We start from the raw sequence: 55,884 nt of genomic DNA on the forward strand, positions 1-55,884 counted from the left end.
CGGACCTCGGGCATGACGGCAACGCCAAACCGCGCCTTCAGATCCAGCCGGGTATATTTGCCCGCCTCTGCATTGACCCACGTCTCAAGGCTGGGCGTGGCCGAGGCCAGCACCACCTGCGCGCCGCAGATCGAGGCGCGCAAAACCGCCATATCGCGCGCATTATAGAGCACGCCATCCTCCTGCTTGTAGGAGGTGTCATGCTCCTCATCCACCACGATCAGCCCCAGATCGCGGAACGGCAGGAACAGGGCGGACCGCGCACCAACGACGAGCTGCGCACCGCCCTCGCCCACCATGCGCCAGCAGCGACGCCGCTCGGTCATGGTGACGCCCGAATGCCATTCGGCGGGTTTGGCGCCGAAACGGGCCTGCACGCGGGTCAGAAATTCGGCGGTCAGCGCGATTTCAGGCAGCAGCACCAGCGCCTGTCGGCCCATGCGCAGGGTGCTGGCGACGGTCTCCAGATACACTTCGGTCTTGCCCGATCCGGTGACGCCGCGCAGCAGGGTGGTGCCATACGTCCCGGTTCGAATGGCCGCATCCAGCGTGGCGGCGCAACTTGCCTGATCTTCGGTCAGGGCCTTGGACGCGATCGCCGGATCAAGCCTGCGGTAGGGCGTATCGCGGGGGGTATCAACCTCGTCCACCGCGCCTTGTTTCACCAGCCCCTTGATCACCGAAGAGGTCACGCCCGCCTCCTCGGACAGTTCTTTGAGGGTAAACGCCTGATCACCCTGCCCCTCCAGCACATCCAGCACGCGCTGGCGCGCATCGGTCACGCGCGTCGGCGCGGAATAGCCCAGCCTGTACACCTTGCGCATCGACGGCGGATCACCCAGCCCCGGCGCGCGGGTGGCAAGGCGCAGCATCGCATTCATCGGCGTCAGGGTGTAATCGGCGGCGCGCTGAAGAAACTCGTGCATTTCATCTGCCATTGGCGCCACGTCCAGCACGCGAATGATGCTGCGCACCTTGGCCAGATCATAGCCCCCCTCGCCCGGCCCCCAGACGACGCCAAGCACCTTGCGCGGGCCCAGCGGCACTTCGACAAAGGCGCCGCGATGGCAGCCGCCCTCGGGCGCGCGATAGTCCAGCACGCGGTCCAGCGGCTGCGCGGTCAGTACGCCGACCAGCGCACCAGCGTCATGAAATTCGGGGGCAGCGGTCATGCGCGCGCCAACCTTTCAGGGTTTCACGGGGATCGCCCATGGGATAAACGATGGGCAGGCAAACTCCAATCCATCAGATAGGGCCACCGTCATGAAATTTTTCGTCGATACCGCAGAAGTTGATCAAATCAAGGAGCTGAACGATCTGGGCATGGTTGACGGGGTCACGACCAATCCGTCGCTGATCCTGAAATCCGGCCGTGACATTCTGGAGGTCACCCGCGAAATCGCGGATATGGTCGATGGCCCGGTCAGCGCCGAAGTCGTCGCGCTTGAGGCCGATGCCATGATCGAAGAGGGCCGCAAGCTGGCGCAGATCGCAGGCAATATCGCGGTCAAGGTGCCGCTGACATGGGCGGGCCTCAAGGCGTGCAAAGTGCTGTCGGATGAGGGCAACATGGTCAACGTCACGCTATGCTTTTCCGCAAATCAGGCGCTGCTGGCGGCCAAGGCGGGCGCGACATTCATCAGCCCCTTCGTCGGGCGTCTGGACGATATCAACCTCGACGGGATGGAGCTGATTTCCGACATCCGCCAGATTTATGACAATTACGGCTATGAGACGCAGATCCTTGCCGCGTCGATCCGCACGGTAAACCACGCCTGTCAGGCCGCGCTGATCGGCGCCGACGTGATGACCGCGCCCCCCGGCGTGATCAAGAAGATGGCCGACCACCCGCTGACCGATGCCGGGCTGGAGCAGTTCATGAAGGATTGGGCCAAAACCGGCCAGAAAATCGTCTGACATCTGCCAGCGAACATGATCCCCGCACCCGGTGGCTTGCGTCACCGGGCGATCGGGTGGCCCCACGCGCGCTCATGCCATCGGATGGTGAACGCGCCTGAAATAAGACGCGGCATCCTGCGCCAATTCGCGCGCAAACGACATCGGAGAGGCCCAGGGCGGATCAAACCGTGCCTCGATCTGGCCGCTGTTTCGGCTGATCTGGGGGTGATGTCTGGCCACGATACGTTGCATCTTGTCGTTTTCGTGGAAAAACAACCCTTGCAGCGATTTTACACCCCGGTTCTGCGATGCTGTCACAAGACGGGCAAACAGCATGGTGCCGATGCCCCTGTTTTGCCACTCTGCCTCGACCGACAGGGCAAATTCGGCATCATTCGGCCATGATTTGAACAGTCCCATCAATTCGCCGATGGCGCGGATATGGCCGTCGAAAAACACGCCAAATACCAGCTTGTCAGCCGCAATCGCGCCCTCGGCGTAATTTGCCACAAAATCATCGCTGACCAGCGCGCCAAAGCGCGAATAGCGCGTCATGGTGTCAAGGCGCAAAAGATGCTGTTTCAGTTCAGGCACATCGCCCTTCCACAGCTTGCGGATCTCGGGCGCTGGTTCAGCAGTACGATCACTCATCGAATTAGGCTCCTTAGCTGTACCGAAATCAATCGGTCCCAAGTTACCTCCCAACCAGCTAGATATGCCGCAACGCAGCGAATGCCATGGGCGCGCCGGGCAAATTCGCGCTGACCTTGCGGCAGGCGCGCGCCATGCCACAAATCGGGCGGGCTTCGGCGGCGGGCCGGGCAATACGACAGATATGACATTCCAGTGTGCAGCCCGAAATCAGGTGAAGATTTCTCCGCAACCTCATGCTATGACGCTTAAAACAAAAAAGAGCATGAGCATGAGCAGCAACCCGAAGATGGATGATCACCTGCGCGAGCAGATCATAAACCAACCCGATGTTATTCTGGAAGATCAGGACCTTATGCACGCCCTCATTGCCGCGAACGAGCGGGCGATGGGCGGCAATATCGTTGATCTGCGCGGCATCGCCATGGACCGGCTGGAGGCGCGGCTTGACCGGTTGGAGGATACGCATCGCAGTGTGATCGCGGCTGCCTACGACAATCTGGCAGGCACAAATCAGGTGCATCGTGCGATTTTGCGCATGCTGGACCCGACCGAGTTCGAGGCGTTCCTGCACAACCTTGCCGGTGAGGTGGCCGATATCCTGCGTGTCGATTCTGTGCGGCTTGTCCTTGAAACGGCGCAAACCGGCAGTGATCCGGCGGTGCAGAAGCTGGGCGATGTCCTGACCGTGGCGGAACCCGGATTTGTTGCGCGCTACATCGAAAACGAGCGCGGCGGCGACCGGCAGGTGACGCTGCGCCAGCTGGGTGCGGGCGCGTCCACGCTGCATGGCAGCGCGGCGGCGCATATCCATTCCGAGGCATGCATGCGGCTGGATTTTGGCGATGGGCGTCTGCCCGGCATGCTGGTTCTGGGCGCCGAAGATCCGCACCAGTTCACCCCGCAGCAAGGCACTGATTTGCTGACGTTCTTTGCCGGTGTGTTTGAACGCTCAATGCGCCGCTGGCTGTCATGATCTCGCCCGCCGCGCAGGCAGCGCTGGCGCTCTGGCTGGACCAGCAGCGCGCGCTGCATGGCGCGGCGACCAATACAATTACGGCCTACTGCGCTGATGTCATTTGTTTTTTGACATTCATCACACAGCACAAGGGCGGACCGCAGGGCCTTGGTGCGCTGGCAGAGATTACAACATCGGACATGCGCGCATGGATGGCGCACACACGCAGCGACGATGTGGGCGCCCGCAGCATGGCGCGCAAATTGTCGGCGGTGAAATCCTTCTACCGCTGGCTGGCCGAACGCGAAGGGTTCGAGCCGACGGCCGTTCTGGCCACGCGCAGCCCCAAGTTTCAGCGCAAACTGCCCCGCCCGCTCAGCGTGGACGCGGCGCGCGATGTCGTTGATACGGCCGAGTTTCAATCGCTGAAGCCATGGATCGCAGCCCGCGACAGGGCCGTGATTACCGTGCTTTACGGCTGCGGCCTGCGCATATCCGAGGCGCTGTCACTGACCGGCGCCGATGCCCCCCTGCCCGCCAGTTTGCGCATCACCGGCAAAGGCGGCAAAGAGCGGCTGGTTCCGGTGCTACCTGCCGCGCGCGACACTGTGGAGCAATACACCCGCGCCTGCCCGCACCCCATTACGGATGACGGCCCGCTGTTTCTGGGGGCGCGTGGCGGAAAACTATCACCGCGTGCGGTGCAAAAAGTGATGGAGCAGGTACGCGGCCAGCTGGGCCTGCCCGCCACCGCCACGCCGCACGCGCTACGCCATAGCTTTGCCACGCATTTGCTGAACGCCGGCGGCGATCTGCGCGCGATACAGGAGCTTTTGGGTCACGCATCGCTATCCACCACGCAGGCCTATACGGGCGTCGATACCGCCCGCCTGATGGACGTCTATGCGCGCGCCCACCCCAAAGCCTGATTGCCCGCGACCGCTCAAGCGCCTATAGGAACGCCATGACACGTGAATTCAAAGCTCTCTCCGTCCATCTCTTCACCGCAACCGGCGTGGTTTTTGCCATGCTCGCCATGCTGGCCGCCGCCGATGAAAAATGGGGCCTGATGTTCGTCTGGCTGGTTGTTGCCTTCGCCGTGGATGGCGCAGACGGCCCCTTGGCGCGCAAATATCAGGTTGAAAAATACGCCCCCCGTTTTGACGGTGTGCTGCTGGACATGATCATTGATTTCATCACCTACGCGTTCATTCCCGCCTTTGCCCTGTTCAAATCGGGGCTCCTGCCGGGCTGGACGGGCTGGGCCGCGATCATCCTGATCACCTTCGCCAGCGCGATGTATTTTTGCGATAAGGGCATGAAAACGGCTGATAAATCGTTTCAGGGCTTTCCCGGCTGCTGGAACATGCTGGTTCTGGTCCTGTTCGCGACCGAGCCGCCGTTTTGGTTCACCCTGACATTGGTGGCCGTGCTGGCCGTGGCAATGTTCTTGCCGCTGAAATTCGTTCACCCGGTCCGCACCCAGCGCTGGCGCAAGATTTCGCTGCCGATGATCTTTATCTGGACGTTCTTTGCCGGCTGGGCCGCCTGGGTCGATTTCCATCCGGAAAGCTGGGCACATTGGGGTCTGGTGATATCGTCGGTCTACCTCTTGGGTGCCGGAATCGTTCAACAGATCGTGCCGGAGCGACGTGCTGGCTAAGCCCGCGCCCTCAGATCAGCAGACCGCCCGCGCCTTCGTGTCGTAGGAGCCAGACTTTCGTCTCGACACCGCCCTTGCCGGAAAATCCGCCCAGACCGCTGGCCCCCAGAACGCGGTGACAAGGGATGATAATCGGAATCGGGTTGCCGCCGCAGCCAGTGCCAATGGCCTGCGCAGGCACGCCCAGCGCCCTGGCCAGATCGCCATATTCGCGCGTCTCGCCATAGGGAATCGCCGCGATGGCATCGCAAACCCTGCGCTGAAAATCAGTGCCGGACACGCGCAGCGGCAAATCAAACCGCTGCAAGTCGCCAGCGAAATATAGCGTCAGCTGCCGCAGCGCACGGCGGAGCAGCGGTGTATCGTCCGGCGTCGGCGCCTCGCCCCAGTCCAGCGCAGTGATCGCGCCATCCTCCTCGCGGGCGCAAACCGGCCCCAGCGGCGTGGGCAGCGATGCCGCTGGCATCAGGCCGAATGTGCGCCGTCTGCCAGCCCCTTGACGAATTCCAGCACTTTCGCCGGGCTTTCGCCATCTGCGATTTTGCCGACAATGGCCGAACCGACAACGGCACCGTCGGCAACACCGGCAATCGCGCGCGATGTTTCGGGCGTGCGGATACCAAACCCGACGATTACGGGCAGATCGGTCTGCGCCTTGATGCGCGCAACCTCGGGCGCCACGTCCCCCGCCTCGGCCGCTGCGGCGCCGGTGATGCCGGTGATCGAAACATAATAGACGAAACCCGAAGTGTTTTGCAGCACCTTCGGCAGGCGCTTGTCATCGGTGGTCGGGGTCGCCAACCGAATGAAGTTCAGGCCAGCGGCCTGCGCCGGGATGCACAATTCGTCATCTTCCTCTGGCGGCAGATCGACGATGATCAGCCCGTCGATGCCCGCCTCGCGCGCATCGGTCAAAAACGCCTCAACCCCGTGACTGTAGATCGGGTTGTAATAGCCCATCAGCACGATCGGCGTCGTGTCGTCACCCTTGCGGAATTCGCGCGCCATTTCCAGCGTGCGCTTCAACGTCATGCCGCCCTTCAGCGCGCGCTGCCCGGCCAGCTGGATCGTGGCGCCGTCGGCCATCGGATCGGTAAAGGGCAGGCCCAGCTCGATAATATCGACGCCCGCCTCCGGCAGGCCGCGCACGATTTCCAGCGATGTGTCGAAATCGGGATCGCCTGCCATGACATAGGCCACGAACGCCTTTTTGCCGGCGGCTTGCAACTGGTCGAATTTGGCGTCGATACGGCTCATGGCGGTCCCCTGTTTGATCGGGATGGGTTTGGCGCAAGCGGGCGCAGAAATCAATGGTCTGCTTGACGCGCCATGCACCGGTGCCATAGATGCCATGACTTTTCACCAAGGAGCGGCGTCATGGGTTTCAAAATGGGTATTGTCGGGCTGCCGAACGTTGGCAAGTCCACCCTGTTCAACGCGCTGACGCGCACCGCCGCCGCGCAGGCCGCGAATTTCCCCTTCTGCACGATCGAGCCCAACGTGGGCGACGTCGCCGTGCCCGATGCCCGGCTGGACAAGCTGGCGCAGATTGCCGGCAGCAAGCAGACGATCCCGACCCGCATGACCTTCGTCGATATCGCCGGTCTGGTCAAAGGCGCCAGCAAGGGCGAGGGGCTGGGCAACCAGTTTCTGGCCAATATCCGCGAGGTGGACGCGATTGCCCATGTCGTGCGCTGTTTTGAAGATGACGATGTGACCCATGTCGACAACCGCATCGACCCGGTTGCCGACGCCGAAACCATCGAGACCGAGCTGATGCTTGCCGATATCGAAAGCATCGAAAAGCGTATGGTCAACATCACCCGCAAGGTGCGCGGCGGCGACAAGGAGGCCGTTCAGCAGGAACGCCTGCTGAAGGCCGCGCTGGCCGCGCTGGAGGAGGGCAAGCCCGCCCGCACGGTGGACGTCGATGACGAGGACCGGCGCGCGTGGAAAATGCTGCAACTTCTGACGACCAAACCGGTGCTTTACGTGTGCAACGTCGGCGAGGCGGACGCCGCCGAGGGTAACGAACTGTCGGCGCGTGTCGGCGAAATGGCCGCCGCGCAGGGCAATTCCCACGTGATCATCAGCGCCCAGATCGAAGAGGAAATCAGCCAACTCGATGCCGATGAGGCCGAGATGTTCCTGACCGAAATGGGCCTGGACGAGGCCGGGCTGAACCGCCTGATCAAGGCCGGTTACGAGCTGCTGCATCTTGAGACATATTTCACCGTCGGCCCCAAGGAGGCCCGCGCCTGGACCATCCGCGCCGGCACCACCGCGCCCAAGGCGGCCGGCGTCATTCACGGCGATTTCGAGCGCGGCTTTATCCGGGCCGAAACCATCGCCTATGATGATTTTGTCAATCTGGGCGGCGAACAGCCCGCCAAGGAGGCGGGCAAGATGCGCGCCGAAGGCAAAGCCTATATCGTCAAGGACGGCGATGTGCTTCACTTTCTGTTCAACACCTGAGGCCCGCCCAAGACCGGAGATCGCATGAGCCCCACCTTCCCCGAAGGTCTGCAAGAGTTTTTGCACGCGTTGAACCGCGACATCCACGCAGGGGCGGATTGGGGTATTCCGGCCTCGTACATACCCGAACTGGCCGCCGTGGACCCGGCGCAATTTGCCATATCGGTCGCCATGGCTGACGGGCGCACCCTGTCGGCCGGCGCCCATACCAAGCGGTTTTCGATTCAAAGCGTCAGCAAGGTCTTCACGCTTGCCTCCGCCCTTGGCCGGATCGGTGATGCGCTCTGGGCGCGGGTGGGGCGGGAGCCGTCGGGCACCGCCTTCAATTCCATTGCCCTGCTGGAGCAGGAAAAGGGCCGCCCGCGCAATCCCTTCATCAACGCCGGCGCCATCGTCACCACCGATGCGCTGCTGGACGGGCGCCAGCCGCGCGAGGCACTGGCCGAGCTGATCCAGTTCATCCGCGCCGCCGCCGAGGATGAGGACATCCATATCGACAAACATGTCGCCGCCTCCGAGGAGGCGACCGGCCACCGCAACGCCGCGCTGGCGCATTATCTTTATTCCTTCGACAACCTGCGCAACGAGCCGGATCTGACGCTGGGCACCTATATGCACCAATGCGCCATCGCCATGACTACCGATCAGCTGGCCCGCTCTGGCCGGATGCTGGCCGGGCTGGACGGTGCGCCGCGGCTGATTTCCGCACGGCGCGCGCGGCGGATCAACGCGCTGATGATGACCTGCGGGCATTACGACGGATCGGGCGATTTCGCCTATCGCGTCGGCCTGCCGGGCAAAAGCGGCGTCGGCGGCGGCATCCTGATGATTGCCCCCGGCAAGGCATCGGTCGCGGTCTGGTCGCCGGGTCTGAACCATTACGGCAACTCCAAGGCCGGAACAGAGGCCGCGCACCGGCTGGCCAATTTCACCGGCTGGTCGGTCTTTGGCGGTTAGCCAGCTTGCACTTGCGGCCAAGGCGCCTAATGTCGGGCGCATCCCTGCAAGAGGCCCGAAATGACCCAGTTCCGTAAATCCGCCGCCCTGTCCCGTATCCAGCCCGCGGCGACCATTGCCATAACGCAAACCGCCCGCGATCTGCGCAGCAAGGGCCACGACATCATATCGCTCTCCATCGGTGAGCCGGATTTTGACACGCCGGATCACGTCAAGACCGCCGCCGCCGAGGCTGTGGCGAATGGCGCAACCAAATACCCCCCCATCCCCGGCATTCCCGAGTTGCGGCAGGCCATCGCCGATAAGTTCGCCCGCGAAAACGGGCTGGATTACGCGCCGTCACAAACCATCGTCTGCACCGGGGGAAAACAGGTGATCGCCAACGCCCTCTTGGCCACGCTGGACGCGGGCGACGAGGTGATCATTCCCGCCCCTTACTGGGTCAGCTATACCCAGATGGTTGCCATGACCGGCGCTGTCCCTGTTGAAGTGCCGACAACACCCGAGGATGGCTTTATCCTGACGCCCGCCGCGCTGGAGGCGGCGATCACGCCCAAGACGCGCTGGCTGATTCTCAACTCTCCTTCCAATCCGACCGGGGCCGTCTATTCCGCTGCCGACCTGCGCGCGCTGGCCGACGTGTTGGAGCGGCATCCCCATGTCTGGATATTATCGGACGACATGTATGAACATTTGATTTACGGCGACACGGAATTTGCCACCATGGCCGCCGCCGCCCCGGCGATGAAGGACCGCACATTGACCATGAATGGCGTGTCCAAAGCCTATGCGATGACCGGCTGGCGCATCGGATATGCCGCCGGGCCGCAGCCGCTGATTGACGCGATGATCCTGGCCCAGGGCCAGCTGACCAGCGGCGCCGCGCAGCCCAGCCAATGGGCGGCCCTGGCCGCGCTGACCGGCCCGCAGGAGGCGCTGGAATCGCAGCGCGCCGCATTCCGTCAGCGCCGCGATCTGGTGGTGGCGCGGCTGAACGCCATCCCCGGCATGGACTGCCCCACCCCGCCCGGCGCCTTTTACGTGTTCCCGTCCTGCGCGGCCTTTCTGGGCCGCACCACGCCAAACGGCAAACGCATCGACACGGACGAGGATTTCTGCATCGCCCTGATGGAGGAAGGCGGCGTTGCATGCGTTCATGGCGCCGCCTTCGGGCAAAGCCCGTTCTTCCGTCTCAGCTATGCCGCGTCCGAGGCGCAACTGACCGAAGCGATGGACCGGATCGAAACCTTCTGCCGTGCGTTGACCTGATGAACCCTGAAATCAACATGACCTGACAGAAGGAAATAAATCATGAATCTCAAAGACAAAGTCTGCATCATCACCGGCGGCGCCAGCGGCATCGGCTATGGCATCGCCGAACGCTATATCGCCGACGGCGCCAAGGTCGTCATCGCCGATCTGCGCATGGACGCGGCGCAGGATGCCGCGGACAAACTGACCGAAAAAGGCCCCGGCACCGCAATGGCCGTGGAAATGGACGTCACGGACGAGCAGATGGTCGAGGATGGCGTGCAAAAGGTGATCGACGCGTGGGACCGCATCGACGTGCTGGTGTCCAACGCCGGCGTTCAGATCGTGCATAAAGTCGTGGATTTCCCGTTTGAGGAGTGGAAAAAGATGCTGTCGATCCATCTGGACGGCGCGTTTCTTACCTCCAAGGCCGTCCTGAAACACATGAACAAGGCCGGCAGCGGCGCGATCATCTTTATGGGGTCGGTCCATTCCAAGGAGGCATCGCCGCTGAAATCGGCCTATGTCACGGCCAAGCACGGCCTTCTGGGGCTGGCGCGCGTCATCTCGAAAGAGGGCGCAAAAAACGGCGTGCGCGCCAACGTGATCTGCCCCGGTTTCGTCAAAACCCCGCTGGTGGAAAAGCAGATTCCCGAGCAGGCCCGCGATCTGGGCATCTCCGAGGAAGAGGTGGTGAACAAGGTCATGCTGGGCAACACCGTCGATCAGGAATTCACCACGATCGAGGATGTCGCCGAGGTCGCGCATGTCTTTGCCGCCTTCCCGACCAACGCGCTGACGGGCCAGTCGCTGGTCGTCAGCCATGGCTGGTACATGAACTGACCGCGAACAGATCGCTCGCAAACCCGAGGGGTGCAGGCCGCGCAGGCCCGCACCCTTTTTGATGGGGCAGGTATCGGAAACTGGATGCGCCGCAGCGCACACGACATTTACAGTTGAATGATCGGGAAAGCTTCGCAATAGTGCGCAGTAATTATGCCGCGCAGTGATATTTTATTACTGCGCGGCGCAGATCCCGCCCGAAGCACTCAACCCCTGCCAAAACGGAGCGTCTTTGCCTGCGAAAAACAGAACCGTGTCTTTTGCACCTGCCAGCCCACCTGCAGGCCGCCCGGCAGACCGGACATACCCGCCACGCAACCGTTTCAGGCATATGAATTCGCACCACGAAAATAAAGGATGACACCTTGAACGTAATTGATGAACGGCTTCAGCCAATTCTGAACACCGTGCTGCACCGCAACGCGGGCGAGCCTGAATTTCATCAGGCCGCGCGCGAGGTGCTGGAAAGCCTTGGCCGTGTGGTGTCAAAACATGCCGAATATTCCGAAGATGCCCTGATCGAACGCATCTGCGAGCCGGAGCGTCAGATCATCTTTCGCGTGCCATGGATCGACGACCAGAATCAGGTGCGCATCAACCGCGGCTTTCGCGTGCAGTTCAACTCGGCGCTGGGTCCCTACAAGGGCGGCATCCGGTTTCACCCGTCCGTCAATGTCGGCATCATCAAGTTTCTGGGGTTCGAGCAGACGTTCAAGAACGCGCTGACCGGCATGCCCATCGGCGGCGGCAAGGGCGGATCCGACTTTGACCCCAAGGGGCGCTCGGACCGCGAAGTCATGCGGTTCTGCCAGTCCTTCATGGTCGAATTGCACCGCCATATCGGCGAATATGTCGATGTGCCGGCGGGCGATATCGGCGTCGGCGCGCGCGAGATCGGCTATATGTTCGGCATGTATAAGCGGCTGAACAACCGCTACGAGGCCGGTGTTCTGACCGGCAAGGGGCTGTCCTACGGCGGATCGCGCGCCCGCAAGGAGGCGACAGGATTCGGCACGGTCTATTTCGTGCGCTCCATGCTGGAGCGGCACGGCACCGATTTTGACGGCAAGCGCTGCGTCGTATCGGGGTCGGGCAACGTGGCGATCTATGCGATGGAGAAGGTCCGCGCCTTTGGCGGCAAGGTCGTCGCATGCTCGGATTCGGGCGGCTATATCGTGGATGAAAACGGGATTGATCTGGACCTTGTCAAACAGATCAAAGAGGTCGCGCGCGGCCGCATTTCCGAATATGTTGCCATGCGCGGCAACGGCTGCCATTTCGTCGAAGGCGGCTCTATCTGGGATGTCCCTTGCGACATCGCGCTGCCCTGCGCCACCCAGAACGAGCTGAACGAGGCGGATGCAAAATCGCTGGTGAAAAACGGTGTGATGGCCGTGGCCGAGGGCGCAAACATGCCCTGCACGCCCACGGCGGTGCAGCTGTTCCGCGAGGCCAAGGTACTGTTTGCGCCCGGCAAGGCGGCAAATGCCGGCGGCGTGGCCACATCGGCGCTGGAGATGCAGCAAAACGCCAGCCGCGACAGCTGGAGTTTTCAGAAAACCGAGGAACGTCTGGCCGAAATCATGGACGGCATTCACCGCGCCTGCGATGAGACCGCCGATGAGTACGGCGTGCCGGGCGATTATGTGACGGGCGCCAATATCGCCGGATTTATCCGCGTGGCCGAAGCGATCCGTGCGCTTGGCGTGATCTGAGCCTGCGCGCCAATCCGCATCCGGCGCGCCAAAACGGCGTGCCGGAACGCCCGCTACCCGGCGCAGGATCGCGGGAATTGCACCTTCGCGGGTAAAAAGGCACAACAGACGTGTTATTCTATGCCGCGCCCTAGATAGTAGGGTGCTGCTGATCTTGCACGGAAGCCGCCCCAATGAAAGCGTTTCGCCAACTCGCATTGTCGCTCGTGGTTCTTGCCGTGGGTGTTTTCGTGTGGATCGCCTATGTCCCGGCGGCGCAGCCATTTCTGGACCGGCTGGGTTTGCTGGACCTGCTGGGGATCGAAGCCGCCGCGCCAGAGGACGACAGCCCCGGCGGATGGGGCGGCGGCGGCGCGGCGCAGGTGATCACCGCGACGGTTGGCCAGCAGACGCTGGCAGACCGCATAACGGCCATTGGCGATGGCCGCGCGCTTCGCTCGGTCGACATACGCTCGAACGCGGTTGGCACGATCACGGAAATGAACATCAGCAATGGCAGTTTCGTCGCCCAAGGCACCGTTCTGGTCCGGCTGGAGGATGAGGCCGAAAAGATCGCGCTGGAAAAGGCGCAGATCCAGCTTGAAAACGCCCGCGCCGATGCCGAACGCGCCCGGCGGCTGGAGGCAACCGGCGCGGTCGCCGAAGTGCGCCTGCGCGAATTCGAGCTGGCATTGCGCAGTGCCGAGCTGGCCGTGCGGCAGGCCGAATTCGATCTGTCCCAGCGTCATATCGCGGCGCCCCTGTCCGGCTGGACCGGGATTATCGACCTTGAGGTAGGCGACCGCGTGAATGCGCAGGATCTGCTGGTCACGCTGACGGACCGCTCCGAAATCCTGATTGATTTTCGCGTGCCGGAACGTGTGACCGGCAAAATCGCCACCGGCCAGCGCATCGACGTGACGCTGCTGGGCGCAGGTGCCGCGCCGCTGACCGGTGAAATCAGCGCGATTGATGCGGTGGTCGACCGTGCCAGCCGCACCCTGCTGGTGCAGGGGCGCGTTCCCAACGAAGGCGACGTTCTGCGCGCCGGAATGGCGTTTTCCGTCAGCCTCAGCTTTCCGGGGGAAAGGCTGCTGTCGGTCGCGCCGCTGGCGGTGCAATGGTCCAGCGGCGGCCCGTTCGTCTGGGCCGTGCGCGACGGCAAGGTGCGCCAGGTGCCGGTGTCGATCGAGCAACGCGAAAGCGATGCGGTGCTGGTGAAATCGCAGGATCTCAGGCCCGGCGATACGATTGTTACCGAAGGCGTCCAGACACTGCGCGACGGCGCAGAGGTGCGGGTGATATCAGGCGCCGGGGCGATTTCGGGCCTTGGCGACACCGATGCCAAGGCCGCGCTGTGAGCGCGCCCGCCGCCCCCGGCACCGCGCTGTTCGTGCGGCGGCCCATTCTGGCGTTTGTGTTGAACGCGCTGATTATCCTGGCCGGTATTGCCGCCCTCTTTGGCGCTGAAATCCGCGAATTGCCGAATGTGGACCGGCCCGTGGTCACGATCACCACACGGTTTTCCGGCGCCTCGCCTGAATCGGTCGATCAGGAACTGACCGGCCGGATCGAGGGCGCCGTTGGCCGGGTGACGGGGGTGCGCAGCATTTCGTCAAACTCCCGCTTTGGCCGCAGCCGGGTCACGGTGGAATTCAACGACAATGTCGATATCGACGTCGCCGCAACCGATGTGCGCGATGCCGTGGCGCGCATTGTCAACGATCTGCCCGAAGACGCCGACCAGCCCGAAATCGTCAAGGCGGATGCGAATGCCCAGCCGGTCATGCGCATCGCGGTGACATCCGCCGCGCGGTCGCCGCAGGAATTGACGGCCATTGTGCAGGACCGGGTCGAGGACCGGCTGATTTCTGTCGACGGCGTTGCCGATTTGCAGATCTACGGCGACCGCGAGCCGATCTTTCGCATTGATATCAACCAGCTGGAGCTGGCAAGCCGGGGGCTGACCCTGGGCGATGTGCAGCGCACGCTGTCGGATGTCGCGCTGGATACGCCGGCCGGTGATCTGGCGGGCGCGCGCCAGTCCATCAACGTGCGCACCACCGCCAGCGTGGTCACGCCCGAGGCGTTCGAGGCGCTGGAGATCAAGCCGAACGTCACAATCGGCGATATCGCCAGGGTCACGCTGGGCCCCGCACCGGGCGAGACGATCCTGCGCGCCAATGGCCGCGAAGGGGTGGGAATGGGCGTGATCCGGCAGGCCACGTCAAACACGCTGGAGATATCGACCAACGTGCGCGCCGTGGTGACGGAACTGAACGAAACCCTGCCCGAGGATGTCAGCGTCTTCGTGACCTCCGATGATGCGACATTCATCTCCGGCTCGATCGAGGAGGTGTTGAAAACGCTGGCTTTTGCCATCGCCATCGTGGTCGCCATCATCTTTTTGTTCCTGCGCGACATTCGCGCGACGCTGATCCCGGCGCTGACACTGCCGGTGGCGCTGATCGGCACGCTGGCGGCGATCTATCTGGTCGGGTTTTCGATCAATATCCTGACGCTGCTGGCCTTGGTGCTGGCCACCGGCATGGTGGTGGATGACGCCATTGTCGTGCTGGAAAACATCGTGCGGCAGCGTGGTCTGGGCATGGGGCCGCGCGCCGCCGCTGTGCATGGCACGTCGCAGGTATTCTTTGCCGTTGTCACCACCACGGCGACGCTGGCGGCGGTGTTCGTGCCGCTGTCCTTTCTGCCGGGTCAGGCGGGCGGGCTGTTCCGCGAATTTGGCTTTACGCTGGCGATGGCCGTGCTGCTGTCGTCCATTGTCGCGCTCAGCCTTTGCCCGGTCCTGGCCAGTCGGCTGCTGACCAAACCGCCGAAAAAGGATGCGCGCGGCCCGATGATCTGGCTGGGCAACAGGCTGATGCGTCTGTATGAGGCGACGCTGCGCGCAGCATTGGCAATGCCGTTTGTCATTGTTCTGATTGCCCTTTTCGTGGCGGCAACGGCGGCGATGATGGCAGGCGGCATCCGGCAGGAACTGACCCCCGCCGAGGACCGCGCCGTGGCCCTGCTCAGCATCACGGCCCCGCAGGGCGTGTCGCTGGAATACACCCAGTCCAAGATGCTGGAGATCGAGGATATCGTCGCCCCCATGCTGGAGCGGGGCGAGATGACCAACATTTTCGCTTTCAGCGGCTTTGCCGCCGACAATCGCGGTTTCATGGTGTTCACCCTGGCAAACTGGGAGGATCGCACCCGCAGCCAGCAGGATATCGTGACCGAAATCAACACCAAGCTGGGCGACGTCATCGGCGTGCGCGCCTTTGCGATCCAGCCCAATTCGCTGGGCATCCGGGGCGCCGGACGCGGGCTGGCCTTTGCCATCACCGGCAGCAGTTACGATCAGCTGTCGCAGGTGGCCGAACAGATGGTCGACCGCCTGCGCGAGATCCCCGGCATGGGCAAGGTGCAACTGGAATACGAACGCACCCAGCCGCAGCTGTTCGTGCAGATCGACCGCCGGCTGGCCGCCGATCTGGGCATCGACATCACCGGGCTGGGCCAGGCGTTGCAGGCCGTTCTGGACGGTCGCAAGGTGGCGTCGGTGTTTGTCGAAGACAAAAGCTTCGAGGTGCAGATGCTGTCCACCTCGGACCCGATTGATGATCCGGGCGATCTGGAAAACGTATTCGTTCAGGCGGGCAACGGCATGATGGTGCCGCTGGCCAGCTTTGTCACGCTGGAGGAACGCGCGGTTGCGCCCGAACTGGACCGCGAGGGGCAAAACCGCTCGGTCGAGCTGACGGCAGGGCTGACGCCCGAATTGTCGCTGGGCGATGCGCTGGCGCGGGTCATCGAAATTGGCGATGATATTCTGGCCGATGAAAACCGCATCGTCCCACTGGCCGAGGCGGCGACGCTGGACCAGACCAATGCGGGCATGTTCGTCACGTTCGGCTTTGCGATCCTGATCGTGTTTCTGGTGCTATCGGCCCAGTTCGAAAGTTTCATTTCCGCCGTGGTGGTGATGGCGACCGTGCCGCTGGGTCTTGCCTGCGCGATATTTGCGCTGCTGCTGACCGGGCAGAGCCTGAATGTCTATAGCCAGATCGGGCTGGTGATGGTGATCGGCATCATGGCCAAGAATGGCATCCTGATCGTCGAATTTGCCAATCAGCTGCGCGATAGCGGATCGAACGTGCGTGACGCGATCTTTGACGCCTCCACCATCCGGCTGCGCCCGGTGATGATGACGCTGACCTCGACCGTTTTGGGCGGTGTGCCCTTGGTGCTGTCCTCGGGCGCGGGCGCCGAGGCGCGCGAGGCGCTGGGATGGGTCATCGTGGGCGGGCTGGGACTGGCCACGCTGTCAACGCTGTATCTGACGCCGGTGGCCTATCTGCTGCTGGCCCGCTTCACCACGCCCAAGGCGAAGGAAGAGGCACGGCTGCAACAGGAATTGCAGGACGCAAGGGCGCAGGCCACTCAGCAGCGCGCCACCCCCGCATGAAAAACGGGCGCATCCCGCAGGATACGCCCGTTTCACTATCTCAAATTCGTCTGCAATCCCGAAAACCGGAATTTATGCCAGAACGATATTCGTCGCGCTTTCGCGACCGTCGCGGCCGGCTTCGATGTCAAAAGTCACTTTTTGATCATCATTCAGCCCGGTCAGGCCAGCCTGCTCAACAGCTGAGATGTGTACAAATACATCCTTGCCGCCGCCGTCGGGCGCGATAAAGCCGAAGCCTTTAGTTGTGTTGAACCATTTGACGGTGCCAGTAGCCATCGCCATTCTCCTTCGTAAAAACTGCCTGCAGGATGCAGCAGATCGGCCAGGTCAGTGCAAGATCGAAAAACTGAACCGAAAGGAGCAGTGATGCCGATAAAGGTAACGTCGCAGGGAACAGATGGTCCTTGCCTGCCACAGATACAAGGGGGGGCGGCTGCGTTACTTTACCTTCTTGCCTGCAATGGACAGCGCAGGCTTGCCCGCCAGCGAATTTGCCGTGGCCGCCACTTTGGGCTTTTCCTGCTTTGGCTTTTTCGTTTCCTTGTTTCCGCGATTGCTGTTGTTGCCCTTGGCCATTTTATGTCCTTTGCGACGCGCAGCGATCCGGTGCCATGTCGGCACCGGTGGTCTGCTGCTGTTCAGTATACACCTTTGCGCGGCGCCGCGCGGGAAAAAAGCAGCGGCCGCCTTCGCGCTTCAGCGCGATGCAGCCTATAGCGGCCAGACAATCAGCAACAACGGCATGGACACGGCCACAACCAGCAGCTCGACCAGCAGGCCCAGCCGCCAGTAATCGCTGAATCGGAACCCGCCGGGGCCAAGGATCAGCGTATTGTTCTGGTGCCCGATCGGCGTCAGAAACGCGCAGGATGCGCCAATGGCGACCGCCATCAGGAAGCTGTCGGGATTGACGTCCAGCGTGGCCGCAATGCCCAGCGCGATAGGGCATAAAATGGCGGCGGTGGCAGCGTTGTTCATCACGTCCGACAGGAACATGGTGGTGATCAGAACCACGGCCAGCGCGGCGACGGGATTGCCTTGCGCGATGGTTTCAACCAGAAACCGGGCCAGCAGATCGGCGGCCCCGGTGGTCAGCATCGCGCCCGCCACCGGGATCAGCGCCGCCAGCAGCACGATCACCGGCCAGTCAATCGCCGTGTAGATCTTGCGCAGCGGCACCGTGCGCAGCAGCATCGACGCCAGAACGCCCAGCGCAAAGCCGACGGGCGCAGGCAGCAGGCCCAGCGTGACAATGGCAATCGCGCCCAGCATGATCGCGCCGGCGATGATCGCCATCCGCTTGTCCGGGATGCGCAATTCACGCTCACCCAGCGGCACACAGCCGGTTTCCTTGATGAATTCGGCCAGCGCCTCGCCGGGGCCTTGCGTCAGCAGCAGATCGCCGGACCTGAGTTTCAGCTGCCGCAGCCGCGCCTGCGGCGGGCGCCCCTCGCGCGAGACGGCCAGCAGGTTGATCCCGTAGCGGGTGCGCAGCAACATGTCACTGGCCGAGCGCCCGACGATGGTTGATCCGGGCAGCACCGCCAGTTCGCGCAGCACGATATCATCTTCGGTCTCTGCGGTGTCCTTGGCGCCGTCATCGTCGCCCTCCTCCTGCACGGCCTGGGCGACCTCTGCGGTTTTTTGCGCGGCGTCTTCGGCTGTGTCATCGCCGCTGTGCGACTGTGCCTTTTCCTCCTCCAGCTTGATGTCGAAGACAGACAGCGCCTCGGCCAGCGCGTCCACCTCGGCCTGAAGCACCAGAATATCGCCCGCCATGATGCGCCGCCCGCCATGCGGTGCGGTGATCGCCACCTCGTTGCGGATCATGCCGACAACCTGCGCGCCGGTATCGACGATTTCCGCCTCGAAACCGCGCAACGTCAGACCCACGGCCTTGCCCTCGTCCGGGACGCGCACTTCGGTCAGGTAGGCGCCGGTGGCAAACTCATTGCCGGCCGCCGATTTGCGCGCCGGTACAAACCGCCAGCCGATCACGGCGATAAAGATCACGCCAAGCACCGCAACCGCCACCCCCACGGGGGCAAAATCGAACATGGCGAACTGGCCCAGCCCGGCCTCCTGCCGGAAGCCCGACACGATCAGGTTCGGCGGCGTTCCGACCAGCGTGGTCATGCCGCCCAGAATGGTGCCGAACGCCAGCGGCATCAGCACCTGCCCCGGCGTCAGCTCCAGCCGCGCCGACAGTTGCACCGCAATCGGCATCAGCAGCGCCATCGCGCCGACGTTGTTCATGAATCCCGACAGCGCCGCACCCAGCCCGATCAGCGCCAGCATGGTAATCGTGCGCCCGGCCTCGCGCGGCAGGATGCTGCGCGCCAGCCAATCCACCGCGCCAGTATTGCGCAAGCCTTGGCTCAGCACCAGAACGCATGCCACTGTGATCACCGCCGGATGCCCGAACCCGGCAAATGCGGCGTCCGCAGGCACGACGCCGGCAATGACGCAGGCCATCAATGCCGCCAGCGCCACCACGTCATGGCGAAACCGCCCCCACAGGAACAGGCCCATCATGGCGACGAGGATAGAGAAAATCAGGATATGCGGCGTGGTCAATGAAGCGGCTTTCTGTTGTGCCATCGGGTCAGGGCAAGGGTTCAGCGCGCGCCCGGCGTCAAGGCGCGCCGCCCATCCTGAGCAGGTCGCAGCGCAAGAGGGAATGGGCAAATGAGGCCGAGCGCGGAAATCGGCACATGCGCGTGCCGGTGGCATCCGGCAGTGCAGCGGTGTAAAGGCATGTCATGCGTATACTCAATCTCTTCGGCGTCATGATTTTTCCCCTTCTGGTGGGTTTGCTGCTGTTTGCCGCATCGCTGACGCCCTCGCTTATTCCGCGCGAATGGCCGGCGCAGGGCGCGCTGGGCGGTCTGGTCATGGCGCTGGGGTATCTGATCGGGCGGCTGGCCATGGGGCTGTGGTGGGCGATGGGGCTGCCCGCGCTTGCGGGGCGGCTTCGGCGTGTTCTGCTGACGCTGCTGGGCATACCCGTGCTGATCCTTGTCGGCTATTGTCTGGCGCGGGCCAATGACTGGCAGAACAGCATTCGGTCGCGCATGGGGATGGATCTGCTCGACAGCAGCCATACGGTGCGGATGGTCCTGCTGGCGCTAGGGGTGTTTGCAGTCCTGTTCGTGGCCGGTTTCCTGATTCGCATCGCGTTCAACTATTTGCGGCGGCGCCTGCACGGCTTCATGCCTGCCCGCACTGCCGATATCGCCGGATTTCTGCTGACCGGCATCCTATTGTTCATCGCCACGCGCGACGGCGTGCTGGACAGGGCTATCGCAAATCTGGACGAATCCGTCACCATCGCTCAGGAGCTGTTTGATACCGCCCCCCCTGCCCCCAAGATCGCCGGTATCGCCGGCGGCGCGGGATCTCTGATCGACTGGGACGCAATGGGCAATCCGGGGCGCGATTACGTTACTTCGGGGCCGGATGCGGCGGCGATTGCGCAATTCACCGGGCGCGAGGCACAGCGCCCCATCCGCGTTTATGCCGGGCTGGCGCAGGCGGGCACCCCGCAAGAGCGCGCCGATGTCGCGCTGGCCGAATTGCGGCGCTTGGGCGGGTTTGACCGCAAGGTGCTGATCGTCGCCATGCCCACCGGCACCGGCTGGCTGGATCCGGGCGCAATGGATACGGTCGAATACATGCATGGCGGCGACGTCGCCACCATCGCGGTGCAGTATTCCTATCTGCAATCGCCGCTTGCGTTGATGCTTGAGACACGCTCGGGGCTGGATCAGGCGGTTGCCCTGATCAAGACGGTGCATGGCTATTGGAAAACCCTGCCCAAATCATCGCGGCCACGGCTGTATATCCACGGCCTCAGCCTTGGGGCGTGGTCGTCAATGTATGGCACCGGGCTGTTTCCGCTGCTGGACGATCCGATCAACGGCGCGCTTTGGGCCGGCCCGCCCTTCCCGTCGGCCCGCTGGAAGAGCGTCTACACCGAAAAAGAGCCGGGCAGCCCCTATGTGCGGCCCACCATCGGGGACGGCCGGATCGTGCGCTTTGCGTCCCATACCGACGATGCGGGCGGGCCCGAGGGCTGGGGCGATGTGCGGCTGGTGTACCTGCAATATTCCAGCGATCCGATTGTATTTTACGAACCGGCATCGTTTTTCCGCGCCCCCGAATGGATGCGCGAGCCTGCCGCCGCCGATGTATCGCCGCATATGAAATTCGTGCCGGTCGTGACGCAGTTCCAGCTGGCCGTCGATATGGCGCTGGCAAATACGGCGCCGTCGGGCCACGGCCACGCCTATTACGGTCCCGATTACGTGCGTCCATGGGTTGCCGTGACCGACCCGGAAAACTGGACCGAAGCCGACAGCGCGCGGCTGGCCGCCCATTGCGACGGCGGCTTCAAGGCCGGGTGCGGACAGTGAAAACGCTCGCCCTGGTTCTGGGGGCCGGCGGCGCGCGCGGCATTGCGCATATTCATGCGCTGAAGGCGTTTGATGATCTGGGCCTGAAACCATCGATGATTTCCGGCACCTCGATCGGCGCGCTGATCGGCGCCGCCTATGCCGCTGGCATGTCAGGGGCCGATATCCAGACCTATGTGCAGGACAGTTTCAACGACCGCGCGCGCCTGATCACGCAGGCGCTGAAGGTGCGACCCAGCAGCGTCAAAAGCTTTTTCGCCGATGGCGGCCTGCGCTTGGGTGAATTCAACCTTGAGACGGTTTTGTCGGTCTTCCTGCCCCCCGTCATCCCGGCCACATTCGAGGAGCTGCAAATCCCGTTTCATGCGGTTGCAACGGATTTCTACGCTGAGAAAAGCACGGTTTTCTCGGCCGGACCGCTCCACCGTCCTCTGGCGGCCTCCGCCGCCATCCCGGCGGTGTTTCTGCCGGTCAGGATAGGCGATGCCTATTACATCGACGGCAGTGCCACCAACCCCTGCCCGCTGGACACGGTGCAGCGCCGCGCCGATGAGGTGATCGCCATCGACGTGTCGGGCGGCACCAAGGACGGCGTGCTGACGCGGCCCACCAAGATGGATGTGATCTATGCCTCCAGCCAGATGATGCAGCAGTCCATCGTGGCATTGTCGGCGCGCGAATTTCCCCGCACCGCACTGATCCGGCCCTCTGTCGGCACCTACCGCGCGCTTGATTTTCTGAAAGTGTCCGACATTCTTGAGGAAACGGCGGATCTGCGCGATGAGGTCAAGACAGCAATCGACAGATTGCTGACCCGCCCGCCGGGATAAGCCGCCGGATTATCCCGCTTTTTCACTTAATCTGCGACATTCCGGCCCCAGCCCGCTTTTCGATGTCGGTTTCACTTGAGCCACGGGGCAAACTTGCCCAAAAAGGGACCGGCAAGCACATCAGGAGTTCGCGTGTCCCTCTTCCTTGTTGCACTTTTGCCGTTTCTCGGGGCGCTTTTGCCCGGCCTGATGAATTCCGCCGGCCGTCAGGCCTGCGCCGGGGTGACGGGGGCGGTGACGCTGACCGCGCTGATCGGGCTTTTAACCAACGCGCCCGCCGTCTTTGCCGGGCAGGTCGTCACCGCGCGGCTGGATTGGCTGCCCAGCATCGGCATGAACGTGAACCTGATGCTGGACCCGCTGGGATTCTTCTTTGCCTGTCTCATCCTGGGCATCGGCCTTCTGATCATCGCCTATGCGCGGTTCTACCTGTCGCGCGACGATCACATGGGCGAATTTTTCACCTACCTTCTGCTGTTCCAGGGCGCGATGGTCGGCATCGTTCTGAGCGACAACATACTGGTTCTGCTCATTTTCTGGGAGCTGACATCGCTGTCCTCCTTCCTGCTGATCGGCTACTGGAAACACCTGCCCGAAGGGCGGCAAGGCGCGCGCATGGCGCTGACCGTGACCGGCATGGGCGGGCTGGCCCTGATCGGGGGGATGCTGATCCTGGGCCAGATCGCGGGCAGCTATGACCTGAGCGTTCTTCTGGAGCGGCGCGACATCATTCAGGCGTCGCCGCTCTATGTTCCGGCGCTGCTGCTGATCCTCTTGGGCTGCTTCACCAAATCGGCGCAATTCCCGTTCCATTTCTGGCTGCCGCATGCCATGGCGGCCCCCACCCCGGTCAGTGCCTATCTGCACTCGGCCACCATGGTGAAGGCCGGGATTTTCCTGATGGCGCGTCTGTGGCCGGTCCTGTCGGGCACGCCCGAATGGTTCGTGATCGTCACCGGCGCGGGGCTGATTACCATGGTGCTGGGCGCCGTGATTGCACTGTTCAAGCATGACCTGAAGGCGCTGCTGGCCTTCTCGACCGTCAGCCATCTGGGCCTGATTACCATGCTGCTGGGCACAGGCACGCCGTTCGGCGTGCTGGCGGCGATGTTTCATATCCTGAACCACGCCACGTTCAAGGCGGCGCTGTTCATGTCGGCGGGCATCATCGACCACGCGGTGCATACCCGCGACATCCGGCGCCTTGGCGGGCTGCGCCGGCTGATGCCGATCACCTTTGTAATTGCAACGCTGGGCGCGCTCTCGATGGCAGGTGTTCCGCTGCTGAATGGCTTCCTGAGCAAGGAAATGATGCTGGAGCAGTCGCTCAAGACCGTGCTTTTCGGGCAGCCTTGGCTTGTGCCGGTGCTGGTGCTGGTCGGCTCGCTGTTTTCGGCGGCCTACAGCTTCCGCCTGATCGCGCACACGTTCCTTGGCCCCGTGCGCAAGGATTATCCCGACACGCCGCATGATCCCGGCCCCGGCCTGTGGCTGCCGCCTGCCCTGCTGATCGTGCCGGTCGTGGCCATCGGCGTGGCGCCGTTTCTGGCCGAGCCATTCGTCAAGCTGGTCACGCAGGCCGTTCTGGGCAGCACCGCAGACACCCCCTATGCCCATTTCAAGATCTGGCACGGGTTGGTGCCTGCCCTCTGGATGTCGGTCATTGCCACGGTCGGCGCGCTGGCGCTGCTGGCGCTGCACCGCCCGGCGCAGCGGCTGTGGGATGCCACGCCCCGCCCCGAGGCCAAAGCGATTTTCGACCACATCATCGCCGCCGCCCTGCGCGCCGCGCGCGGCATCATCCAACCGCTGCATGATGGCGCCTTTACCCGCTACGGCGCGATCATGGCGGCAACGGTGGTCGCCGCCGGCGCGCATGCGTGGTTTACCGGCAGCGTGGCGCCGGCCGATTATACCATGTTGCCGCTGGGGCCGATTTCCGTCGCAGCGTGGCTGATGCTGGTGGCCGCAACCCTGTCGCTGGTGCTGCTGCACCGCAACCGCCTGCTGTCGCTGATCCTGCTGGGCATCGTCGGCCTGATCGTATCGGTCGGCTTCGTCTATTTCAGCGCGCCGGATCTGGCGCTGACGCAATTCACGGTTGAGGTTGTCACGACCATTCTGATGCTGCTGGCGCTGAATTTCCTGCCCAATACCACCCCGAAGGAAAGCACGATCCTGCGCCGCACCCGCGATGCCGCCGTCGCCGTTGCGGGCGGGCTGGGGGCGATGGGAATCGCGTATTACTATCTGCTGCGCGATCCGGTGGCCGAGTCCATTTCGGCCTTTCATCTGGCCAATTCGTACAAGGGCGGCGGCGGCACCAACGTCGTGAACGTCATCCTTGTCGATTTTCGTGGCTTTGACACGTTTGGCGAAATCATCGTCCTGGGCATCGCCGCCCTGCTGATCTACGCCTTGACCGAGGCGCTGCTGGACGGCCCGGTGCGCGCGCGTCTGCTAAACCGCAAACCCGACCAGCCGCGCGGCGGCGACGTGCACCCGCTGATGATGGTGGTGCTGACCCGCGTGATCATGCCGGTGGTGCTGATGGTCGGCTTCTACATCTTCCTGCGTGGCCATAACGAGCCGGGCGGCGGCTTTATCGCCGGGCTGATCGTGTCGATCGGCGTGGTCATGCAATACATGGCCAGCGGCTTCAGCTGGACATCGGCGCGGCTGCGCTACCCCTATCACGGCGTGATCGGCGCGGGGGTTCTGATCGCCGGGCTGACCGGCATGGGATCGTGGTTCTTTGCCAAGCCGTTCCTGACCTCGGATTTCGCCTATGTGCGTATTCCGCCCTTCGAGAAGTTCGAGCTGGCCACCGCCGCCCTGTTCGATCTGGGCGTGTTCCTCGCCGTCGTCGGCGCCGTCATGCTGTCGCTGGAGAGCTTCTCGCGCCTTGCGCGCCGCGCCCATGTGCCCGACAGCGAACATCCCATGGACATCGACCCGACGCGCGAAAACCTCAACACCGCAAAGGAGGTCTGAGATGGAGCTGCTTGTCGCATCCGCCATCGGCATCCTGACCGCTGCCGGCCTTTACCTTGTTCAGCGCCTGCGCACGTTTCCGGTGATTATCGGCGTGTCGCTGCTGACCTATGCGGTCAACGTATTCCTTTTTGCCTCGGGCCGTTTGACCATCGGCGCGCCGCCGATCCTGAGCGATGCGCAAACCTATACCGACCCGTTGCCGCAGGCGCTGGTTTTGACGGCCATCGTAATTTCGTTCGGCATGACGGCAGTGGTGGTGATGATCGCGCTGGGCGCCTATCTGGGCGCGGATGACGACCATGTGAACGACCCCGCGGAGAGCGGCGACACAGATCCGGAGGCCGCGAAATGATGCACTGGATCATTCTGCCCGTCATCCTGCCAGCGGTTCTGGCACCTTTCATCGTGCTGGCGGCCCGCTATCACATCGGGATCCAGCGCGTTTTGTCGGTGGCGGGTGTTCTGGCGCTGGTGGCCATCACGGCGGGGCTGGCGATGCAGGCATCGGACGGCACGGTGACGCTGTATCAGTTGGGCGACTGGGCGGCGCCCTTCGGCATCGTGCTGGTGGCGGACCGGCTGTCGACAATGATGGCGCTGCTGACCGCGATCCTTGGCCTGTGCGTCCTGCTTTATTCTATAGGATCGAAATGGGACGCGCGCGGGCGCCATTTTCACGCGCTGTTCCAGTTTCAGATGATGGGCCTGATGGGCGCGTTTCTGACCGGGGATCTGTTCAACCTGTTCGTGTTCTTCGAGGTGCTTCTGATCGCCTCCTACGGGCTGATGATCCACTCGGGCGGGCATGTGCGGCTGCGCGCGGGCGTGCAATATGTGCTGTATAACCTTCTGGGGTCGACGCTGTTTTTGTTCGCGCTCGGCGCGCTATATGCGGAAACCGGCACGCTGAACATGGCCGATCTGGCAGGCCGCGTGGCACTGATCGATGCGGGCGGCAGCGTCGGCATCCGCGTGGCGGCAGTGCTGCTGCTGCTGGTTTTCGCCATCAAGGCGGCGGTCGTCCCGCTGCATTTCTGGCTGCCCTCCAGCTACGCCGAGGCGCCCGGCCCGGTTGCCGCCCTCTTTGCCATCATGACCAAGGTGGGCGCCTATGCCATCATCCGCGTCTATACGCTGATCTTTCCGCCGGATCTGGAGGTGACGGCGGGCCTGCACAGCCTGTGGCTGGCCCCCGCCGCCCTCATCTCGATCGCGGTCGGCATGATCGGCGTGCTGGCCGCGCGGCGGCTGGACAGGCTGGTGGCCTTCGCGGTCATCGGGTCCATGGGCATGGTGATGATCGCCATCGCGTTGTTCACGCAGGCCGGCATTGCCGCCGCGCTCTATTACATCCCGCATTCCACGCTGGCGGCGGCGGTCCTGTTCCTGACCGCCGATCTGGTCCGCAGCGGGCGCGCGCATCTGGACCTGCGCGCAGCGCCGCCGATTGCCGGCGCGTCGCTGACAGCGGGGATGTTCTTTGTCGCCGCGATTGCGATGATCGGCCTGCCGCCCCTGTCGGGATTTGTCGGCAAGCTGCTGATTCTGAACGCGGCAATCAACTCGCCGTTGGTGGTCTGGATCTGGGCGGTCGTGCTCTGCACCAGCCTGATCAGCATCGTCGGGTTTTCGCGCGCGGGCAGCACCGTGTTCTGGAAGGCCCTCGCACTGCCTGCCGAAGATACGCAAGCCCCGCCCCCATCGGCGCTGGCATTTACAGCGGTTGGCGGCCTGCTGGCATTGCTCATTGCGCTGACAGTTCTGGCCGGTCCGGTCCACCGATATACAACCGCGATTGCCGCGCAACTCTTCGCGCCGGCGCCCTATATCGGTATGGTCCTGGACACACCCGGCAAGCTTAGCCCGCCGCAGGAGGGGAATTGACATGACGCGCGCGTTTTACTGGCTGTTTCCGCATCCGTTTCTGACCCTGTTGCTGGTCGCCGTCTGGCTGCTGCTGCAAGGCACCTTGTCGCCGGGCATGGCGGTGTTCGGGCTGATCCTGGGCATTTTGATCCCGTGGAGCACATCGGTATGGTGGCCCGGCACGCCGCGCGGTTTCCGGGTGGGCCGCATGGCCGTCTACATCGTGATCGTGCTGTGGGACATCATGGTTGCCAACGTGCAGGTCGCGTGGATTGTCCTGACCAAACCCAATGCCAGCCTGCGCCCCGCCTGGGTGGTTGTGCCCCTGGATCTGCGCAAGCCCGAGGCGATCACCGTGCTTGCCGGGACCGTCACGCTGACACCCGGCACCGTCTCGGCGGACCTGTCCGACGAGGGTCACAGCCTGCTGGTGCACGCGCTGCACACCGATGATCCCGATGCCATCCGCGACGATATCAAGCACCGCTACGAGCGCCGCCTGCTGGAGATTTTCACATGACCCAAGCGATGGATGTGATGAATGTCGCACTATGGATCGCGTTTATCGCGGTCGCGGTCGCGCAAGTGATGGCCATGATCCGCCTGATAATCGGGCCGGACACCGGGGACCGGATTCTTGCGCTGGATACGATGGTGGTCAACGCAATCGGATTGATTGTCCTGCTCGGAATCGCGCAGGGCAGCCACATTTATTTCGAAGTGACGCTGATCATCGCCATGCTGGGATTCGTCAGCACCGTCGCCTACGCGCGCTTTGTTCTGAGGGGGGATATCATCGAATGATCTGGGAAATCGTTGCACTCTATGCCATCGCCTTTTGTCTGATCGTCGGCGCGGCCTTTTCGCTGATTGGCTCGATCGGGTTGCTGAAGTTCAACGATGCCATGACACGGCTGCACGCGCCGACCAAGGTAGGGACAGTCGGCATCGGCGGCCTGCTGCTGGCGTCGATGATCCACGCGCAGATGTTCAGTGACGGCGCATGGCATGATCTGTTGATCATGGCATTCCTGTTCGTGACCGCACCGATTTCGGCGAATTTCATAGCCAAGGTTAATATCCACAAAGGCTCCTGCACCGCTCCGCCACCGCCGCCGGAGGATGACACATGGTCAACGCTGGACGTGGCCGAAGAAGACCGGGCATTGGCGCCGACGCCCAAGGGCTGAACAAGCAGCTTTCTCTTGGCAGGCTCTGAACATATCTGCCAGCATATCCTGTCGCTTCTCATTCCGTGCCACCATCCCTCCGGCCAGGATCCCTCGGGGCAAGCGGGCCAGGGCAATTCGAGCTTACCGGCCCGCCGACCTCGCCATTCCCAGTGGCGTGCCTGTTCAAGTCCTGCGTATATGAGATGTGGCGCCCTCGCCCCGCATCCTTGGCGGCGTAAAGCGCTGTATCGGCCTCCAGCATCAGGCGCGTTGCATCTGCATGGGCGTGCGCACAAGACAAAACCGAACCTGCACTGGCCGTAATGCTGCAATATTTATCCGCGAAGGGAATGGGCTCTGACAGGCGCGCGATCAGTCTTTCTGCAATGTCGTGCACGATCTGCGGATCTGTCAGGCGTTTCAGGACAATCACGAATTCGTCCCCGCCGACACGGGCAACCGTATCATCGCTGCGCGTCTCCTCGACCATGATGCGGGCGACCTCGCGCAATACGTGATCGCCTGCGGCGTGCCCCATCCTGTCATTGACCGCCTTGAAATAATCCAGGTCCAGATGGATCAGCGCGAAATCCTGCTCGGCACTGGTTAGCTGTTCCAGCACGTAATTCATCGCGCGGCGGTTGCGCAGGCCGGTCAGCGTATCGGTATACGCCTTTTCCTCGGCCGCGATCATGGCGCCCTGTAGGCGCATGTTCAGCTTGTGGGACGCGTCCATCGCCGCCGTCTTTGCCTCAACCAGATAGAGCATTTCAATCGCCAGATCGGTCGCGGCAAAATCGCTGCTGGTCAGCGCGAAGTCGCGCACGGCATCTACCACAGATATGCCAAAGGACAGGTTGATCAGCACCCCGCCCTCGGGGGGCATACCGGGGGAAAGCGGCACTGCCACACCCTTGAGGTCGGTGCGCGGCGCGCCCCGCGTCCGCAAATGCAATTTGGCACCCGCCGTGGCAATCAGCATCCGCACAGAGCCGTCTGTCTGCGGGCGTTTGATGTCAAACAGCTCCGAAAACCGCGTGCCGATCAGCGATGTGCCACCGCATATTTTCACCAATGTCGGCCCGGCATGAACCAGATCGCCGCTGGCATTCAGGACCGCGTGCATCGGGCACAATACATCCATCATGGCCGCGTCAGGCCCGATCTGCGCCCTGGCGGCGGTAGGTGTCATCATAGCGCCCCCAGTCCCAGATCGAATCTGCGCCCGCTGGCATGCTCGACCGTCAAAAGCTGAATTTCCACAATCTCTGAATCGTTTTGCCTGCCCTTGTGTTCCAGCCAGGCCAGCGCGCCGTAGTCATCGGCCAGCGCGCGCAACAGCCCGACCAGAACATGCCCGAATCCGGCGACCGGGCCACGGCACCAGACGCAAAATCGCCCGCCGCCGTGGTCGCGCAACTCAATCTCCGGCAGGATCAGATCCGACACCGCCAGACGCGCACGTGCGGGCAGGTCATCCAGTGAGTGCAGAAATTCGGTAAAGGTCGGCCCGCCAAAGCGCAGCAAGCGGCGCAAAGCCTCTAAATTCGGGTGCGAGACGAGGAAGGTCCCGATATCCTCAAGAATATCCTGTTCTGTCCGGGCCAGCACCGCACCAAGCGCGTGCAGAACATCGCGGGTGACGTGGTCATCATAGGTCAGCATCGCCTCGAATTCGACGTAATCCAGCCCGGCGCGCCGCATCACGGCGCCCCACACATCCCGGCCATATGTATCGCGCACAAAGCGTTCTATCGACCTGTTCATCAGCCCGTGCATATCCAACTCCGATCCACGTTGAATCAGGTATGCACCGCGTTTCTTAAGAATTCGCGAACATCGTCAATATTGCGGAAATAACTGCAAACCGCCAACCTCCAGAACCGTCCGCGGAACCGGGGCCAGCCGGTACTGACCCGTCAGCACATCCACGATTACATCATTGGAAACATAAGGATAGCTTCCAGCCAGAATATCGATCGGGAACCCTTGCCGTATCAGCCGCCCCTCGGACATGCGGTAGGACGCCAGATGCGCACCGACGTCGTCGGTTGCAAAGAGACCGATGGCGCGGTCGGTATTCTCCGACGGCTCGAACGGCGCAACCACAATGACGCAGCCGGGATGCCCACCTGTAAGGCGGCGCGCGCAGGCCTGATGAATCATCTCCCGCTCGCCGGGGTCCAGCCCGTCCAACGCGCCTTTGGGCAGGGTGACACCATCGGGGCGCAGCGGCACGATGCCGTCCAGCGTGGCAACGCCGTCATCGCGGCGATCCTTGTAGAAATCCCACCGGTTCGGGGCTTGCCGCGCCAGCGCGATTGCCGCCAACAGATCATCGTCTGCGCCGGCCTGCGCGCGCGCCTCCAGCCGGGCCAGACCGCGCCGGCCCGCAATGCCCCAGTCATGCGCCATTTCCCACAAGGCCGCTGTGCGCCCCTGTTCGGCGCGGGCAATCTGGCTGGCGGTCGCCAAACGCTCGGCGTGCAGCAGCGGGGTCAGCCACAGCGCTGCAATCGCCAGTGTCACCAGCGCCATCCAGCGGTTGACGCTGCGCTGCGCGCGCCGCCAGTCCCCACGCCGCAGCAGCGATGCGGCATAGGCCGCGGCATAGATCAGCACCACACTGGCCGAGATAAGCGCCGCGAGCCGGTCCGGCGTCAGCCCGTACTGATCCACGCGCAGCCAGACCGCCCAGACCGCCAGCGCCGGCGGCACCGGCAACATCGCGCTGAGCAGGCGAGTGGCGATCAACATCAAAGAGCCCTGCACCGATACGCTGTCATCGCGGTGAACCGCCGTCGTGACCAGCGTGATGCCTGCGACCGTCACCGCGATCAGGGTTGCCGCCGCCGAAAACTGGCCAAACAGGCTGTCCAGCCCGCGAAACGGCAGCGCCACGATGAACACCGCCAGCACCAGCAAAAGCGCCGGCAGAAGCAGGCGCAACAACTGGATCATCAGGAAGGGCGACAGGTAATCGCGCAGCTCATGCACAATGGCCAGCCCAAGGCCCAGCGCAATGCCGGTAATCAGATACGGCACCGGCTCCACATCCATCAGATCGTCGATGATACCGATACCAACCAGCCCCAGCAGCTGATCTGACAGCAGCAGCACCAGCCAGACCACCGCGACAAACAGCCAGGCGGCCGTGCTGCGCACCACAAGGCTCCATGCGGCGTCGAACAGATCGCCATAGTGCCGCCAGCCGCCATGCCGGTGCAGCCCCGCGATGACGAACGGCGCCCCGATCGCCAGCAGATAGACAAACGCGGCAACGCCGTATCCGGTATCCAGAAACCGCTCGACCTCGGTATGGCGAAAGCTGGCCCAGAACAGCAGCAGCGCGGCAGGCACCGCCATGCCCAGCGCCGCCCATAGCGCAGGGGCCAGGCGCACCGGACCCAGCAGCGCCAGCAGCACGCTGAAGAACCCCAGCCCGGCGGCCACCGGCAAAAGGGCGGCGCGCGCGGTGCTGACCAGATCCGGCAGTACATCCATCAGCCCCCATACTGCCAGGCCCGCAACGGCGCCAACGCTGGCAAATGTCAGCCGCATTTCTATGGTTTCGGATCTGGGCAACATGGGCGGCACTCCGGCTGTGTTTCGGCGCAGCGTACCCTCTTTTGCGGGCAAGCTGAACGCGCGATTTACCCGGCGCGCCGCGCGGCGTTTCGCCGCTTGCAAGCGCTGCGTGCCATTGCTAGGTTCGCCCTATCCGTTGGGGTGCTCCGCTATGCCGGGGCTGAGAGGCGACGCGCCGACCCATCGAACCTGATCCGGTCAGTACCGGCGGAGGGAACGGAGCATGCAAACACCGCCCGCGCGGGTTTGCGCCAGTTTTCCGTTTCATATCGCCGGTCTGTCCCAACTCGAACCTCTGCCGTGCGCAGGGCGTGGTCCAGCGGCTGCCTTGGCCGCCCTACGCCCGGCCACCCGCCAAGGAGCCGACATGAAACGCCACGCTTTTGCCGCCGCACTGATCTGCGCGCTGACCGCCGCACCGGCGCTTGCGCAGGACAAGATGACGCTGGTGCTGGACTGGTTCGTCAACCCCAATCACGGACCCATCATCGTGGCGCAGGAACGCGGCTATTTCGCTGATGAAGGGCTGGCGGTGGACATCGTTGCCCCCGCCGATGCGTCCGCCCCGCCCAAGATGGTGGCGGCGGGTCAGGTCGATCTGGCCCTGTCCTACCAGCCGCAACTGCACCTTCAGGTGGCCGAGGGGCTGCCGCTGATCCGCGTCGGCACGCTGGTTGCCAGCCCGCTGAACTGCCTGCTGGCCCTGAAGGACGGCCCCATAAAGCAGATCGCAGACCTGAGGGGCGGCAAGATCGGTTATTCCGTCGCCGGCGTCGAGGAGGCATTGCTCAGCGCGATCCTGACCGCGCATGACATCGCACTGGACGAGGTCGAGATGATCAACGTCAACTGGTCGCTTGGCCCTTCGGTCATGTCGGGTCAGGTCGATGCGGTCATCGGCGCCTACCGCAATTTCGAGCTGAACCAGATGGAGATCGAGGGCGTGCCCGGCACCTGTTTCTTCCTCGAAGAAATCGGCATCCCGTCATATGACGAGCTGATCTATGTCGCCAATCCCGGCACGATGGACGGCGCCAAAATCAGCCGCTTCCTGCGCGCGACGGCCAAGGCGACACAATACATCGTTAACCACCCCGAGGATAGCTGGGACATTTTCAAATCCACATCGCCCGAGCTGGACGATGCCCTGAACGCCCGCGCCTGGACCGACACGATCCCGCGCTTTGCCCTGCGCCCGGCCGCCGTGGATGTTGCGCGCTATGCCGAATTCGAGCATTTCCTGAAGGACGCGGGCCTCTTGGACAGCACGCGCCCGGTGTCCGATCTGGCGGTTGATCCGGGCAGCGATGCCGTGCAGGAGGCGCAGTAATGTACGGCGATACCTTCAGCGCATGGCGCGCGGACACCGCCGAGGAATGGCACGCCTACACACACCACCCCTTTGTCGAGGGGCTGCGGACCGGCACCCTGCCCCGCGCGGCCTATCTGCACTACCTCGTGCAGGATTACGTGTTCCTCATCCACTTCTCCCGCGCATGGGCGCTGGCCGTGACCAAGGCCGAGACGGTCGAGGAAATGCGCTTTGCCGCCGGCACGCTGGATGCGCTGCTCAACGGGGAAATTGCGCTGCACATCGCCACCTGCGCCCGCGACGGCATTGACGAGGCAACGCTATTTGCCGCGCCCGAGGCGGTGCAGAACATCGCCTACACGCGCTATGTGCTGGATGCGGGCCATTCGGGCGATTTTCTGGATCTGCTGGCGGCGCTGGCGCCCTGCGTTCTGGGTTACGGCGAAATCGGTCTGCGGCTGGCGGCTGGCCGGGGCGACACGCCCTATGGCGACTGGATCGACACCTATGCGGGGCCGGACTACCAGCAGGCCTGCCGCGATACCGGCGCGCTGATGGATGCGGCGGTGACTCGCCGGCTGGGACCGGTGCCGCAGGACAGCCCGCGCTGGGCGGCCCTGTCGGGGCGGTTCGCCACCGCCACGCGGCTGGAAATCGGGTTCTGGGATATGGGTCTGGCCGGATGACAGCCCCCGGCATCACGCTGAACGGGTCCGTCGATATCGGAGGTGCGCCGCTGATTGCGCAGATCGCGCTTGCGGTGGCGCCCGGCCAATGGACCTGCCTTCTGGGCGCGTCCGGCGTGGGCAAATCCACCCTGCTGCGCCTGATCGCGGGCATCGCGGACGAGGCAGCGCTGACCGGCACGCTGGCGGCCGGCGATGGCGCGCCGCTGGCCGGGCGCGTGGCGCTGATGGCACAATCGGACCTGCTGCTGCCCTGGCTGACCGTGGCGGAAAACGTGGCGCTGGGCGCCCGGCTGCGCGGCACGGCGCCCGACAAGGCCCGCGTGGCGCAAAGGCTGGCCGATGTCGGGCTGGCCGCGCAGGCCGCCCAGCGCCCCGCCACGTTATCGGGCGGCCAGCGCCAGCGCGCCGCGCTTGCCCGTACCCTGATGGAGGACCGGCCCATCGTGCTGCTGGACGAGCCATTCTCGGCGCTGGATGCGCGCACCCGCGCGCAGGTGCAGGACGTGGCGGCAGAGCTGCTGCGCGGCAAGACCGTGCTGATGGTCACCCATGACCCGGCCGAGGCGGCGAGGCTGAGCGATGCGATCCTTGTCCTGGACACCGGCGGCCTGCGCAGCCATGCCGCCCCGCCCGGCGCACCGCCCCGCGCGGTGGACGATGCGCAGATGCTCAGCGCGCAGGGCGCGCTGCTGGCCGAATTGCGGGCAGGATCGTGAGGCGCGCGGGCAGCATCATCGCCTCGGCCCTCGTGGCGCTGGCGGCGTGGCAGGCGCTGGTCCTGCTGACGGGCGTGCCGCGCTTTATCCTGCCCGGCCCGGCACTGGTGGCCGAAACGCTGTGGACCAGCCGCGCGCTGATTGCCCATCACACCATGATCACCGCGATCGAGGTGCTGGCCGGCCTTGCCCTGGGCGCCAGTCTGGGCGGCGCGACAGCCGTTGCGCTGGCCGCCTCGCCGCTGGCCCGGCAACTGGTGCGCCCGATGCTGATCTTCAGTCAGGCGGTGCCGGTGTTCGCGCTGGCGCCGATCCTGACGCTATGGTTCGGCTATGGCATCGGCTCGAAAATCGTGATGACGTTGCTGGTGATCTATTTCCCGGTCACATCGGCATTTTTCGACGCGCTGATGCGCACCCCGCAGGCATGGGTCGACATGGCCCGCCTGATGGGCGCCAGCCCCGCGCGCATTATGCGCCATATCCGCATTCCCGCCGCGCTGCCCGGCTTTGCCTCTGGCCTGCGGCTGGCGGCGGTCTATGCGCCGATTGGCGCGATCATCGGCGAATGGGTGGGCGCGTCCAAGGGGCTTGGCTATCTGATGCTGCTGGCCAATGGCCGCGCGAAAACCGACCTGATGTTTGCCGCGCTGATCGTACTGGCCGTCTGCACCGTCCTGCTGCACGCCGCCGTCGACCGCGCCTGCCGCGCCACGCTGGACCGAAATGGCTAAGACGCTATTCGGCACCGAAAACGCGCTGCCTGCCGCCACGTGCGGGAACTTATTGCACCGCCCGCCGGTTTCCTACGGCAACACATTGCCCGTTGCCCAAATCAGGAGACAACCATGACCCGAGGCCGCGATGCCGAAACCCCGACCCGCATCCCGGCCAAAGGGTGGAAGGACATCCTGCTCAGGGTGAAATCCGAAATGTCGGATGACCATGTCGGGCTGATCGCGGCGGGCGTGGCATTCTACACGCTTCTGGCGCTGTTCCCGGCGATTACCGCCATGCTTGCCATCGGCGGTCTGCTGGTCGAGCCGTCGCAGATCGTCGATCAGCTGCGGGATGTGACGCAGATCATGCCGGAAAACGTCGCGCAGATCATCCTGACACAGGCGCAAGAGGTCGCCGGATCGCAAAAGGCCGGCCTCGGCCTTGCTGCCGCGCTGGGTATCCTGCTTGCCATATATTCCGCCTCCAAGGGGGTCGGCAGCCTGATCGAAGGGCTGAACGTGGCCTATGACGAGGATGAGACGCGCGGATTTGTCTGGCTGAAGCTGGTCACGCTGGCGCTGACGGTTGTGCTGATCCTTGGCGTTGTGGGCGCGCTGTTCCTGATGACGATCATCCCGCTGGCGCTGACCTTCGTGCAGTTGGGCGCGGCGACGGAAATCATCGTCACCGCGATAAGCTGGCTGTTGATGCTGGCCCTCATCATGCTGGCGCTGGCGATGCTCTACCGTTTTGGCCCTGATCGTGACCGGCCTGAATGGCGCTGGGCATCGCTGGGCGCTGTGGTGGCATGCGCCGCATGGCTGCTGGCGACCATCGGATTTGCGATCTATGCCACGAATTTCGGCTCTTACAACGAAAGCTTTGGCTCGCTGGGCGGTGCGATCGTGCTGCTGATGTGGCTATGGATTTCGGCTTATGTCGTCCTGATGGGCGCCGAACTCAACGCCGAGATTGAGGCGCAGACGCGGTATGACACCACCATCGGCGAGCCTGAGCCAATGGGAACGCGCGGCGCGGAGAAGGCCGACAACTTGGGCGAGACACATACCTGAGCGCGGTCACGCGCGCGACAGCACAGCCCGTGGCCGCGCGCGATAGAGCGCGGAGGTGACAAGCCCCGCGATCACCGCCTTGATCGCGTCGCCGGGGATGAACGCCGTCACCAGCAGCGCGGCCTGCGCCGGTGTTTTGTCCAGCACAATCGCCATCCCGGCAATTCCGAACGCATAAAGCACAACGCCCCCGACAGCCGCCCCGACGCCGGCCGTGACGGCCAGCGGCGCGCCGCGCCACCGCTCGGTCACGAACCCGGCGACAAAGGCCGCGACGGGAAAGCCGATGACAAACCCGCCGGTCGGCCCGACAATCACGCCCAGCCCCCCCTTGCCACCCGACAGCAGCGGCAAACCAAGAAAGACCAGCAGCAAAAACAGCAGCACCGCCAGCGTCCCGCGCCGCGCGCCCAGCACGGTGCCGCACAACATAACGCCCAAGGATTGCGCGGTGATCGGCACACCGAATGGCAGCATGACCGCCGGAATGATCCCCAGCGCGGCGATCAGCGCGGCGAATAGCGCGATAAGGGCGATGTTGCGTTCCATGGCGGCAGGCTCCTGTCTGGTATTCGGTGGCCAGTTGCGCCGGATTTGCACCGCAAGGCAACTGAAAAATCGCTCAGACGCCGCCGCGCGCCTTGAGTGCGTCGGCCACACGCTCCGCATCGTCGATGGCAATCAGCGTGAAGGGCAGCACGATCCGCCAGCCGGGCCTGCGCGCCGACCGCGCCCGCCACGCGCGCGACAGCGCCGCACCCTTCTGCGCCAGCATGGGGGTGAACCGGATCACCAGCGCGATGCCCAGCTCCAGTGCGCGCGTCCCGATCCCGATCCGGCGCAACGGGGCGGCCAGCCAGCGCACGACGCCGATCATGTCCGACAGTTGCGTTGTCATGGTCACAAGGTTCGCCAGCCCCACCGCCGTCACCAGTCGCAGCGCGATGATGGCGCCCTCTGCCGGGGTCGCTGTCACCAGATGCCAGACGAAAATCACCGCCAGAAACGGCCAGAGCATCCGAAGCCGCGCCAATCCGTTGCGCAAAAACACCGCGCCGGGCGCCGCATAAAGCGCCAGCATCATCGCGAATGCCGCGCCCTGCCCCGCCACACTGTCCAGCGCGAAAAGGCCCATCGTGGCCGCGCACAGCGCCGCCAGCTTGGCCCCCGCAGGCCAGCCATGCGCCCATGTCTCAACCGGCGAGGTCAGAGATATCATCCATCCCTCCCAGCCGCTGCATATCGGCGGTAAATTCAGGCAAAACGTCCGCCGCCAGCCCATCGGCGGCAATCGCGCCGCCAGAAATCCAGATCACGCGGTCATACCCGGCCAGCGTCGCCGGATCGTGGCTGATATGCAGCAGATGCGCATCGACCCCGTCCAGATAGCGCATCAGCTGCATCCGCGTGGGAATATCAAGGCCCGAAAGCGGCTCGTCCAGCACGATCAGACGCGGGCGCATGGCAAGGATCGCCATCAGGCACAGCAGCTGTTTCTGCCCTTGGCTGAGCGGATGAACGGCGGCACCGGCCCAATGGCCCTTGCCGAATTGCTCCAGAATGGCGCGCACGCCCGCCGCCGCCTCTGCCTTGGTCTGGCCCAGCTGCGTCAGGCCAAAGGCGATTTCCTCGTCCACGGTCGGGAAAATGATCTGGTGATCGGGGTTCTGAAACAGGATGCCGACGGTGCGGATGGCGGCCTTGCGATCCTGCGCCACATCGACGCCGAACAGCCGCACATCGCCGCTATCCGGCGCTTGCAGCCCTGCGATCACCCGCGCCAGCGTGCTTTTGCCGGACCCGTTGCGCCCGACGATGCCGATGCGCCGCTGATCGCCGTTCAGGGTAATTCCATGCAAAATCGCCCGCCCCTCAAGGGCGAGCGATACGTTGCTCAATGCCAGTGGCTGCGCCAATACCCATCCGCCTCATGTTACCGCCCGCACGGGTGTAGCCGCGCGGGCGGGAGGTTCACAAGGCTCAGATGTCGAACTTGACCCCCTGGGCCAGCGGCAGCTCGTCCGAGTAGTTGATGGTGTTGGTCTGGCGTCGCATGTAGCCCTTCCACGCGTCGGACCCGCTCTCGCGCCCGCCGCCGGTTTCCTTTTCGCCGCCGAAGGCGCCGCCGATTTCGGCGCCCGAGGGGCCGATATTGACGTTGGCAATGCCGCAATCGCTGCCGGTGTCGGACACGAACCGCTCCGCCTCGCGCACGTTCAGGGTGAAGATACAGCTCGACAGGCCCTGCGGCACGTCGTTCTGCATCTCGATCGCCTCGTCCAGCGTGTCGTATTCCATGACGTAAAGGATCGGCGCAAAGGTTTCATGCTTCACGATGTCGGTCTGGCCGGGCATCACCGCGATGGCGGGTTTGACATAAACGCCGCCCTCGGGCGCGCCGTCCGCCGCGCCGCCGCCGATGATGGTGCCGCCCTGCGATTTCGCGGCCTCCAGCGCCTTGTCCATGCCCTGACCGGCGGCCTTGTCGATCAGCGGGCCGACCAGTGTGTCGGACTCCAGCGGGCTGCCGATGGGCAGGCCGGCGTAAGCTTTCTCAAGCTTCTGCACCAGATCATCCTTGATGGATTTATGCACGATCAGGCGGCGCAGCGAGGTGCAGCGCTGGCCTGCGGTGCCGACGGCGGAAAAGGTGATCGCGCGCACGGCCATGTCGATATCGGCCGAGGGCGCGACGATCATCGCGTTATTGCCGCCCAACTCAAGGATGCAGCGGCCAAACCGCTCGGCCACCTTAGGCCCGACAGCGGCGCCCATGCGGGTCGATCCGGTGGCGGAGATCACCGGCACGTCCTTGGACGTCGACAGCGCCTCGCCCAGATCGGCACGGCCGACGACCACCTGCAACAGATGCTCGGGCGCATCCTCGCCGAACCGCGCAATCGCGCGCGCCATGATGTTGGCCGAAGCCAGAGCCGTCAGCGGTGTTTTCTCCGACGGCTTCCAGATCACCGGGTTGCCGCAGACAAACGCCAGCGCCGAGTTCCACGCCCAGGGCGCGACCGGGAAGTTGAACGCGGTGATCACGCCCGTCGGCCCCATCGGATGCCACGTCTCCATCATGCGGTGGCCGGGACGTTCCGATGCAATGGTCAGGCCATATAGCTGGCGCGACAGGCCGACGGCGAAATCGCAGATGTCGATCATTTCCTGCACTTCGCCGAGGCCTTCGGAGACGATCTTGCCCGCCTCCCATGAAACCAGCGCGCCAAGGTCGTCCTTGGCCGCGCGCAGCTCCTCGCCCAGAAGGCGCACCAGCTCGCCCCGGCGGGGGGCCGGCACTTGGCGCCATGCCCTGAACGCGGTGTTCGCATTGGCGATGACCGTGTCCATATCGGCGGCCTTGGTTTCCACCAGCTTGGCCATCTGGCTGCCATCGACGGGCGAATGCACGGCCAGCGTGCCGCCGGTCAGGTCAGCCTCTTTCAGGTCCAGATTGGCAAGGACGGTTTTCAGATCTTTCGAGGTGCTCATGGCATGCTCCTATTCAGTAACGTTACCCGGTGCGTAAAGCGCCCCGAACTCGGTGGCAAGGAAGTCGGCCAATTTCACCTGTTCCTGACCGACAAAACCGGCGGAGGGCAGCTTGCCCATGCGCATCAGGTCCACCACGGCCAGAATTCCGGCGGCGGTGGTGATCTGGATCGCGCTGCGATGCGTGCCGCCGATCTGGCGCGCGACTGTTTTGTTGATGAAGCTGCGCTCGCGGTGCGCGCCATCCTTCTGGCCGGTAGCGGTGCAGTAAACCAGCACCACGTCCTGGGCCGTGCGCGGCAGCGCCGTCTCGAAAATATCCTTCAGCACATCGCGCCGTCGTTCCAGCCCCAGATCGTGCAAGAGCAGTTTGAGAATCGCGCAATGGCCGGGGTAACGCATGGTGCGGTAGGACACCCGGCGCGCGCGGCCCTTCAGCGCCTCCGCCAGCGTGCCAAGCCCGCCGGAGGTATTGAAACATTCGTAATTCACGCCGTCCAGCGCCAGTTCCTCCAGATCCTCCAGCGGGGCCAGCTGGCGCAATTCGCCCTCCACCAGCGCGGTGCAGGGGTTGCAGTACTCATTTATCAGCCCATCAGTGGACCATGTCAGATTGTATTTCAGCGCATTCGTCGGATAGAGCGGCAGCGCCCCCACCCGCAGCGACAGGGTGTCCAGTTCATCAAACTGCGCCGCCAGATCGGCACCCGCGATGCCGACGAAACCGGGCGCCAGCCCGCATTGCGGCATGAAGGCGGTCTGCGCCCCGTCGGCCAATTCCTGCACCGCGCGGGTGGCAGCGACATCTTCGGTCAGGTCGAAATAATGCGCGCCGGTGGATTTGGCCGCGCCCGCGATTTGCGGCGTCAGGAAAAACGGCGCGGCGCTGATCACGGCATGGTGGCCCTCAAGCGCCTTGGTCAGCGCGGCGGCATCGGTCACGTCAACCTGCGCGGTCTTGACCCCATCATCCGCCAGCGGTGTCAGCCCGGCCGCGTCGCGGTCAATCACGGTCACGCTGTAATGAGCCGAGCCTTGCAAAAGCGCGGCGATCATCTGGCCGATATTGCCGGCGCCGACGATGGCGATGTTCCAGATACTCATAGGTCGATCCTTGAATTCAGCGCTGCAAGCGCATCAATTTATCCGGTCCCGTGCCGGATCATCGCGCCCCGGCAGTGGCCAAGTCAAGCGCAGTGCGCCATTGCCTGCTTGCACCCTTGCCGGGCGCCGGGCAATGTGCGCTGCAAAACTCAAGCGACCGGAGGCCCCGCATGGACCGCGCAGAGATCGTGCATGAAAATTTCCTTGCCCGTGTGGCCTCGGGCGATCTGCCGCAGGGCGCCCCGCCCTCGGACGCGCTGAGCGATACCGAAGCGGTGACGCTCTACCGTGCGCAATGCGTCAGCCGCGCATTGGACCGCACCAGCCGAGCCATGCAAAAGGCAGGTCAAGGCTTCTACACCATCGGATCGTCGGGGCATGAGGGGATGGCGGCGGTCGCCCACGCCCTGCGGCCCGATGACATCGCGTTCCTGCATTACCGCGACGCGGCGTTTCAGATCGCCCGCGCGGGGCAGGTGCCGGGCCAGTCGATCACCTGGGACATGCTGTTGAGCTTCGCCTGCTCGTCCGAGGATCCCATTTCCGGCGGTCGCCACAAGGTGCTGGGGTCCAAGGCGCTGATGATTCCGCCGCAAACTTCCACCATCGCGTCGCACCTGCCGAAAGCGGTCGGCGCGGCCTACGGTCTGGGCCTTGCCCGCCGCCGCCCGCCCGAACACCGCGCGCTGCCGCATGACGGGATCGCGATGGCATCTTTTGGCGATGCGTCGGCCAACCACTCCACCGCTCAAGGGGCCATCAACACGGCGGGCTGGACCTCCGTGCAATCCGTTCCACTGCCGATGCTGTTCGTCTGCGAGGATAACGGCATCGGCATCTCCACCCAGACGCCGAAGGGCTGGATCGCCGCCAGCATGCAGCACCGCCCCGGCATCCGCTATTTCCACGCTGACGGGCTGGACCTGTATAACACTGCGCAGGTCGCCGCCGAGGCCGCTCATTACGTTCGCACCCAGCGCAAGCCGGCGTTCCTGCATCTGACCATGGTGCGCCTTTACGGCCACGCGGGCGCCGACCTGCCCACCACCTACCTGCCCAAGGCGCATGTGGAGGCGGAGGAGGCGAACGATCCGCTGCTGCACACCGTCCGCCTGCTGGAGGCGGCAGGCGCGCTGGATCGCAAGGAGGCGCTGGCGATTTACGAGGAAACCAACGACCGCATCGCCCATGTGGCGGCCGAGGCTGTCACCCGCCCCCGCCTGAAAACCGCAGCCGACGTGATGGCCAGCATCATCCCGCCCAAACGCGATTGCGCCCCGACGAACGGCCCCAGCGCCGAGGAACGCGAGGCCGCTTTCGGCAGCGATTTCAGGCAGCTGGACCAGCCCCAGCCGATGAGCCGCCTGATCAACTGGGCGCTCACCGACCTGATGCTGGAGCACGGCGAGATCGTGGTGATGGGCGAGGATGTGGGCCGCAAGGGCGGTGTTTACGGCGTGACGCAGCGCCTGCACCAGCGCTTTGGCACCGACCGCGTGATCGACACGCTGCTGGACGAGCAGAGCATCCTCGGCCTTGCCATCGGCATGGCGCATAACGGGTTCATCCCGATGCCGGAAATCCAGTTCCTGGCCTATCTGCACAATGCCGAGGACCAGTTGCGCGGCGAGGCGGCGACGCTGCCCTTCTTCTCCAGGGGCCAGTTTACCAACCCGATGGTGCTGCGCATTGCCGGGCTGGGCTATCAAAAAGGCTTTGGCGGGCATTTCCACAATGACAACAGCCTTGCCGTGCTGCGCGACATCCCCGGCATCATCATCGCCTGCCCCTCGAACGGGCCGGACGCGGCGATGATGCTGCGCGAATGCGTGCGCCTTGCGCGCGAGGAACAGCGCGTGGTGGTGTTTGTGGAGCCGATCGCGCTTTACCCGATGCGCGATCTGCACGAGGCGGGCGACAACGGCTGGATGGGCACCTACCCCACCCCGGACGAGCGTATTCCGCTGGACAGTGTCGGCGTGCATGGGCAGGGCAAGGATCTGGCCATCGTCACATACGGCAACGGCTGCTACCTGTCGCGGCAGGCGCAGGAGGTGCTGAAGGCGGAGGGCATCAACGCCCGCGTCATCGACATGCGCTGGATCGCGCCGCTGCCGGAACAGGCGCTACTGAACGCCACGCGGGGCTGCAAATCCGTGCTGATCGTCGATGAATGCCGCCGCACCGGCGGGCAGGCCGAGGGGCTGATGGCGCTGTTTGTCGAGCGGGCGGAACTGCCGGTCAGCCGGATTGCCGCCGAGGACAGCTTTATCGCCACCGGCCCGGCCTATGCGGCCACCATGCCATCGCGCGATTCCATCGTCGCCGCTGCAAAGGAGGCCTGCGAATGAGCTGCCGCGCCGTTCTGATCTGCCCCGGACGGGGCACCTATAACAAGCCCGAGCTGGGCTATCTGCACCGCCACCACGCGGGCAATCCCCTGCTGGATACGTTCGACGAATTGCGCCGCGCCGAGGGCCAGACGCCAGTGACCGAACTGGACGGGGCCGAGCGGTTTTCCAACGCCACGCACACCGTCGGCGATGCCGCCTCGCCGCTGATCTATGCCGCCTCGTACCTGGATCGCCAGTCGCTGGCCGAGGATATCGAGGTCGTCGCCGTCACCGGCAATTCGATGGGCTGGTATATCGCGCTGGCCGCCGCCGGGGCGCTGGATGCGCAGGGCGGCTTCACGGTCGTCAACACCATGGGCCGCCTGATGCAGGAGGCGTCAATCGGCGGGCAGCTGGTCTATCCCTGCACCGGCCCGGACTGGCGCCCCGACCCCGCGCGCCGTGCCGGCCTGCTGGAAACGGTGCGCCAGATCGACAGCGGCGGCGACGCGGTTCTGCGCCTGTCGATCGATCTGGGCGGGATGCTGGTGCTGGCCGGGAATGATGCGGGCCTGGCCGAATTCGAAGCATCGGTGCCGCGCCTTGACGGACGGTTTCCCATGCGCCTGCCGCATCACGCCGCGTTTCATACGCACCTGCAAGAGCCTGTGGCCCAGCAGGGCCGCGACGCCCTGCCCAGCAGTCTGTTCAGCCAGCCGGAGATTCCGCTGATCGACGGGCGCGGCGCCATCTGGTGGCCGGGCGCCACCGACCGCGACGCCTTGCACGCCTACACGCTGGGCCATCAGGTCACGCAGCCCTATGATTTCACCCGCGCGGTGCAGATCGCGGCGCGCGAATTTGCCCCCGACATGTTCATCGTCACCGGGCCGGGCAACACGCTGGGCGGGGCGGTGGCGCAATCGCTGGTTGCGGGTGGCTGGCACGGGATGCACAGCAAGGCGGCCTTCACCGCCCGCCAGTCCGAGACGCCGCTTCTGGTGTCGATGGGGCTGGAAGATCAGCGCACCATCGTCACGGGATAAACCCTAATCGCGCGGCATGTTGAAGGTGAACACCGTGCCATCCGCGTCCGAGCGCATGGTCAGATCGCCGCCATGGGCGCGGGCGATCTCCCGCGCGATGAACAGGCCCAGGCCCAGACCCTGCTGCGATTGACGCACATTGCCGCGGGCAAACGGCTCGAACAGCATCTTGCGCACTTCTGGCGGGATCGGCGCGCCCAGATTGGTAACCCACAGGTAAAACGATCCGTCGCGATCCTGCGCGCTGACGGTGACCGGCGCGCCCGGCTCGCCATGCGTGACCGCATTGGCCAGAAGATTCGAAATCAGCTGCGAAATCCGTCCTGAATCGCAATAGATCGGATCGCAAAAATCATATTCCGTGATGATTTCCGTCTCGGGATGGGCAAGGCCAATTTCCCGCACCGCATGTTCCAGGATCGGCTTGACGTCGTGATCGGCATGTTCGTTCAGGTTCAGCCCACCGCCCAGACGCGCGCTGGCAAAATCCATCACATCGTCAATCAACCGGGCGATTCGCCCGGTTGACCCCTGGATCGACGTTACCATTTCGCTGATTTGCGCGTCAGTGCTGCTGCGCCCTATGACGCGGGATGCGGCATTGATCGCCGCCAGCGGATTGCGCACATCATGGCCCAGAACGGCGATAAACTGCTCGCGCAGCTTCGCCTCTTCCTCGCGGGTGCGCAGCGCGGCCTCGTTCGCCTTTTCATCGCTGACACAGCGCCCGCTACAGAAGATATGATCGCCCTCAGGCACAGCATTCCATGAGATCCAGTGATAGCTGCCATCCTTGCAGCGATACCGGTTAACAAGGTTCAGAACGTGCATACCGCGCTGCAAACGCTCAAAAGCACGCTCTGCCGCGGGCAGGTCATCGGGGTGCAGGAAGTGGGAAAAGCGGTGCGCCTGAACCTCTTGGGTAGAGTAGCCAAGCAGCCGCCGCCACGCCGGATTGGTGTCCGAAAAATTGCCTTCGCGATCGACAAACCCCAGCAAATCGGGTGTCACAGACCATGTTCGGCTACCGCTATCCTTGTGTGTCACTTGGCCCGCAATCCCCTGAAGCTGAGTGCGCAACCTATCACCCGCTTTTTGCATTGTCATTATCATAACGGTCCGCGCAGGGCAGCGCCATCACGGCGCTGCCCGCAGCAGGGGCTAGCGGCCTTTCCAGACCGGATCGCGCTTTTCGGCGAAGGCGCGCGCGCCTTCCAGCTGATCCTCGGACGAATAAAGCCGTGCGACGGTGTCATACTGGCTGCGCGTGATCTTGTTCATCACGGTTTGAAAATCCTTGCCCTCGGCGTCGCGCACGATTTCCTTCAGCGCCGCATAAACCAGCGGCGGACCGCCTGCCAGCTCATCGGCCAGCGCGCGCGCCTGCGTCATCAGGTCGGCCGCCGGAATGATCCGGTTGACCAAGCCCCAGCGCGCCGCCTCGTCCGCGTCCAGCCAGCGACCGGTCAGCAGCATTTCCATCGCGATGTGATAGGGAATACGCTTGGGCAGCTTGATGCTGGCCGCATCCGCAACCGTGCCGGACCGGATTTCAGGCAAGGCAAAGCTGGCGTGATCGGCGGCCAATATCATGTCCGCGCTCAGCGCCAGTTCCAGACCGCCACCACAGCAGATGCCATTGACGGCGGCAATCACCGGCTTGTTCAGGCCGCGCAATTCCTGCAACCCTCCAAAGCCGCCGACGCCGTAATCGCCATCCACCGCATCGCCATCCGCCGCTGCTTTCAGATCCCAGCCGGGGCAGAAAAACTTGTCGCCCGCGCCGGTGATCAGGGCCACGCGCAAGTTGTCGTCATCACGGAATTCGGCAAACACATCGCCCATGATCCGGCTGGTTTTCAAGTCAATCGCGTTGGCCTTGGGACGGTCCAGCGTCACCTCCAGCACATGGCCCCGCGTTTCGGTTTTGATCGGATTGTCTGTCATGTCATTTCTCCTGTTCTGATAAGCGCGTCTGCCCCGACAGCGCGCGCCGCCGTGCAGATCAGCGGATTGATCTCGACCTCGTGCAGATGGGCCGCATTTTCGGTGACGTAAGCCTGCACCGCCAGGACCGCGCGCACAATCGCCGCCATATCCGCGCCCGGCTGGCCGCGATACCCCGCCAGAATGGGCGCGATGCGCAGGCTGGCCAGCGCGGCGGCGATATCGTCCGCGCTGGCCGGCAGGATCAGCGAGGCGCTGTCCTTCAGGATCTCCGTCAGCACACCGCCCGCCGCAAGGGTCAGGACGAAGCCGTGCGCCGGATCGCGCACCACGCCGATCAACAATTCGGCAACGGCGCCGGTGATCATCTCCTCCAGCAGATAGGCGGGCGCGTTCATGCGGGCGGCGGCCTGCATCACCGCCTCTGCCGTGCCCAGGTTCAGCGCCACCGCCCCCGCCTCGGTTTTGTGGGCGAACCCCTCGCCCTTGAGCACGGCGGGCAGCGGTATCGCCGCGGCAGCCGCTGGAAGATCGGCGGCCTCCACCCGACGCGATTGCGGCACGGCCAGACCATGCGCCGCCAGCGCCGCCTTGCTGGCCGCCTCGCTGAGAATTGTCGCGCCCTCCCCGGTGCCGGGCGCCAGAACGGGCGCGGCAACAGGGCGGTGGCGCCCCAGCGCAGCCGCGGTTTCAATCGCGCACATCGCTTCTTCAACACCCAAAAGCGGGATCAGCCCGGCATCCGTCACGCGCCGCGCAGTATGCTCGCTCAGATTTTCGGGCAACGTGGCGACAAAGGCCAAAGGCGTGCCACTGGCCTGCGCTGCCGCTGCCCCTGCGGCGATGGTGCAGTCCCACGCGGCATCGCTGCACCGGTCGCTGCGCGGAAAATCCACGACCAGACAGCCCAGCGCCACATCGCCGGTCAGCGCGGCAGTAAAGGCAGCGGTCATCGCCGGAACATCGTCCCAGATAAACGTGTGGTAATCCAGCGGGTTCGCCAGGGCCACCATCGGCCCCAATGCAGTCCGCAGCGCGGTATGCTGCGCGTCGTCCAGCGGCGCAAACGTGACACCCCGCCCGACAGCGGCATCCGCCATCAGGCTTGCCTCCCCGCCCGAGCAGGACATCGAAACAATACGGTCAGAGGGCAAGGGACCCGCCAGATGCAACAGCTTGAGCGTCTCAAGCAGCTTGGGCAGGCTATCCACCTGCGCCACGCCCAACCGTTTGAGCAGCGCGCGCGCCCCGGCGTCGCTGCCCGCCAGCGACGCGGTATGCGACACCGCAGCCGCCTGCGCCTGCACCGACTTTCCCACCTTCAGCGCGACAATCGGTTTGCCCAACGCCTGCGCGCGATTGGCAAGCGCCTGAAACGCCTCCAGATCACCGATCCCCTCGATATGCAGGCCCAGCGCGGTCACGCGTGGATCTTCCAGCAAGCCAAGGCCGATTTCGGCCAGCCCCGTCTGCGCCTGATTTCCAGCTGTTACCACATAAGCCAAAGGCACGCCGCGCGCTTGCATGGTCAGATTGATAGCAATATTCGAGCTTTGCGTGATCAAGGCAACGCCCCGGTCGCAACGCGTACCGCCATGCTGATCCGGCCACAAAAGCGCGCCATCGAGGTAGTTGATGAACCCGTAACAATTCGGCCCGATGATGGGCATATCCCCCGCCGCCGCAACCAGCCTGTCCTGCATGGCATCGCCGTCACCCATCTCGGCCTGCGCCTCGCGAAAGCCGCTGGCAAAGCACACCGCGCCGCCCGCGCCCATGGTGCTAAGCGCCTCGACCGTGTCGATCGTAATGCTACGGTTCACACCAATAAAGGCGGCATCCGGCGCCTCTGGCAGGTCAGCTACGGATGCGTAGGTCGGCAGACCGGCCATTTCGGCGCGTTTGGGATGAACCGGCCAGATTGCGCCATCGTATCCCATGCGGCGGCACTGCTCGATTACTGACGCGCACCAGACGCCGCCACCGATGACAGCTATGGATTTGGGGCGTAAAAGGCGGCTGAGGTCGCGTGTCATGGCTGATGTCCCTCCAGAAAAGATTTTATGCCTTCGGCGAGGATATTTTTCGCAAGAAGAAGCGGCTGGTAACGCATTATTAACCACTCTTGGTCAGTATGAAGTCACGGTACAGGCGGGGACGCCGATGACCGTGCAAGGAGAAAGGGTTCGCCTTTTCGAGGGGGGCGCCGATCAGGTCCCCCCTCTTTCTTTTTGCTCCAAATATCCTCGCCGAAGGCAAAAAACTCTTTTGGAGCGCGGGCAGCCTCAGGCGCCCAGCGGCCTCAGCAGATCGCGGCTGATGATGTGGCGCTGGATTTCCGAAGTGCCGTCCCAGATGCGTTCAACGCGGGCATCGCGCCAGAAGCGTTCGATCGGGAAATCATCCATCAGGCCCATGCCGCCATAGATCTGCAATGTGGCATCGGTGACGCGCGCCAGCATTTCGCTGGCATAAAGCTTGGCCGACGCGATCTCGCGGTTTGCCGGCAGGCCCTGATCCAGCCGCCATGCAGAGGACAGCGTCAGCCAGTCGGCAGCGTCGATTTCGGTGATCATGTCAGCGAGCTGGAAACTGACGCCCTGGTTTTTGCCAATCGGCTGGCCGAACTGTTCGCGTTCGGCGGCATAGTTCAGCGCCAGATCAAAACAGCGCCGCGCGCGGCCGACGCAGTTGGTCGCGACCGTGATGCGCGTGGCGTAGAGCCATTCGTTCATCACCGCGAACCCGCCATCAACCTCGCCCAGCACCTGCGCGTCCGGCAGGCGGCAGTTGTCGAATTCGAGGATCATGTTCTTGTAGCCGCGGTGGCTGACCGATTTATACCCGTCGCGGATGGTGAAGCCCGGCGTGCCGCGATCCACAAGAAAGGTGGTGATGCGTTTCTTCGGGCCGCGCGGTGTCTGATCCTCGCCGGTGGCGACGAAGACGATGATGAAGTCGGCGTGATCGGCGCCCGAGATAAAATGCTTGGTGCCGTTCAGCACCCAGTCGCCGCCGTCGCGTTTGGCGCTGCATTTCATGCCGCGCACGTCCGATCCGGCGCCCGGTTCGGTCATCGCCAGCGCATCCATCCGCTCGCCGCGCACGGCGGGCAGCAAGTATTTCTCGCGCTGCTCGCCCTCGCAGGCCATCAGGATATTCTGCGGGCGGCCAAAGAAATGCGCCAGCGCCATTGAGCCGCGGCCCAGCTCGCGCTCGACCAGTGCAAATTCCAGATGGCTTAGCCCCGCGCCGCCGACTTCCTCGGGGAAGTTGCAGGCGTAGAATCCCAGATCCAGCGTCTTTTGCTTGATCTTTTCGGCCACCTCGGGCGGCACTTCGCCGGTGCGCTCAACCTCGGCCTCGTGGGGGTAGATCTCGTTCTCGACAAAGCTGCGCACGGTTGAGACGATCATTTCCTGTTCGTCTGTTAATCCGAAATTCATGTATCTGCTCCTTTATGGGCGGCAGCCAGCGCTTCGACGCGGGCACTGACATCAGGGGAGGGCGCGCAGGTGCGGCGGGTATCCAAGCTTACGTGAAGCATGAATTGATCACAGGTCGCCAGAACCTCGCCATCCTTGGCGCGCTTCAGCTCATGCATGCAGCGCAGCTTCTTGCCCTGTCCTTCGGTTACGCGGGTGTGTATCTCGACCGCCTCGCCCGCATGGGTTTCGGCCAGGTATTTTGTCGTCGTCTCGACGGTGAAATAGCTGAGGCCGCCGGCGATGTAATCATCATCGGCGCCGACAAACGCCATCACCTCTTCGGCGGCGTCCGAGAAGATCTGGCCATAGCGGCCTTCGTTCATATGCCCGTTCACATCGGTCCAGTCGACGGGGATCACCCGGCGCAGGCTGACCATGGGCGTGCCAGCCTCCAGCGCGGGACGCAGGGTTTTCTCATGCGCGTTCAACAGCCGCCCTGACGCGTTGCCCTGCTGTTTCAGGCTGCGCATCATGGCGATCAGGTTGCCGTCGCGCTTGCGCTCCAGCTGGCGGATGGTCAGATGGCCGGACTGGTCGTCGGACTGGTCGGCAATCATCTGGGCCAACTCGTCGGTCAGCTCTGGCACGTCCATCAGTTTCGTCCATGGCCATTTCAGGCAGGGACCAAATTGGTCGATAAAGTGCTTCATCCCCGCCTCGCCGCCGGCGACGCGGTACGTCTCGAACAGGCCCATCTGGGCCCAGCGGATGCCAAAGCCATAGCGGATCGCGTTGTCGATTTCCTCGGTCGTGGCGATGCCGTCCTTGATCAGCCACAGCGCCTCGCGCCAGACGGCCTCAAGGAAGCGGTCGGCGATATGGGCGTCGATTTCCTTGCGCACGCGCAGCGGGTAGAGGCCGACGGAGGTGAGGATTTCGCTGGCGCGGTCCAGCAGGGCCGGATCGCTGGCATCCGTTCCGACAACTTCGATCAGGGGCAGCAGATAGACCGGGTTGAACGGGTGGCAGACCATGATCTGACCGGGACGGGTGGCACCCCCTTGCAGCTCGCTGGGTTTGTAGCCGCTGGTGGAGGAGCCGATCACGGCGTCTGCGTCACAGGCGCTCTGGATTTCGGCGTAGACCTTGTGCTTCATCTCCAGCCGCTCGGGCACGCTTTCCTGCATCCAGTCGGCGCCGGTGACGGTTTCGGCGATGGTGTCGTGAAAGGTCAGCGCGCCCTCGTCCGGCATGGCGTAGTCATACAGCATCGGCAGGGCGTGGCGCGCATTGTCCAGCACCTCGCCGATCTTGCGCCTTGCCTCGGGGTCCGGGTCGAAAATACGCACGTCCCAGCCGTTCAGCAGGAACCGCGCGGCCCATCCGCCACCGATCACGCCGCCGCCGATGATGGCCGCTGTCATTTGCTTGCTCATGTTGTGGTCCGATCTGCTTTGGGGCTTAGCGCGGTGCGCGTTTGGTCAGGCGCAGCTTGTCGCGCACATCGGCGGGGGTCATGATGCGGGCGCCCAGACGCTCGATGATTTCGCGGGCGCGCGTGACCAGCTGGTGGTTTTCGGCCAGAACGCCGCGATCCAGCATCAGGTTATCCTCAAGACCGACGCGCACGTTGCCGCCTGCCAGAACGCTTGCGGCGACATAGGGCATCTGGTCGCGGCCCAGCGAAAAGGCGGACCAGTTCCAGTCATCCGGCACGTTGTTGACCATCGCCATGAAGGTATTCATGTCGTTCGGCGCGCCCCATGGGACGCCCATGCACAGCTGCACCAGCGCGTCCTTCTCAAGGATGCCGTCCTTGACCAGTTGCTTGGCGTACCACAGATGGCCGGTGTCGAACGCCTCGATCTCGGGCTTGGCGCCTGCCTCGGTCATCATCTGGCCCATGGCCTGCAACATGCCGGGGGTGTTGGTCATCACATAATCGGCTTCGGCGAAGTTCATCGTGCCGCAATCCAGCGTGCAGATCTCGGGCTGGCATTCCAGCACATGCGCCACGCGTTCGCTGGCGCCGACCATGTCAGAGGCATCTTCGTTCAGGGGCAGCGGGGATTCAGGATCGCCGAACACCATGTCGCCGCCCATGCCGGCGGTCAGGTTCAGCACCACGTCGGTATCCGATGCGCGGATGCGGTCGGTCAACTCGCGGTACAGCTTCAAATCGCGGCTGGCCTTGCCGGTTTCGGGGTCGCGCACGTGGCAATGGACAATCGCGGCGCCCGCCTTGGCTGCGGCGATGGCGCTGTCGGCGATCTGTTCGGGGCTGCGCGGCACATGCGGGCTGCGGTCCTGGGTGGCGCCGCCGCCGGTTACGGCACAGGTGATGAAAACGTCGCGGTTCATAGTCAGGGGCATGGATGATCCTTTCAAACGGGTGCGTCAAAGCTTGCCGCATATGGTAGCGCTGGCATATTCGCCCATCGTGCCGTAAAAGACAGAAATGATGCAGAAATGGACAAAACCCCAAGCAGCGCCGACGCGCATCGGATTTGTCCTGTTCGACAGATTCTCCAACCTGTGCCTTGCCAACTGTCTGGAGCCGCTGCGCGCGGCAAATACCGTCAGCCGGGCGAAAGTGTTTGACTGGCAGATTGCCACATTGTCCGGCACGGCCGCCCGCAGTTCCAGCGGGATGCAGGTGTTGCCGCATGGCGCGCTGGCGGGAATCGAGCCTTGCGATTACCTTTTTATCCTAAGCAGTTACGATCACGCTCGCCACGATACCTCGCACACGCGGCGGGCGCTGCGCAGTGCGGCCAAAAAGGCGCAGACGCTGGTCGGGATGGATACAGGGCCGTGGCTGATGGCAGCTGCGGGGCTGCTGGGCGGGCGGCGCGCGACGCTGCACTGGGATTTGCAGGACGCCTTTGCCGAGCGGTTTCTGGACGTCGAGGTGGTGCGCGCCCGCGTCACCCGCGACGGGCCGGTGATTACCTGCGCCGGCGCGATGAGCGCGCTGGACCTGATGATGGACATGATCGCGCAGCATGCGGGCATGGCGGCGCGGCTGGATGTCGAGGATCAGTTCATGCATGGCAGCGATACCGCGGCAGAGGTGCCCGACATGCCGCAGCCCGACGTGCTGGTGCGCGCCGCGCTGGCGCAGATGCGCGCCCATGTCGAACGGCCCTTGCCGCTGGGCGCGATTGCCCGGCGGGTGGGCTGCCAGCCGCGCACGATGGACCGGCATTTTCGCAGCGCACTGGGCGCACCGCCGGGCACGGTTTATCGCCACATGCGCCTGTCCGAGGCGCGCAAGCTGCTGGACAGCACCGGGCTGGGCATTGCGGAAATCGCGGTGCGCTGCGGGTACGAGTCCCCGGCCGCACTGGCGCGCGCCATGCGCATCCGGTACGGCGCGGCGCCGACAACGTTGCGCTCCGAAGGGCGCTAGGGGAACCGGCGCGGGGATCGCGCGTTGAGCCACCGAACGAAACAGCGCAAAAGGATACATCATGGATCGCCTCGCCCATTACATCACATGGCTCGGCGCGATTGCGATTGCCGGTACGCTGATCGTCGTCAGCTTTAGCCTGGGGTATTATTCGGTCTGGGCCATTGTTGGCTGCGTCATCGCCGCGATCGTCATCGCCTATCCCAGCGGCAGACTTGTATCCAACATGATCAAGCGCTGGGATCCGGCGTGGGATACCCGCAAGGAAGCGCCGCAACCGGATCTGAAACGCGGCGGATCGCACGAACGCCACCCGCCCAAGTAACCTAATGCATGCGCCCGCCGACCGGCACGTCGGCATCCGGCGCAATCAGCACGATTTCGCCTGCCGCATCGCTGACGCCCAGAACCAGCACTTCGGACATGAAGGGGCCAATCTGTCGGGGCGGGAAGTTGACCACCCCCATCACCAGACGGCCAACCAACCCCTCGGGCGTGTAATGCGCCGTGATCTGCGCAGATGTCTTTCGCTCGCCGATTTCATCGCCAAAATCGATCCACATCTTGATCGCGGGCTTGCGCGCCTCGGGGAATGGTTTGGCGCGGACCACGCGGCCCACGCGAATATCAACGGCCATGAAGTCATCAAAGGTGATTTCAGCCATTGCGCAGCTCCCGCGAGCGGCTGGCGGCTGCGCCAACGGTGCGACGGATCAAGTGAGGCAGACCCTTCTTTTCATCCATCAGCACCTCAAGCCCCGCCTGGGTGGTGCCGTTGGGGCTGGTCACGTTAACGCGCAACTCGGCGGGCGTCTCGCTTGCCTCTTCGGCCAGTGCGCCCGCACCGGCAACGGTTGCCTGTGCCAGTTGCATCGCCAGTTCGGGGGTTAGCCCCTCAGCCTCCCCGGCCTTGGCGAGGCATTCGATCATGTGAAACACGTAGGCCGGGCCAGAGCCGGAAACGCCGGTCACGGCGTCCATCTGATCCTCATCCTCCAGCCGGACCACCTGCCCGACCGCACGCAGCAGCATTTCGGCCAGATCCATCTGTTCGCTGCTGGCATGGCCGTTGCCGATGATTGCCGTGATGCCCCGCCCGACCGCGGCAGGCGTGTTCGGCATCGCCCGAATGATGGGAGAGGCATCGCCAAGCGCCGCCTCGAACGCGGAAATCGGCGTGCCGGCAGCGACCGAGATGAACAGGGTGGGGCCGTTCCCCATCGCCTTGAGCGTCGGCAGCGCCTCGCCCATCATCTGCGGTTTGACGGCGATCAGGACGATGCCCGGCGCGATGGGCAGGTCATCCGCATTGATATGAACGCCGGTGCCTTTCAGCCAGTCCGAGGACTGCGGATCAATCACCCAGACCGACGCGGCGGGCAACCCGCCCGACAGCCAGCCTTGCAGCATCGCGCCGCCCATCTTGCCGCAGCCCAGCAGAACAAGGCCCTTATCGGCCACGAAATCCATATCCATCACACCCACCCCCTTGGCCGTTTTCACGTCATTTGCAGGGCAGGTTACGCGCGACCATACGCCTCTGCAATGGCGACCTGCATGGCGTCGCGCGGGGTGCGGTCGCCCCACAGGACCAGCTGAAACGCGGGATAATACCGCTCGGACGCCAGAACGGCGGCGGTGATGATCGCGTCCACCTGCTCGGGGCTGGCACCCTGCCCGCCCGACATCAGCAGACCATAGCGGTACACCATCAGCTTTTGCTCGGACCAGTAGGTGAAGGCGCCGGTCCAGCCTTGATCGTTGACCTCGTTCAACGCCTCGTACAGCACCGGCAGCTTGTCGCGCGGCGGGTCCATTTCAAATGTGCAGACCATGCGCAGCATCTCGTCATGGGCGGACCATGCCAGCGTGATTGCATAGGTGCGCCATTGCCCTTCAACCGCCATTGAAATCTGATCATCGCCCACGCGGTCGAATTGCCAATCGTTATGGGCTGCAATATGTTCGACGATATCAATGGGATGCGGATCGTCTGTCTGGAAATGTTCGGACAGTGCCATGTCGCCACCTTTTAGGTTTGATCCTGAGATGGGGATCATGAACGCCCCCAAGCACTGGATGCCTGCTCAACGGGCTGGGGTTAATCCGCAGTCCCTTACCAGATATGGTGCGGCACAGTCTGCCACCTGTAAAGCTATTTGTTGTGGATAAACGCAATAAGTTGTGGATGAACTCCAGATCAGCGACTATATTCGGCGCCCCTGGTGATTCTCGGCAGGTATTTCGGCCAATTTACCGCATTACTGCGGCGCATCTGCCTGCGGGCCGTCCGCAGCGTCCAGACGAGCGGCACAGGCCGACAGAAGGCCCGCATCCTCCAGCGCGATCAAATCCTCGATCAGAAGGTCCAGCGTGCGGGTGTAGGCAATGATCGCTGCGTCACGGCGCAACTGGTCCGGGGCATCACGAACGATGCGTTTCAGCGTGCGTGCCTTGGCCAGACGATCCCGCATACTCCGCAGGCGCGCCCTGACCTCATGGGTCATGACATCACCGCCCCGCACCCGGCCATACAATGCTGACGAAACCCAGCAAAGTCATGGCGCCCGGCGCTGCGGCCCACACAGCCCATAAGTTGTCCCCTTGGAATTTAATTCAATCAAAGGTGGTAAGTATCGGAATTCGTGGCACTATTCGCACAGCGTGTAAAACTTTAACCGCCTAGTCAATTAAATTTTTCCGTGCAACATCACGCGCATGGCCCATTTCGATTTACAAAAAATCCGCGATATCGCCAATGAGGGGATCGCCCGGCACGGTCTGCGTGGTTATGCGCGCAAGCTGGGTCTGGATGTCAGCACCGTGCGCAGCCTGCGCGACGGGCGCGACATGCAAATTTCCAAGGTGACCGAAAT

At 63.9% G+C, this 55,884-nt stretch carries 54 protein-coding genes and 1 riboswitch (2 of these 55 cut by a window edge); of the genes, 29 read left to right on the forward strand and 25 right to left on the reverse strand.

Annotated features, from left to right (window positions below; translation table 11 throughout):
* On the reverse strand, positions 1-1,172 hold the 5' portion of the coding sequence (locus DQ230_RS06950; RefSeq protein WP_113911855.1) for a primosomal protein N'. Its footprint begins 1,027 nt before the window's first position; 1,172 of the gene's 2,199 nt are visible here — the first part of the coding sequence; it begins with the start codon at positions 1,170-1,172; its stop codon lies beyond the left edge, outside the window.
* A gap of 91 nt (positions 1,173-1,263) precedes the next feature.
* Between DQ230_RS06950 and fsa the strand changes: the two genes are divergently transcribed.
* Positions 1,264-1,917, forward strand: a complete 654-nt coding sequence (gene fsa, locus DQ230_RS06955; RefSeq protein WP_113911856.1) for a fructose-6-phosphate aldolase — start codon at positions 1,264-1,266, stop codon at positions 1,915-1,917.
* A 72-nt stretch (positions 1,918-1,989) separates the two neighbouring features.
* Here the strand turns inward: fsa and DQ230_RS06960 are convergent, their stop codons facing one another.
* Complete coding sequence (locus tag DQ230_RS06960) at positions 1,990-2,550, reverse strand: GNAT family N-acetyltransferase (protein ID WP_113911857.1); 561 nt, start codon at positions 2,548-2,550, stop codon at positions 1,990-1,992.
* Between the two features lie 271 nt (positions 2,551-2,821).
* Here DQ230_RS06960 and DQ230_RS06965 point away from each other — a divergent pair, with 271 nt between their 5' ends.
* From DQ230_RS06965 to DQ230_RS06975, 3 genes are read left to right on the forward strand one after another with little or no spacing between them, the layout of a single operon-like run.
* Entirely contained in the window at positions 2,822-3,526 is a 705-nt protein-coding gene (locus DQ230_RS06965) for a DUF484 family protein (protein ID WP_113911858.1), read from the forward strand.
* Positions 3,523-4,437, forward strand: coding sequence for a tyrosine recombinase XerC (locus DQ230_RS06970; RefSeq protein ID WP_113911859.1), 915 nt, complete (start codon positions 3,523-3,525; stop codon positions 4,435-4,437). Before DQ230_RS06965 ends, DQ230_RS06970 begins: the two co-directional genes overlap by 4 nt.
* 35 nt (positions 4,438-4,472) lie before the next feature.
* Positions 4,473-5,171 carry a CDP-alcohol phosphatidyltransferase family protein gene (locus DQ230_RS06975; RefSeq protein ID WP_113911860.1) on the forward strand — a complete coding sequence of 233 codons (699 nt, stop codon included), beginning with the start codon at positions 4,473-4,475 and terminating at the stop codon, positions 5,169-5,171.
* A 10-nt stretch (positions 5,172-5,181) separates the two neighbouring features.
* Here the strand turns inward: DQ230_RS06975 and DQ230_RS06980 are convergent, their stop codons facing one another.
* The gene (locus DQ230_RS06980; RefSeq protein ID WP_113911861.1) at positions 5,182-5,637 is read right to left on the reverse strand and encodes a methylated-DNA--[protein]-cysteine S-methyltransferase; all 456 of its coding nucleotides are present in this window, start codon (positions 5,635-5,637) and stop codon (positions 5,182-5,184) included.
* Positions 5,637-6,428, reverse strand: a complete 792-nt coding sequence (gene trpA, locus DQ230_RS06985; RefSeq protein WP_113911862.1) for a tryptophan synthase subunit alpha — start codon at positions 6,426-6,428, stop codon at positions 5,637-5,639. The genes DQ230_RS06980 and trpA overlap by 1 nt, the downstream gene beginning before the upstream one ends.
* Positions 6,429-6,548: 120 nt before the next feature.
* Here trpA and ychF point away from each other — a divergent pair, with 120 nt between their 5' ends.
* From ychF to DQ230_RS07020, 7 genes are all read left to right on the forward strand, one after another.
* Positions 6,549-7,646, forward strand: a complete 1,098-nt coding sequence (gene ychF / locus DQ230_RS06990) for a redox-regulated ATPase YchF (protein ID WP_113911863.1) — start codon at positions 6,549-6,551, stop codon at positions 7,644-7,646.
* Positions 7,647-7,670: 24 nt separating this feature from the next.
* On the forward strand, positions 7,671-8,603 hold the full coding sequence (locus DQ230_RS06995) for a glutaminase (protein ID WP_113911864.1): 933 nt from the start codon (positions 7,671-7,673) through the stop codon (positions 8,601-8,603).
* A 60-nt stretch (positions 8,604-8,663) separates the two neighbouring features.
* The gene (locus tag DQ230_RS07000; RefSeq protein WP_113911865.1) at positions 8,664-9,872 is read left to right on the forward strand and encodes a pyridoxal phosphate-dependent aminotransferase; all 1,209 of its coding nucleotides are present in this window, start codon (positions 8,664-8,666) and stop codon (positions 9,870-9,872) included.
* Between the two features lie 42 nt (positions 9,873-9,914).
* On the forward strand, positions 9,915-10,697 hold the full coding sequence (locus tag DQ230_RS07005) for a 3-hydroxybutyrate dehydrogenase (RefSeq protein ID WP_113911866.1): 783 nt from the start codon (positions 9,915-9,917) through the stop codon (positions 10,695-10,697).
* 365 nt (positions 10,698-11,062) lie between these two features.
* Entirely contained in the window at positions 11,063-12,412 is a 1,350-nt protein-coding gene (gdhA, locus tag DQ230_RS07010) for an NADP-specific glutamate dehydrogenase (RefSeq protein ID WP_113911867.1), read from the forward strand.
* Between the two features lie 173 nt (positions 12,413-12,585).
* Positions 12,586-13,752, forward strand: a complete 1,167-nt coding sequence (locus tag DQ230_RS07015) for an efflux RND transporter periplasmic adaptor subunit (protein ID WP_113911868.1) — start codon at positions 12,586-12,588, stop codon at positions 13,750-13,752.
* The gene (locus DQ230_RS07020) at positions 13,749-16,865 is read left to right on the forward strand and encodes an efflux RND transporter permease subunit (protein ID WP_113911869.1); all 3,117 of its coding nucleotides are present in this window, start codon (positions 13,749-13,751) and stop codon (positions 16,863-16,865) included. The genes DQ230_RS07015 and DQ230_RS07020 overlap by 4 nt, the downstream gene beginning before the upstream one ends.
* Before the next feature lie 72 nt (positions 16,866-16,937).
* Here DQ230_RS07020 and DQ230_RS07025 read toward each other — a convergent pair whose 3' ends face one another.
* The 3 genes from DQ230_RS07025 to DQ230_RS07030 form a co-directional block, all read right to left on the reverse strand.
* The gene (locus DQ230_RS07025; RefSeq protein WP_113911870.1) at positions 16,938-17,144 is read right to left on the reverse strand and encodes a cold-shock protein; all 207 of its coding nucleotides are present in this window, start codon (positions 17,142-17,144) and stop codon (positions 16,938-16,940) included.
* A 162-nt stretch (positions 17,145-17,306) separates the two neighbouring features.
* On the reverse strand, positions 17,307-17,444 hold the full coding sequence (locus DQ230_RS17235) for a hypothetical protein (protein ID WP_203228020.1): 138 nt from the start codon (positions 17,442-17,444) through the stop codon (positions 17,307-17,309).
* A 135-nt stretch (positions 17,445-17,579) separates the two neighbouring features.
* Positions 17,580-19,445 (reverse strand): SLC13 family permease, encoded by a 1,866-nt coding sequence (locus DQ230_RS07030; protein ID WP_113911871.1) that lies wholly within the window; start codon positions 19,443-19,445, stop codon positions 17,580-17,582.
* Positions 19,446-19,630: 185 nt separating this feature from the next.
* On the opposite strand from DQ230_RS07030, the gene DQ230_RS07035 reads away from it, so the two are divergent.
* From DQ230_RS07035 to mnhG, 8 genes are all read left to right on the forward strand, one after another.
* The gene (locus DQ230_RS07035; protein WP_113911872.1) at positions 19,631-21,283 is read left to right on the forward strand and encodes an alpha/beta hydrolase; all 1,653 of its coding nucleotides are present in this window, start codon (positions 19,631-19,633) and stop codon (positions 21,281-21,283) included.
* On the forward strand, positions 21,280-22,113 hold the full coding sequence (locus DQ230_RS07040) for a patatin-like phospholipase family protein (protein WP_162497387.1): 834 nt from the start codon (positions 21,280-21,282) through the stop codon (positions 22,111-22,113). The genes DQ230_RS07035 and DQ230_RS07040 overlap by 4 nt, the downstream gene beginning before the upstream one ends.
* A 132-nt stretch (positions 22,114-22,245) precedes the next feature.
* On the forward strand, positions 22,246-25,107 hold the full coding sequence (locus DQ230_RS07045) for a monovalent cation/H+ antiporter subunit A (protein WP_113911874.1): 2,862 nt from the start codon (positions 22,246-22,248) through the stop codon (positions 25,105-25,107).
* A gap of 1 nt (position 25,108) precedes the next feature.
* On the forward strand, positions 25,109-25,462 hold the full coding sequence (locus tag DQ230_RS07050) for a Na+/H+ antiporter subunit C (RefSeq protein WP_113911875.1): 354 nt from the start codon (positions 25,109-25,111) through the stop codon (positions 25,460-25,462).
* Positions 25,459-26,994 carry a monovalent cation/H+ antiporter subunit D gene (locus DQ230_RS07055; RefSeq protein ID WP_113911876.1) on the forward strand — a complete coding sequence of 512 codons (1,536 nt, stop codon included), beginning with the start codon at positions 25,459-25,461 and terminating at the stop codon, positions 26,992-26,994. The genes DQ230_RS07050 and DQ230_RS07055 overlap by 4 nt, the downstream gene beginning before the upstream one ends.
* A gap of 1 nt (position 26,995) precedes the next feature.
* Complete coding sequence (locus tag DQ230_RS07060; RefSeq protein ID WP_113911877.1) at positions 26,996-27,496, forward strand: Na+/H+ antiporter subunit E; 501 nt, start codon at positions 26,996-26,998, stop codon at positions 27,494-27,496.
* Positions 27,493-27,780 carry a K+/H+ antiporter subunit F gene (locus DQ230_RS07065; protein ID WP_113911878.1) on the forward strand — a complete coding sequence of 96 codons (288 nt, stop codon included), beginning with the start codon at positions 27,493-27,495 and terminating at the stop codon, positions 27,778-27,780. The genes DQ230_RS07060 and DQ230_RS07065 overlap by 4 nt, the downstream gene beginning before the upstream one ends.
* Complete coding sequence (gene mnhG / locus DQ230_RS07070; RefSeq protein WP_113911879.1) at positions 27,777-28,166, forward strand: monovalent cation/H(+) antiporter subunit G; 390 nt, start codon at positions 27,777-27,779, stop codon at positions 28,164-28,166. Before DQ230_RS07065 ends, mnhG begins: the two co-directional genes overlap by 4 nt.
* Positions 28,167-28,224: 58 nt before the next feature.
* On the opposite strand, the gene DQ230_RS07075 is transcribed toward mnhG, so the two are convergent.
* The 3 genes from DQ230_RS07075 to DQ230_RS07085 all read right to left on the reverse strand — a co-directional run bounded on the left by DQ230_RS07075 (position 28,225) and on the right by DQ230_RS07085 (position 31,736).
* A complete protein-coding gene (locus tag DQ230_RS07075; protein ID WP_338050501.1) occupies positions 28,225-29,343 on the reverse strand; it encodes a diguanylate cyclase domain-containing protein in 1,119 nt (372 codons plus the stop codon).
* Positions 29,340-29,927 carry a heme NO-binding domain-containing protein gene (locus tag DQ230_RS07080; protein ID WP_113911880.1) on the reverse strand — a complete coding sequence of 196 codons (588 nt, stop codon included), beginning with the start codon at positions 29,925-29,927 and terminating at the stop codon, positions 29,340-29,342. The genes DQ230_RS07075 and DQ230_RS07080 overlap by 4 nt, the downstream gene beginning before the upstream one ends.
* A gap of 63 nt (positions 29,928-29,990) precedes the next feature.
* Positions 29,991-31,736, reverse strand: coding sequence for a DUF4153 domain-containing protein (locus DQ230_RS07085; protein WP_113911881.1), 1,746 nt, complete (start codon positions 31,734-31,736; stop codon positions 29,991-29,993).
* Between the two features lie 127 nt (positions 31,737-31,863).
* Positions 31,864-31,969, forward strand: a riboswitch (TPP riboswitch).
* 134 nt (positions 31,970-32,103) lie between these two features.
* On the opposite strand from DQ230_RS07085, the gene DQ230_RS07090 reads away from it, so the two are divergent.
* From DQ230_RS07090 to DQ230_RS07110, 5 genes are all read left to right on the forward strand, one after another.
* A complete protein-coding gene (locus DQ230_RS07090; protein WP_113911882.1) occupies positions 32,104-33,066 on the forward strand; it encodes an ABC transporter substrate-binding protein in 963 nt (320 codons plus the stop codon).
* Positions 33,066-33,734 (forward strand): TenA family protein, encoded by a 669-nt coding sequence (locus DQ230_RS07095; RefSeq protein ID WP_113911883.1) that lies wholly within the window; start codon positions 33,066-33,068, stop codon positions 33,732-33,734. The genes DQ230_RS07090 and DQ230_RS07095 overlap by 1 nt, the downstream gene beginning before the upstream one ends.
* Positions 33,731-34,453, forward strand: a complete 723-nt coding sequence (locus DQ230_RS07100; protein ID WP_113911884.1) for an ABC transporter ATP-binding protein — start codon at positions 33,731-33,733, stop codon at positions 34,451-34,453. Before DQ230_RS07095 ends, DQ230_RS07100 begins: the two co-directional genes overlap by 4 nt.
* Positions 34,450-35,187, forward strand: coding sequence for an ABC transporter permease (locus DQ230_RS07105; RefSeq protein ID WP_113911885.1), 738 nt, complete (start codon positions 34,450-34,452; stop codon positions 35,185-35,187). The genes DQ230_RS07100 and DQ230_RS07105 overlap by 4 nt, the downstream gene beginning before the upstream one ends.
* A 114-nt stretch (positions 35,188-35,301) precedes the next feature.
* The gene (locus DQ230_RS07110) at positions 35,302-36,246 is read left to right on the forward strand and encodes a YihY/virulence factor BrkB family protein (RefSeq protein WP_113911886.1); all 945 of its coding nucleotides are present in this window, start codon (positions 35,302-35,304) and stop codon (positions 36,244-36,246) included.
* 6 nt (positions 36,247-36,252) lie between these two features.
* Here DQ230_RS07110 and DQ230_RS07115 read toward each other — a convergent pair whose 3' ends face one another.
* From DQ230_RS07115 to DQ230_RS07135, 5 genes are all read right to left on the reverse strand, one after another.
* Positions 36,253-36,795 (reverse strand): biotin transporter BioY, encoded by a 543-nt coding sequence (locus tag DQ230_RS07115; protein ID WP_113911887.1) that lies wholly within the window; start codon positions 36,793-36,795, stop codon positions 36,253-36,255.
* 73 nt (positions 36,796-36,868) lie between these two features.
* Positions 36,869-37,465 (reverse strand): CbiQ family ECF transporter T component, encoded by a 597-nt coding sequence (locus DQ230_RS07120; protein WP_113911888.1) that lies wholly within the window; start codon positions 37,463-37,465, stop codon positions 36,869-36,871.
* The gene (locus DQ230_RS07125) at positions 37,440-38,162 is read right to left on the reverse strand and encodes an energy-coupling factor ABC transporter ATP-binding protein (protein ID WP_113911889.1); all 723 of its coding nucleotides are present in this window, start codon (positions 38,160-38,162) and stop codon (positions 37,440-37,442) included. The genes DQ230_RS07120 and DQ230_RS07125 overlap by 26 nt, the downstream gene beginning before the upstream one ends.
* Before the next feature lie 64 nt (positions 38,163-38,226).
* A complete protein-coding gene (gene amaB / locus DQ230_RS07130) occupies positions 38,227-39,738 on the reverse strand; it encodes an L-piperidine-6-carboxylate dehydrogenase (RefSeq protein ID WP_113911890.1) in 1,512 nt (503 codons plus the stop codon).
* Between the two features lie 9 nt (positions 39,739-39,747).
* Positions 39,748-40,842 (reverse strand): saccharopine dehydrogenase family protein, encoded by a 1,095-nt coding sequence (locus tag DQ230_RS07135; RefSeq protein WP_113911891.1) that lies wholly within the window; start codon positions 40,840-40,842, stop codon positions 39,748-39,750.
* Between the two features lie 170 nt (positions 40,843-41,012).
* Here DQ230_RS07135 and DQ230_RS07140 point away from each other — a divergent pair, with 170 nt between their 5' ends.
* Together DQ230_RS07140 and DQ230_RS07145 are read left to right on the forward strand one after the other, a co-directional pair.
* Positions 41,013-43,193, forward strand: coding sequence for a thiamine pyrophosphate-dependent enzyme (locus DQ230_RS07140; RefSeq protein ID WP_113911892.1), 2,181 nt, complete (start codon positions 41,013-41,015; stop codon positions 43,191-43,193).
* Positions 43,190-44,221: an ACP S-malonyltransferase gene (locus tag DQ230_RS07145; RefSeq protein WP_113911893.1), complete on the forward strand. Its 1,032-nt coding sequence runs from the start codon at positions 43,190-43,192 to the stop codon at positions 44,219-44,221. The genes DQ230_RS07140 and DQ230_RS07145 overlap by 4 nt, the downstream gene beginning before the upstream one ends.
* A gap of 3 nt (positions 44,222-44,224) precedes the next feature.
* Here the strand turns inward: DQ230_RS07145 and DQ230_RS07150 are convergent, their stop codons facing one another.
* The 6 genes from DQ230_RS07150 to DQ230_RS07175 all read right to left on the reverse strand — a co-directional run bounded on the left by DQ230_RS07150 (position 44,225) and on the right by DQ230_RS07175 (position 51,969).
* Complete coding sequence (locus DQ230_RS07150) at positions 44,225-45,232, reverse strand: PAS domain-containing sensor histidine kinase (protein ID WP_238987449.1); 1,008 nt, start codon at positions 45,230-45,232, stop codon at positions 44,225-44,227.
* A gap of 150 nt (positions 45,233-45,382) precedes the next feature.
* Positions 45,383-46,168 carry a carnitinyl-CoA dehydratase gene (locus tag DQ230_RS07155; protein ID WP_113911895.1) on the reverse strand — a complete coding sequence of 262 codons (786 nt, stop codon included), beginning with the start codon at positions 46,166-46,168 and terminating at the stop codon, positions 45,383-45,385.
* Positions 46,165-48,204 (reverse strand): acetate--CoA ligase family protein, encoded by a 2,040-nt coding sequence (locus DQ230_RS07160; RefSeq protein ID WP_113911896.1) that lies wholly within the window; start codon positions 48,202-48,204, stop codon positions 46,165-46,167. The genes DQ230_RS07155 and DQ230_RS07160 overlap by 4 nt, the downstream gene beginning before the upstream one ends.
* A gap of 249 nt (positions 48,205-48,453) precedes the next feature.
* Positions 48,454-49,614, reverse strand: a complete 1,161-nt coding sequence (locus DQ230_RS07165) for an acyl-CoA dehydrogenase family protein (protein WP_113911897.1) — start codon at positions 49,612-49,614, stop codon at positions 48,454-48,456.
* Entirely contained in the window at positions 49,611-51,032 is a 1,422-nt protein-coding gene (locus tag DQ230_RS07170; protein WP_113911898.1) for a carnitine 3-dehydrogenase, read from the reverse strand. The genes DQ230_RS07165 and DQ230_RS07170 overlap by 4 nt, the downstream gene beginning before the upstream one ends.
* A 25-nt stretch (positions 51,033-51,057) precedes the next feature.
* A complete protein-coding gene (locus tag DQ230_RS07175; RefSeq protein WP_113911899.1) occupies positions 51,058-51,969 on the reverse strand; it encodes a beta-keto acid cleavage family enzyme in 912 nt (303 codons plus the stop codon).
* Between the two features lie 88 nt (positions 51,970-52,057).
* Between DQ230_RS07175 and DQ230_RS07180 the strand changes: the two genes are divergently transcribed.
* Complete coding sequence (locus tag DQ230_RS07180) at positions 52,058-53,008, forward strand: GlxA family transcriptional regulator (RefSeq protein ID WP_113911950.1); 951 nt, start codon at positions 52,058-52,060, stop codon at positions 53,006-53,008.
* Between the two features lie 61 nt (positions 53,009-53,069).
* Positions 53,070-53,333, forward strand: coding sequence for a hypothetical protein (locus tag DQ230_RS07185; protein ID WP_113911900.1), 264 nt, complete (start codon positions 53,070-53,072; stop codon positions 53,331-53,333).
* Position 53,334: 1 nt separating this feature from the next.
* Here DQ230_RS07185 and DQ230_RS07190 read toward each other — a convergent pair whose 3' ends face one another.
* From DQ230_RS07190 to DQ230_RS07205, 4 genes are all read right to left on the reverse strand, one after another.
* The gene (locus tag DQ230_RS07190; RefSeq protein ID WP_113911901.1) at positions 53,335-53,673 is read right to left on the reverse strand and encodes a tRNA-binding protein; all 339 of its coding nucleotides are present in this window, start codon (positions 53,671-53,673) and stop codon (positions 53,335-53,337) included.
* A complete protein-coding gene (gene proC, locus DQ230_RS07195; protein ID WP_113911902.1) occupies positions 53,666-54,484 on the reverse strand; it encodes a pyrroline-5-carboxylate reductase in 819 nt (272 codons plus the stop codon). The genes DQ230_RS07190 and proC overlap by 8 nt, the downstream gene beginning before the upstream one ends.
* A gap of 44 nt (positions 54,485-54,528) precedes the next feature.
* A complete protein-coding gene (locus tag DQ230_RS07200) occupies positions 54,529-55,029 on the reverse strand; it encodes a type III secretion system chaperone family protein (protein ID WP_113911903.1) in 501 nt (166 codons plus the stop codon).
* A gap of 240 nt (positions 55,030-55,269) precedes the next feature.
* Positions 55,270-55,515, reverse strand: coding sequence for a hypothetical protein (locus DQ230_RS07205; protein WP_162497388.1), 246 nt, complete (start codon positions 55,513-55,515; stop codon positions 55,270-55,272).
* A gap of 211 nt (positions 55,516-55,726) precedes the next feature.
* Here DQ230_RS07205 and DQ230_RS07210 point away from each other — a divergent pair, with 211 nt between their 5' ends.
* On the forward strand, positions 55,727-55,884 hold the 5' end (the start) of the coding sequence (locus tag DQ230_RS07210; RefSeq protein WP_113911905.1) for a hypothetical protein. 505 nt of this gene lie beyond the right edge of the window; 158 of the gene's 663 nt are visible here — the first part of the coding sequence; it begins with the start codon at positions 55,727-55,729; the stop codon falls past the right edge of the window.

Source organism: Roseovarius dicentrarchi (assembly GCF_003316635.1).
Taxonomy (GTDB): Bacteria; Pseudomonadota; Alphaproteobacteria; order Rhodobacterales; family Rhodobacteraceae; genus Roseovarius; species Roseovarius dicentrarchi.

What these genes read in the sequence shown, in the direction of transcription:
- DQ230_RS07050 (WP_113911875.1), top strand. Translation starts at nt 25,109, where the DNA reads ATGGAGCTGCTTGTCGCATCCGCCATCGGCATCCTGACCGCTGCCGGC.
- proC (WP_113911902.1), bottom strand. Translation starts at nt 54,484, where the DNA reads ATGGATATGGATTTCGTGGCCGATAAGGGCCTTGTTCTGCTGGGCTGC.
- DQ230_RS07120 (WP_113911888.1), bottom strand. Translation starts at nt 37,465, where the DNA reads ATGATATCTCTGACCTCGCCGGTTGAGACATGGGCGCATGGCTGGCCT.
- DQ230_RS07165 (WP_113911897.1), bottom strand. Translation starts at nt 49,614, where the DNA reads ATGAATTTCGGATTAACAGACGAACAGGAAATGATCGTCTCAACCGTG.
- DQ230_RS07025 (WP_113911870.1), bottom strand. Translation starts at nt 17,144, where the DNA reads ATGGCTACTGGCACCGTCAAATGGTTCAACACAACTAAAGGCTTCGGC.
- DQ230_RS07005 (WP_113911866.1), top strand. Translation starts at nt 9,915, where the DNA reads ATGAATCTCAAAGACAAAGTCTGCATCATCACCGGCGGCGCCAGCGGC.
- DQ230_RS07185 (WP_113911900.1), top strand. Translation starts at nt 53,070, where the DNA reads ATGGATCGCCTCGCCCATTACATCACATGGCTCGGCGCGATTGCGATT.
- DQ230_RS07205 (WP_162497388.1), bottom strand. Translation starts at nt 55,515, where the DNA reads ATGACCCATGAGGTCAGGGCGCGCCTGCGGAGTATGCGGGATCGTCTG.
- DQ230_RS07145 (WP_113911893.1), top strand. Translation starts at nt 43,190, where the DNA reads ATGAGCTGCCGCGCCGTTCTGATCTGCCCCGGACGGGGCACCTATAAC.
- DQ230_RS07015 (WP_113911868.1), top strand. Translation starts at nt 12,586, where the DNA reads ATGAAAGCGTTTCGCCAACTCGCATTGTCGCTCGTGGTTCTTGCCGTG.
- DQ230_RS07140 (WP_113911892.1), top strand. Translation starts at nt 41,013, where the DNA reads ATGGACCGCGCAGAGATCGTGCATGAAAATTTCCTTGCCCGTGTGGCC.
- DQ230_RS07090 (WP_113911882.1), top strand. Translation starts at nt 32,104, where the DNA reads ATGAAACGCCACGCTTTTGCCGCCGCACTGATCTGCGCGCTGACCGCC.
- DQ230_RS07155 (WP_113911895.1), bottom strand. Translation starts at nt 46,168, where the DNA reads ATGACAGACAATCCGATCAAAACCGAAACGCGGGGCCATGTGCTGGAG.
- DQ230_RS07135 (WP_113911891.1), bottom strand. Translation starts at nt 40,842, where the DNA reads ATGAGTATCTGGAACATCGCCATCGTCGGCGCCGGCAATATCGGCCAG.
- DQ230_RS07180 (WP_113911950.1), top strand. Translation starts at nt 52,058, where the DNA reads ATGCAGAAATGGACAAAACCCCAAGCAGCGCCGACGCGCATCGGATTT.
- DQ230_RS07200 (WP_113911903.1), bottom strand. Translation starts at nt 55,029, where the DNA reads ATGGCACTGTCCGAACATTTCCAGACAGACGATCCGCATCCCATTGAT.
- DQ230_RS07160 (WP_113911896.1), bottom strand. Translation starts at nt 48,204, where the DNA reads ATGACACGCGACCTCAGCCGCCTTTTACGCCCCAAATCCATAGCTGTC.
- mnhG (WP_113911879.1), top strand. Translation starts at nt 27,777, where the DNA reads ATGATCTGGGAAATCGTTGCACTCTATGCCATCGCCTTTTGTCTGATC.
- DQ230_RS07085 (WP_113911881.1), bottom strand. Translation starts at nt 31,736, where the DNA reads ATGTTGCCCAGATCCGAAACCATAGAAATGCGGCTGACATTTGCCAGC.
- DQ230_RS06970 (WP_113911859.1), top strand. Translation starts at nt 3,523, where the DNA reads ATGATCTCGCCCGCCGCGCAGGCAGCGCTGGCGCTCTGGCTGGACCAG.
- DQ230_RS07170 (WP_113911898.1), bottom strand. Translation starts at nt 51,032, where the DNA reads ATGAGCAAGCAAATGACAGCGGCCATCATCGGCGGCGGCGTGATCGGT.
- DQ230_RS07175 (WP_113911899.1), bottom strand. Translation starts at nt 51,969, where the DNA reads ATGCCCCTGACTATGAACCGCGACGTTTTCATCACCTGTGCCGTAACC.
- ychF (WP_113911863.1), top strand. Translation starts at nt 6,549, where the DNA reads ATGGGTTTCAAAATGGGTATTGTCGGGCTGCCGAACGTTGGCAAGTCC.
- amaB (WP_113911890.1), bottom strand. Translation starts at nt 39,738, where the DNA reads ATGAGCACCTCGAAAGATCTGAAAACCGTCCTTGCCAATCTGGACCTG.
- DQ230_RS07115 (WP_113911887.1), bottom strand. Translation starts at nt 36,795, where the DNA reads ATGGAACGCAACATCGCCCTTATCGCGCTATTCGCCGCGCTGATCGCC.
- DQ230_RS06965 (WP_113911858.1), top strand. Translation starts at nt 2,822, where the DNA reads ATGAGCAGCAACCCGAAGATGGATGATCACCTGCGCGAGCAGATCATA.
- DQ230_RS07035 (WP_113911872.1), top strand. Translation starts at nt 19,631, where the DNA reads ATGCGTATACTCAATCTCTTCGGCGTCATGATTTTTCCCCTTCTGGTG.
- DQ230_RS07110 (WP_113911886.1), top strand. Translation starts at nt 35,302, where the DNA reads ATGACCCGAGGCCGCGATGCCGAAACCCCGACCCGCATCCCGGCCAAA.
- DQ230_RS06975 (WP_113911860.1), top strand. Translation starts at nt 4,473, where the DNA reads ATGACACGTGAATTCAAAGCTCTCTCCGTCCATCTCTTCACCGCAACC.
- DQ230_RS07190 (WP_113911901.1), bottom strand. Translation starts at nt 53,673, where the DNA reads ATGGCTGAAATCACCTTTGATGACTTCATGGCCGTTGATATTCGCGTG.
- fsa (WP_113911856.1), top strand. Translation starts at nt 1,264, where the DNA reads ATGAAATTTTTCGTCGATACCGCAGAAGTTGATCAAATCAAGGAGCTG.
- DQ230_RS07055 (WP_113911876.1), top strand. Translation starts at nt 25,459, where the DNA reads ATGATGCACTGGATCATTCTGCCCGTCATCCTGCCAGCGGTTCTGGCA.
- DQ230_RS07075 (WP_338050501.1), bottom strand. Translation starts at nt 29,343, where the DNA reads ATGATGACACCTACCGCCGCCAGGGCGCAGATCGGGCCTGACGCGGCC.
- DQ230_RS07080 (WP_113911880.1), bottom strand. Translation starts at nt 29,927, where the DNA reads ATGCACGGGCTGATGAACAGGTCGATAGAACGCTTTGTGCGCGATACA.
- DQ230_RS07060 (WP_113911877.1), top strand. Translation starts at nt 26,996, where the DNA reads ATGACGCGCGCGTTTTACTGGCTGTTTCCGCATCCGTTTCTGACCCTG.
- DQ230_RS06960 (WP_113911857.1), bottom strand. Translation starts at nt 2,550, where the DNA reads ATGAGTGATCGTACTGCTGAACCAGCGCCCGAGATCCGCAAGCTGTGG.
- DQ230_RS06980 (WP_113911861.1), bottom strand. Translation starts at nt 5,637, where the DNA reads ATGCCAGCGGCATCGCTGCCCACGCCGCTGGGGCCGGTTTGCGCCCGC.
- DQ230_RS07100 (WP_113911884.1), top strand. Translation starts at nt 33,731, where the DNA reads ATGACAGCCCCCGGCATCACGCTGAACGGGTCCGTCGATATCGGAGGT.
- trpA (WP_113911862.1), bottom strand. Translation starts at nt 6,428, where the DNA reads ATGAGCCGTATCGACGCCAAATTCGACCAGTTGCAAGCCGCCGGCAAA.
- DQ230_RS07065 (WP_113911878.1), top strand. Translation starts at nt 27,493, where the DNA reads ATGACCCAAGCGATGGATGTGATGAATGTCGCACTATGGATCGCGTTT.
- DQ230_RS06995 (WP_113911864.1), top strand. Translation starts at nt 7,671, where the DNA reads ATGAGCCCCACCTTCCCCGAAGGTCTGCAAGAGTTTTTGCACGCGTTG.
- DQ230_RS07000 (WP_113911865.1), top strand. Translation starts at nt 8,664, where the DNA reads ATGACCCAGTTCCGTAAATCCGCCGCCCTGTCCCGTATCCAGCCCGCG.
- DQ230_RS17235 (WP_203228020.1), bottom strand. Translation starts at nt 17,444, where the DNA reads ATGGCCAAGGGCAACAACAGCAATCGCGGAAACAAGGAAACGAAAAAG.
- DQ230_RS07095 (WP_113911883.1), top strand. Translation starts at nt 33,066, where the DNA reads ATGTACGGCGATACCTTCAGCGCATGGCGCGCGGACACCGCCGAGGAA.